Source organism: Pseudomonas kairouanensis (assembly GCF_004682055.1).
GTDB classification, from domain to species: Bacteria; Pseudomonadota; Gammaproteobacteria; order Pseudomonadales; family Pseudomonadaceae; genus Aquipseudomonas; species Aquipseudomonas kairouanensis.
In genome coordinates, this window is record NZ_QUZU01000009.1 from 1 (window position 1) to 57,036 (window position 57,036).

53 protein-coding genes (1 of these 53 only partly in view) are annotated in these 57,036 nt (G+C 61.3%); 22 read left to right on the forward strand and 31 right to left on the reverse strand.

The window, feature by feature from the left end; genetic code table 11:
* Positions 1–87: 87 nt before the first annotated feature.
* Positions 88–504 carry a DUF3010 family protein gene (locus DYL59_RS09590; RefSeq protein ID WP_135288973.1) on the reverse strand — a complete coding sequence of 139 codons (417 nt, stop codon included), beginning with the start codon at positions 502–504 and terminating at the stop codon, positions 88–90.
* 40 nt (positions 505–544) lie between these two features.
* Positions 545–946 (reverse strand): lysozyme inhibitor LprI family protein, encoded by a 402-nt coding sequence (locus DYL59_RS09595; RefSeq protein WP_135288974.1) that lies wholly within the window; start codon positions 944–946, stop codon positions 545–547.
* Positions 947–1,165: 219 nt separating this feature from the next.
* Here DYL59_RS09595 and DYL59_RS09600 point away from each other — a divergent pair, with 219 nt between their 5' ends.
* From DYL59_RS09600 to etfB, 6 genes are all read left to right on the forward strand, one after another.
* A complete protein-coding gene (locus DYL59_RS09600) occupies positions 1,166–2,143 on the forward strand; it encodes a dipeptidase (protein ID WP_015373138.1) in 978 nt (325 codons plus the stop codon).
* A gap of 55 nt (positions 2,144–2,198) precedes the next feature.
* Positions 2,199–2,729 (forward strand): DUF5943 domain-containing protein, encoded by a 531-nt coding sequence (locus DYL59_RS09605; protein WP_135288975.1) that lies wholly within the window; start codon positions 2,199–2,201, stop codon positions 2,727–2,729.
* Positions 2,730–2,744: 15 nt separating this feature from the next.
* The gene (gene dgcA, locus DYL59_RS09610; protein WP_135288976.1) at positions 2,745–4,805 is read left to right on the forward strand and encodes a dimethylglycine demethylation protein DgcA; all 2,061 of its coding nucleotides are present in this window, start codon (positions 2,745–2,747) and stop codon (positions 4,803–4,805) included.
* A 173-nt stretch (positions 4,806–4,978) separates the two neighbouring features.
* Complete coding sequence (gene dgcB / locus DYL59_RS09615; protein WP_135288977.1) at positions 4,979–6,922, forward strand: dimethylglycine demethylation protein DgcB; 1,944 nt, start codon at positions 4,979–4,981, stop codon at positions 6,920–6,922.
* Positions 6,922–8,142, forward strand: a complete 1,221-nt coding sequence (etfA, locus tag DYL59_RS09620; RefSeq protein WP_135288978.1) for an electron transfer flavoprotein subunit alpha — start codon at positions 6,922–6,924, stop codon at positions 8,140–8,142. The genes dgcB and etfA overlap by 1 nt, the downstream gene beginning before the upstream one ends.
* A gap of 10 nt (positions 8,143–8,152) precedes the next feature.
* Positions 8,153–8,923 (forward strand): electron transfer flavoprotein subunit beta, encoded by a 771-nt coding sequence (etfB, locus tag DYL59_RS09625; protein WP_135288979.1) that lies wholly within the window; start codon positions 8,153–8,155, stop codon positions 8,921–8,923.
* 120 nt (positions 8,924–9,043) lie between these two features.
* Here the strand turns inward: etfB and DYL59_RS09630 are convergent, their stop codons facing one another.
* The 14 genes from DYL59_RS09630 to gbcA all read right to left on the reverse strand — a co-directional run bounded on the left by DYL59_RS09630 (position 9,044) and on the right by gbcA (position 22,276).
* Positions 9,044–10,984: a secretin N-terminal domain-containing protein gene (locus DYL59_RS09630; protein WP_135288980.1), complete on the reverse strand. Its 1,941-nt coding sequence runs from the start codon at positions 10,982–10,984 to the stop codon at positions 9,044–9,046.
* 18 nt (positions 10,985–11,002) lie between these two features.
* Positions 11,003–11,488, reverse strand: a complete 486-nt coding sequence (locus DYL59_RS09635; protein ID WP_135288981.1) for a hypothetical protein — start codon at positions 11,486–11,488, stop codon at positions 11,003–11,005.
* Positions 11,485–12,021: a hypothetical protein gene (locus DYL59_RS09640; RefSeq protein ID WP_135288982.1), complete on the reverse strand. Its 537-nt coding sequence runs from the start codon at positions 12,019–12,021 to the stop codon at positions 11,485–11,487. Before DYL59_RS09640 ends, DYL59_RS09635 begins: the two co-directional genes overlap by 4 nt.
* Before the next feature lie 6 nt (positions 12,022–12,027).
* A complete protein-coding gene (locus DYL59_RS09645; protein ID WP_135288983.1) occupies positions 12,028–12,570 on the reverse strand; it encodes a hypothetical protein in 543 nt (180 codons plus the stop codon).
* On the reverse strand, positions 12,567–13,292 hold the full coding sequence (locus DYL59_RS09650; protein WP_238340653.1) for a hypothetical protein: 726 nt from the start codon (positions 13,290–13,292) through the stop codon (positions 12,567–12,569). The genes DYL59_RS09645 and DYL59_RS09650 overlap by 4 nt, the downstream gene beginning before the upstream one ends.
* Positions 13,273–14,910, reverse strand: a complete 1,638-nt coding sequence (locus tag DYL59_RS09655) for a GspE/PulE family protein (RefSeq protein ID WP_135288984.1) — start codon at positions 14,908–14,910, stop codon at positions 13,273–13,275. Before DYL59_RS09655 ends, DYL59_RS09650 begins: the two co-directional genes overlap by 20 nt.
* A 4-nt stretch (positions 14,911–14,914) precedes the next feature.
* A complete protein-coding gene (locus DYL59_RS09660) occupies positions 14,915–16,099 on the reverse strand; it encodes a type II secretion system F family protein (protein WP_135288985.1) in 1,185 nt (394 codons plus the stop codon).
* On the reverse strand, positions 16,096–16,560 hold the full coding sequence (locus DYL59_RS09665; RefSeq protein WP_135288986.1) for a transglycosylase SLT domain-containing protein: 465 nt from the start codon (positions 16,558–16,560) through the stop codon (positions 16,096–16,098). The genes DYL59_RS09660 and DYL59_RS09665 overlap by 4 nt, the downstream gene beginning before the upstream one ends.
* Before the next feature lies 1 nt (position 16,561).
* The gene (gene gspG, locus DYL59_RS09670; protein ID WP_135288987.1) at positions 16,562–16,993 is read right to left on the reverse strand and encodes a type II secretion system major pseudopilin GspG; all 432 of its coding nucleotides are present in this window, start codon (positions 16,991–16,993) and stop codon (positions 16,562–16,564) included.
* A gap of 208 nt (positions 16,994–17,201) precedes the next feature.
* Complete coding sequence (locus DYL59_RS09675; RefSeq protein ID WP_135288988.1) at positions 17,202–18,728, reverse strand: lytic polysaccharide monooxygenase; 1,527 nt, start codon at positions 18,726–18,728, stop codon at positions 17,202–17,204.
* Between the two features lie 64 nt (positions 18,729–18,792).
* Positions 18,793–19,308 carry a type II secretion system protein gene (locus DYL59_RS09680; protein ID WP_193557543.1) on the reverse strand — a complete coding sequence of 172 codons (516 nt, stop codon included), beginning with the start codon at positions 19,306–19,308 and terminating at the stop codon, positions 18,793–18,795.
* Positions 19,295–19,675, reverse strand: coding sequence for a type II secretion system protein (locus DYL59_RS09685; protein ID WP_135288989.1), 381 nt, complete (start codon positions 19,673–19,675; stop codon positions 19,295–19,297). The genes DYL59_RS09680 and DYL59_RS09685 overlap by 14 nt, the downstream gene beginning before the upstream one ends.
* Positions 19,650–20,144 (reverse strand): prepilin-type N-terminal cleavage/methylation domain-containing protein, encoded by a 495-nt coding sequence (locus DYL59_RS09690; RefSeq protein WP_135289105.1) that lies wholly within the window; start codon positions 20,142–20,144, stop codon positions 19,650–19,652. The genes DYL59_RS09685 and DYL59_RS09690 overlap by 26 nt, the downstream gene beginning before the upstream one ends.
* A gap of 836 nt (positions 20,145–20,980) precedes the next feature.
* Entirely contained in the window at positions 20,981–22,276 is a 1,296-nt protein-coding gene (gbcA, locus tag DYL59_RS09695; RefSeq protein ID WP_135288990.1) for a glycine-betaine demethylase subunit GbcA, read from the reverse strand.
* A gap of 436 nt (positions 22,277–22,712) precedes the next feature.
* Here gbcA and gbcB point away from each other — a divergent pair, with 436 nt between their 5' ends.
* The gene (gene gbcB / locus DYL59_RS09705) at positions 22,713–23,813 is read left to right on the forward strand and encodes a glycine-betaine demethylase subunit GbcB (protein ID WP_135288991.1); all 1,101 of its coding nucleotides are present in this window, start codon (positions 22,713–22,715) and stop codon (positions 23,811–23,813) included.
* A gap of 85 nt (positions 23,814–23,898) precedes the next feature.
* Here gbcB and DYL59_RS09710 read toward each other — a convergent pair whose 3' ends face one another.
* Positions 23,899–24,939 carry a threonine aldolase family protein gene (locus DYL59_RS09710; protein ID WP_017738442.1) on the reverse strand — a complete coding sequence of 347 codons (1,041 nt, stop codon included), beginning with the start codon at positions 24,937–24,939 and terminating at the stop codon, positions 23,899–23,901.
* Between the two features lie 90 nt (positions 24,940–25,029).
* Here DYL59_RS09710 and DYL59_RS09715 point away from each other — a divergent pair, with 90 nt between their 5' ends.
* From DYL59_RS09715 to fdhA, 8 genes are all read left to right on the forward strand, one after another.
* On the forward strand, positions 25,030–25,752 hold the full coding sequence (locus DYL59_RS09715) for a TraX family protein (RefSeq protein WP_135288992.1): 723 nt from the start codon (positions 25,030–25,032) through the stop codon (positions 25,750–25,752).
* A 237-nt stretch (positions 25,753–25,989) separates the two neighbouring features.
* Positions 25,990–27,243 (forward strand): serine hydroxymethyltransferase, encoded by a 1,254-nt coding sequence (gene glyA / locus DYL59_RS09720; RefSeq protein WP_135288993.1) that lies wholly within the window; start codon positions 25,990–25,992, stop codon positions 27,241–27,243.
* Positions 27,244–27,265: 22 nt separating this feature from the next.
* Positions 27,266–28,516: a sarcosine oxidase subunit beta gene (locus DYL59_RS09725; protein WP_010207084.1), complete on the forward strand. Its 1,251-nt coding sequence runs from the start codon at positions 27,266–27,268 to the stop codon at positions 28,514–28,516.
* Between the two features lie 15 nt (positions 28,517–28,531).
* Positions 28,532–28,834, forward strand: a complete 303-nt coding sequence (locus DYL59_RS09730; RefSeq protein ID WP_101273319.1) for a sarcosine oxidase subunit delta — start codon at positions 28,532–28,534, stop codon at positions 28,832–28,834.
* Positions 28,831–31,848, forward strand: coding sequence for a sarcosine oxidase subunit alpha (locus DYL59_RS09735; protein ID WP_135288994.1), 3,018 nt, complete (start codon positions 28,831–28,833; stop codon positions 31,846–31,848). Before DYL59_RS09730 ends, DYL59_RS09735 begins: the two co-directional genes overlap by 4 nt.
* Before the next feature lie 147 nt (positions 31,849–31,995).
* Positions 31,996–32,625: a sarcosine oxidase subunit gamma gene (locus DYL59_RS09740; protein WP_135288995.1), complete on the forward strand. Its 630-nt coding sequence runs from the start codon at positions 31,996–31,998 to the stop codon at positions 32,623–32,625.
* 35 nt (positions 32,626–32,660) lie between these two features.
* Positions 32,661–33,518: a formyltetrahydrofolate deformylase gene (purU, locus tag DYL59_RS09745; RefSeq protein WP_135288996.1), complete on the forward strand. Its 858-nt coding sequence runs from the start codon at positions 32,661–32,663 to the stop codon at positions 33,516–33,518.
* 185 nt (positions 33,519–33,703) lie between these two features.
* The gene (gene fdhA, locus DYL59_RS09750) at positions 33,704–34,903 is read left to right on the forward strand and encodes a formaldehyde dehydrogenase, glutathione-independent (protein WP_135288997.1); all 1,200 of its coding nucleotides are present in this window, start codon (positions 33,704–33,706) and stop codon (positions 34,901–34,903) included.
* Between the two features lie 126 nt (positions 34,904–35,029).
* Here the strand turns inward: fdhA and DYL59_RS09755 are convergent, their stop codons facing one another.
* Positions 35,030–35,488 carry an anti-sigma factor domain-containing protein gene (locus tag DYL59_RS09755; RefSeq protein WP_135288998.1) on the reverse strand — a complete coding sequence of 153 codons (459 nt, stop codon included), beginning with the start codon at positions 35,486–35,488 and terminating at the stop codon, positions 35,030–35,032.
* A 135-nt stretch (positions 35,489–35,623) separates the two neighbouring features.
* Here DYL59_RS09755 and DYL59_RS09760 point away from each other — a divergent pair, with 135 nt between their 5' ends.
* Entirely contained in the window at positions 35,624–36,193 is a 570-nt protein-coding gene (locus tag DYL59_RS09760; RefSeq protein WP_135288999.1) for a DUF2780 domain-containing protein, read from the forward strand.
* Here the strand turns inward: DYL59_RS09760 and DYL59_RS09765 are convergent.
* Positions 36,190–37,077 (reverse strand): acyltransferase, encoded by an 888-nt coding sequence (locus DYL59_RS09765; RefSeq protein ID WP_135289000.1) that lies wholly within the window; start codon positions 37,075–37,077, stop codon positions 36,190–36,192. The genes DYL59_RS09760 and DYL59_RS09765 overlap by 4 nt on opposite strands.
* A gap of 172 nt (positions 37,078–37,249) precedes the next feature.
* Between DYL59_RS09765 and rloA2 the strand changes: the two genes are divergently transcribed.
* From rloA2 to creD, 4 genes are read left to right on the forward strand one after another with little or no spacing between them, the layout of a single operon-like run.
* On the forward strand, positions 37,250–37,750 hold the full coding sequence (gene rloA2, locus DYL59_RS09770; RefSeq protein WP_135289001.1) for a retropepsin-like aspartic peptidase RloA2: 501 nt from the start codon (positions 37,250–37,252) through the stop codon (positions 37,748–37,750).
* 9 nt (positions 37,751–37,759) lie between these two features.
* Complete coding sequence (gene creB / locus DYL59_RS09775) at positions 37,760–38,428, forward strand: two-component system response regulator CreB (RefSeq protein WP_135289002.1); 669 nt, start codon at positions 37,760–37,762, stop codon at positions 38,426–38,428.
* The gene (gene creC, locus DYL59_RS09780) at positions 38,428–39,867 is read left to right on the forward strand and encodes a two-component system sensor histidine kinase CreC (protein ID WP_135289003.1); all 1,440 of its coding nucleotides are present in this window, start codon (positions 38,428–38,430) and stop codon (positions 39,865–39,867) included. Before creB ends, creC begins: the two co-directional genes overlap by 1 nt.
* Before the next feature lie 51 nt (positions 39,868–39,918).
* Positions 39,919–41,292 carry a cell envelope integrity protein CreD gene (gene creD / locus DYL59_RS09785; protein ID WP_135289004.1) on the forward strand — a complete coding sequence of 458 codons (1,374 nt, stop codon included), beginning with the start codon at positions 39,919–39,921 and terminating at the stop codon, positions 41,290–41,292.
* 174 nt (positions 41,293–41,466) lie between these two features.
* On the opposite strand, the gene DYL59_RS09790 is transcribed toward creD, so the two are convergent.
* The 8 genes from DYL59_RS09790 to DYL59_RS09825 all read right to left on the reverse strand — a co-directional run bounded on the left by DYL59_RS09790 (position 41,467) and on the right by DYL59_RS09825 (position 50,432).
* Positions 41,467–42,096 (reverse strand): glutathione S-transferase N-terminal domain-containing protein, encoded by a 630-nt coding sequence (locus DYL59_RS09790; RefSeq protein ID WP_135289005.1) that lies wholly within the window; start codon positions 42,094–42,096, stop codon positions 41,467–41,469.
* 152 nt (positions 42,097–42,248) lie between these two features.
* Complete coding sequence (locus DYL59_RS09795; RefSeq protein ID WP_135289006.1) at positions 42,249–42,431, reverse strand: hypothetical protein; 183 nt, start codon at positions 42,429–42,431, stop codon at positions 42,249–42,251.
* On the reverse strand, positions 42,428–43,522 hold the full coding sequence (locus DYL59_RS09800; RefSeq protein WP_135289007.1) for a PepSY-associated TM helix domain-containing protein: 1,095 nt from the start codon (positions 43,520–43,522) through the stop codon (positions 42,428–42,430). Before DYL59_RS09800 ends, DYL59_RS09795 begins: the two co-directional genes overlap by 4 nt.
* A gap of 63 nt (positions 43,523–43,585) precedes the next feature.
* Complete coding sequence (locus DYL59_RS09805) at positions 43,586–45,994, reverse strand: TonB-dependent siderophore receptor (RefSeq protein WP_135289008.1); 2,409 nt, start codon at positions 45,992–45,994, stop codon at positions 43,586–43,588.
* 230 nt (positions 45,995–46,224) lie between these two features.
* Positions 46,225–47,187 (reverse strand): FecR domain-containing protein, encoded by a 963-nt coding sequence (locus DYL59_RS09810; RefSeq protein ID WP_135289009.1) that lies wholly within the window; start codon positions 47,185–47,187, stop codon positions 46,225–46,227.
* Positions 47,184–47,705 carry an RNA polymerase sigma factor gene (locus DYL59_RS09815; protein WP_135289010.1) on the reverse strand — a complete coding sequence of 174 codons (522 nt, stop codon included), beginning with the start codon at positions 47,703–47,705 and terminating at the stop codon, positions 47,184–47,186. The genes DYL59_RS09810 and DYL59_RS09815 overlap by 4 nt, the downstream gene beginning before the upstream one ends.
* 100 nt (positions 47,706–47,805) lie before the next feature.
* Positions 47,806–48,513: a 3'-5' exonuclease gene (locus tag DYL59_RS09820; protein WP_135289011.1), complete on the reverse strand. Its 708-nt coding sequence runs from the start codon at positions 48,511–48,513 to the stop codon at positions 47,806–47,808.
* On the reverse strand, positions 48,510–50,432 hold the full coding sequence (locus DYL59_RS09825; protein ID WP_337678418.1) for a putative nucleotidyltransferase substrate binding domain-containing protein: 1,923 nt from the start codon (positions 50,430–50,432) through the stop codon (positions 48,510–48,512). The genes DYL59_RS09820 and DYL59_RS09825 overlap by 4 nt, the downstream gene beginning before the upstream one ends.
* 245 nt (positions 50,433–50,677) lie before the next feature.
* Here DYL59_RS09825 and DYL59_RS09830 point away from each other — a divergent pair, with 245 nt between their 5' ends.
* Positions 50,678–51,124 carry a response regulator gene (locus DYL59_RS09830; RefSeq protein ID WP_135289013.1) on the forward strand — a complete coding sequence of 149 codons (447 nt, stop codon included), beginning with the start codon at positions 50,678–50,680 and terminating at the stop codon, positions 51,122–51,124.
* Between the two features lie 179 nt (positions 51,125–51,303).
* Here the strand turns inward: DYL59_RS09830 and DYL59_RS09835 are convergent, their stop codons facing one another.
* The gene (locus tag DYL59_RS09835; RefSeq protein WP_135289014.1) at positions 51,304–53,481 is read right to left on the reverse strand and encodes a malate synthase G; all 2,178 of its coding nucleotides are present in this window, start codon (positions 53,479–53,481) and stop codon (positions 51,304–51,306) included.
* Between the two features lie 363 nt (positions 53,482–53,844).
* Here DYL59_RS09835 and DYL59_RS09840 point away from each other — a divergent pair, with 363 nt between their 5' ends.
* On the forward strand, positions 53,845–54,357 hold the full coding sequence (locus DYL59_RS09840) for a glycine cleavage system transcriptional repressor (protein ID WP_135289015.1): 513 nt from the start codon (positions 53,845–53,847) through the stop codon (positions 54,355–54,357).
* 223 nt (positions 54,358–54,580) lie between these two features.
* Here DYL59_RS09840 and rarD read toward each other — a convergent pair whose 3' ends face one another.
* The 3 genes from rarD to DYL59_RS09855 all read right to left on the reverse strand — a co-directional run.
* Positions 54,581–55,465 (reverse strand): EamA family transporter RarD, encoded by an 885-nt coding sequence (gene rarD, locus DYL59_RS09845; protein ID WP_135289016.1) that lies wholly within the window; start codon positions 55,463–55,465, stop codon positions 54,581–54,583.
* A 136-nt stretch (positions 55,466–55,601) separates the two neighbouring features.
* Entirely contained in the window at positions 55,602–56,576 is a 975-nt protein-coding gene (locus DYL59_RS09850) for a serine/threonine protein kinase (RefSeq protein ID WP_016977838.1), read from the reverse strand.
* A 171-nt stretch (positions 56,577–56,747) separates the two neighbouring features.
* Positions 56,748–57,036, reverse strand: the final stretch of a protein-coding gene (locus DYL59_RS09855; protein ID WP_135289017.1) for a PhoX family protein. 1,610 nt of this gene lie beyond the right edge of the window; only the last 289 of its 1,899 coding nucleotides appear in the window; its start codon lies off the right edge, out of view — the gene reads right to left on this strand; the stop codon is at positions 56,748–56,750.

Below are 57,036 nucleotides of genomic sequence, written 5' to 3' on the forward strand. Positions count from 1 at the left end.
CGAAAGCGGTGTGTCAGTTTTAGATGTACTGACTGACACACCGCATTCGCGAGCAAGCCCGCTCCCACACTGGATCTCTGGTGTGGCTTATTTCTTCAGCAGGGCCGAACACGCCGCTTTGTAGGCTTCATGCTGATACTTGTTCAACGTCGCCGGCAGTTCAAAGTTGTGCTTTTTGTTCTGCGCATTAATGGTCTGCGGTGACAGTAGCGTCACCTCCACACCCTCAAGCAGCTGAAACACCCCCTCAATCTTGAACGTGGTCGGCCCACCGGCGAACTCACCCTTCTTGCTGCGCTTCTTGATGGCGATACGCTCAATGCCATTGGCCTGTACAAACGCCTTCACCTGCGCGGCGAAGGCTTTGACGTTGGCCGCTTCATCGTCGTCTTCGAGGGCGATTTTCTTGGTGGCCAGGGCGACATGGGTCGGTGCCTGGTTGTCCAGGGAGGCGAGGGCGATGATGGCTTCGCTGCCTTTGATTTCGATGCCGCAGATAGTCATGAGTGGCCTTGATTCAGAGAGAAAGTGCCGGGATTGTCGCTTATTCCTGCCCAATCGACTCCAAAAACTCCGACCGCTCATCACTCATCCGTGCCAAACAATCATTCACCGCAATCGCATACGCCTTGGTGCCGTTCACCGCCGGGAAGGTGTCCACGGCGCAATCGGCGTCCCGCAATTTTTCCCACTTCTGCTGGGCATCCTTCAGACGAGCGGTAATGTCCGCCAGCTTGGTCTTGTCGCTGCCATAGGTGGAGGCCATGCGCTCCAGCAAGCCTTGGTAGTTGTCTTTGAGCAGTTGCTCAGCCGTGGTTTTGTTGTAAGAGGCGCATTCCAGGGTTTGCTTGTCGTTTTCGATGCCATCGCAAGGCGTGCTGTCGGTGTCTTCGGCCGCATGGGCGGTGGTTGCGATGAGTGCCAAAGCCAGGAAAATCGATTTCATTGCGCCGTCTCATATCAGGTGATGCGGGAATTCTGGCTCAAGAGTAGGACAAAGAACAGCCGCCCGTCAGAGCTGTCTTGAGCGCCTTTGTCGCGGATTGACGCTTTCGGCAATTCCCCTGTCGTTTTTGCACCCGGCTCGGGTTGTCCCTGGGCATATGCTGGCCCCAAAGCGCCGGCAGACGATTCGGCGCATGAATCGCCAATAAGGGGACGCCTGATGAGCCCAGCCGAATTGCACGCCGACAGCATCGTTATCGACGGGCTGATTATTGCCAAGTGGAACCGCGACCTGTTCGAGGACATGCGCAAAGGTGGCCTCACCGCCGCCAACTGCACCGTGTCGGTGTGGGAAGGGTTCCAGGCCACCATCAATAACATCGTGGCCAGCCAGACCCTGATCCGTGAAAACAGCGACCTGGTGATTCCGGTCAAAACCACCGCCGACATCCGCAAAGCCAAGGAACAAGGCAAGACCGGCATCATCTTCGGCTTCCAGAATGCCCATGCCTTCGAAGACCAACTGGGCTACGTCGAGATCTTCAAGCAGCTCGGCGTGGGCGTGGTGCAGATGTGCTACAACACCCAGAACCTGGTGGGCACCGGTTGCTACGAGCGCGACGGTGGCCTGTCGGGTTTCGGTCGCGAGATCGTCGGCGAGATGAACCGCGTGGGCATCATGTGCGACCTGTCCCACGTGGGCTCCAAAACCTCCGAAGAAGTCATCCTCGAATCGAAAAAGCCGGTGTGCTACTCCCACTGCCTGCCGTCCGGGCTTAAAGAGCACCCGCGCAACAAGTCTGACGAAGAACTCAAGTTCATTGCCGACCACGGCGGCTTTGTCGGCGTGACCATGTTCGCGCCGTTCCTGGCCAAGGGTATCGACTCGACCATCGACGACTACGCCGAAGCCATCGAATACACCATGAACATCGTTGGCGAAGACGCCATCGGCATCGGCACCGACTTTACCCAGGGCCATGGCCAGGATTTCTTCGAAATGCTGACCCATGACAAGGGCTACGCTCGCCGCCTGACCAGCTTCGGCAAGATCATCAACCCACTGGGCATCCGCACCGTGGGCGAGTTCCCCAACCTCACCGAAACCCTGCTCAAGCGCGGCCACAGCGAACGCGTGGTGCGCAAGATCATGGGCGAGAACTGGGTCAACGTCCTCAAGGACGTCTGGGGCGAATAAGCCAGCGCATCACTGCGCAACACACCTACAACAAATTTTCTGGAGTTAAGTTTCCATGGCCAAGGTCGCCCCGCAATTACCTATCGAAGTCGACAGCGAAACCGGCGTATGGACCTCCGACGCCCTGCCGATGCTGTACGTGCCGCGTCATTTCTTCGTCAACAACCACATCGGTATCGAAGAAGTGCTGGGCGCCGATGCCTACGCCGAAATCCTCTACAAAGCTGGCTACAAGTCCGCCTGGCACTGGTGTGAAAAAGAAGCCGAATGCCACGGCCTGGAAGGCGTCGCGGTGTTCGAACACTACATGAAGCGCCTGTCGCAACGCGGCTGGGGCCTGTTCAAGATCCAGGACATCGACCTCGACAAAGGCACCTGCAGTGTGAAGCTCGAACACTCGGCATTCGTGTACGTGTACGGCAAGGTCGGGCGCAAAGTGGACTACATGTTCACCGGCTGGTTTGCCGGCGCCATGGACCAGATTCTGCAAGCGCGTGGCAGCAAGATTCGCACCGTCGCCGAACAAGTCTACGGAGGCTCCGAAGAGGGCCACGACGACGGCTTGTTCACCGTCAAGCCGTTGTAAGCCGAGGACCGTGCCATGGCTTTCGAAGCAATGTTTGCGCCGATCCAAATCGGCAAACTGACCATCCGCAACCGCGTGCTCAGCACCGCCCACGCCGAGGTGTATGCCACCGACGGCGGCATGACCACCGAGCGCTACGTTCAGTATTACGAAGAGAAAGCCAAGGGCGGTATCGGCCTGGCAATCTGCGGTGGCTCCTCGGTGGTGGCCATCGACAGCCCGCAGGAGTGGTGGAGCTCGGTGAACCTGTCCACCGACCGCATCATCCCGCACTTCCAGAACCTGGCCGACGCCATGCACAAGCATGGCGCCAAGATCATGATCCAGATTACCCACATGGGCCGTCGCTCGCGTTGGGACGGCTTTAACTGGCCGACGCTGATGTCGCCGTCCGGCGTGCGCGAGCCGGTGCACCGTGCCACCTGCAAAACCATCGAGCCGGAAGAAATCTGGCGCGTGATCGGCAACTACGCCCAGGCTGCGCGCCGTGCCAAGGCCGGTGGCCTGGACGGTGTGGAATTGTCTGCCGTGCACCAGCACATGATCGACCAGTTCTGGAGCCCGAGGGTCAACAAGCGTACCGACGAATGGGGCGGCACCTTTGAAGGCCGCATGAAGTTCGGCCTGGAAGTATTGAAAGCCGTGCGCGCCGAGGTCGGTGACGACTTTTGCGTGGGCATGCGCCTGTGCGGTGACGAGTTCCACCCGGACGGCTTGTCCCACGAGGACATGAAGCAAATCGCCAAGTATTACGACGACACCGGCATGCTGGATTTCATCGGCGTGGTGGGTTCGGGTTGTGACACCCACAACACCCTGGCCAACGTGATCCCCAACATGAGCTACCCGCCGGAGCCGTTCCTGCACCTGGCGGCGGGTATCAAGGAAGTGGTCAAGGTTCCGGTGCTGCATGCGCAGAACATCAAGGACCCGAACCAGGCCACGCGCATTCTGGAAGGCGGCTATGTGGACATGGTCGGCATGACCCGTGCGCACATTGCCGACCCGCACCTGATCGCCAAGATCAAGATGGGCCAGATCGACCAGATCAAACAGTGCGTGGGCGCCAACTACTGCATCGACCGCCAGTACCAAGGGCTGGACGTGCTGTGCATCCAGAACGCCGCTACCTCCCGTGAATACATGGGCGTGCCGCACATCATCGAAAAATCCACCGGGCCAAAACGCAAAGTCGTGGTGGTGGGTGCCGGCCCTGCCGGGATGGAAGCGGCACGGGTGGCCGCCGAACGTGGCCATGACGTGACCCTGTTCGAGAAGAAAGAATTTATCGGCGGGCAGATCACCACGGCGTCGAAAGCCCCGCAGCGGGACCAGATCGCCGGTATCACCCGCTGGTTCCAGCTGGAGCTGGCGCGTTTGAAAGTCGACCTGCGCCTGGGCGTGGCGGCCGATGCCGACACCATCCTGGACCTGCGTCCGGACGTGGTGGTGCTGGCGGTGGGCGGGCATCCGTTCATCGAGCAGAACGAACATTGGGGCGCCGCTGAAGGCCTGGTGGTGAGCAGTTGGGACGTGCTCGACGGCAAAGTCGCGCCGGGCAAGAACGTGCTGGTCTACGACACCATCTGCGAATTCACCGGCATGTCGGTGGCGGACTTCCTGGCGGACAAGGGCAGCCAGGTGGAGATCGTCACCGACGACATCAAGCCCGGCGTGGCCATCGGCGGTACGTCGTTCCCGACCTACTACCGCAGCATGTACCCGAAAGAAGTGATCATGACCGGCGACATGATGCTGGAAAAGGTCTACCGCGAAGGCGACAAGCTGGTGGCGGTGCTGGAGAACGAATACACCGGCGCCAAAGAGGAGCGGGTGGTGGACCAGGTGGTGGTCGAGAACGGCGTGCGTCCTGACGAAGCCATCTACTACGGGCTCAAGGAAGGTTCGCGCAACAAGGGCCAGATCGACGTTGAAGCCCTGTTCGCGATCAAGCCGCAGCCGTGCCTGAGCGAGGCGGGGGATGGCTACTTGCTGTTCCGCATCGGCGACTGCGTGGCGCAGCGTAATACCCACGCTGCGATCTATGACGCCCTGCGCCTGTGCAAGGATTTCTGACCCTGCCTTGAACCAATGTGTACTCGGTCAAAAATGTGGGAGCGGGCTTGCTCGCGAATGCGGTGAATCAGCCACCGGATGCGTCAGCTGACACACCGCATTCGCGAGCAAGCCCGCTCCCACATTTAGGGCCAGTTTCACAGTAGACCTCTGTGGTCTTTGGGAGCTTCACCATGTTGAACACCCTGCTTCCCATTTTATTGTTTGCCGCCCTGGGCCTTGCCGTCCTCGGCGCCCTGCGCCGGGTAAACATGTGGCGCCGTGGCCGTGCGTCCAAAGTCGACCTGCTGGGTGGCCTGCTGGCCATGCCCAAGCGCTACATGGTCGACCTGCACCATGTGGTCGCTCGCGACAAATACATCGCCAATACCCACGTGGCCACGGCGCTGGGCTTTGTGCTGTCGGCATTGCTCGCCATCCTGGTCCACGGCTTCGGTCTGCAAAGCCGCATCCTCGGCTACGCCTTGCTGCTGGCCTCGGTGCTGATGTTTGTCGGTGCCACCTTCGTCTACCTGCGCCGTCGCAACCCGCCGTCACGCCTGTCGAAAGGCCCGTGGATGCGCCTGCCGAAAAGCCTGATGGCGTTCTCGGTGAGTTTCTTCCTGGTGACCTTGCCGGTGGCCGGGATTCTGCCGGCGGACTTTGGCGGCTGGCTGCTCGCTGCGCTACTGAGTGTGGGTGTGCTGTGGGGCGTGAGCGAGATGTTCTTCGGCATGACCTGGGGCGGCCCAATGAAGCACGCCTTCGCCGGTGCCCTGCACCTGGCCTGGCACCGCCGTGCCGAACGCTTTGGCGGTGGCCGTTCCACCGGTTTGAAACCCTTGGACCTTACCGATAAAAGTGCGCCACTGGGCGTCGAGAAACCCAAGGACTTCACCTGGAACCAACTGCTCGGCTTCGACGCCTGCGTGCAGTGCGGCAAGTGCGAAGCGGCGTGCCCGGCGTTCGCCGCCGGCCAACCGCTGAACCCGAAAAAGCTGATTCAGGACATGGTCGTCGGCCTGGCCGGTGGCACCGATGCCAAGTTCGCCGGCAGCCCGTATCCGGGCAAAGCCATCGGCGAACACAGCGGCAACCCGCATCAACCGATCGTCAATGGCCTGGTGGACGCCGAGACCCTGTGGTCGTGCACCACCTGCCGCGCCTGTGTGGAAGAGTGCCCGATGATGATCGAGCACGTAGACGCCATCGTCGACATGCGCCGCCACCTCACCCTGGAAAAAGGCGCCACCCCGAACAAGGGCGCCGAGGTCCTGGAAAACCTGATCGCCACCGACAACCCCGGCGGTTTTGCACCGGGCGGGCGCTTGAACTGGGCGGCGGATTTGAACCTGCCATTACTCAGCGAAAAGGGCAGCTGCGATGTGTTGTTCTGGGTCGGCGACGGTGCCTTCGACATGCGCAACCAACGCACCTTGCGGGCCTTCGTCAAAGTGCTCAAGGCCGCCAAGGTGGACTTCGCCGTGCTCGGCCTGGAAGAACGCGACAGCGGTGACGTGGCCCGTCGCCTGGGTGACGAAGCCACCTTCCAACTGTTGGCCACGCGCAATATCCAGACCTTGGCCAAGTACAGCTTCAAGCGCATCGTCACCTGCGACCCCCACAGCTTCCATGTGCTGAAAAACGAATACGGCGCCTTCAACGGCAACTACCTGGTGCAGCACCACAGCACCTTCATGGCCGAGTTGATCGGCGACGGCGCGCTGAACCTGGGGCAGCACAAGGGCAACAGCGTGACCTACCACGACCCTTGCTACCTGGGCCGCTACAACGGCGAATACGAGGCGCCGCGCCAGGTGCTGCGCGCGCTGGGCATCGAGGTCAAGGAGATGCAACGCTCGGGTTTCCGTTCTCGCTGCTGCGGCGGTGGCGGCGGGGCGCCGATCACCGACATTCCCGGCAAGCAACGCATCCCCGATATGCGCATGGACGACATCCGCGAAACCGGTGCCGAACTGGTGGCAGTGGGTTGCCCGCAGTGCACGGCGATGCTTGAAGGTGTGGTTGAGCCGCGCCCATTGATCAAGGACATCGCTGAGCTGGTGGCCGACGCGTTGCTCGAAGACGCTGCGCCCGCCAAGGCCCCTAACAAACGTGAACCTGCGGAGGTGCACTGATGAGCGACATTATCCGCCGCGACCCACGGGCCGAATGGATCGCACGTAACCGTCTGCACCCGCTGCATGCGGCGATGCAACCGGCGCAGCACAGCTGGATGGGCCCCAACGGCGTCATCCGCAAGAACCTGCATGGCGTGGGCTTTATCGGCCCCAACGGCATCAAGCGCATCGACCGCAGCGGCGCCCAGCAGGGCGGCGCGGCCAAGCGCACGGCGGCGGTGCAAGTGCAATTGCCGCTGCACCAGGTGCCAACACCTGCCTTCTACATCAACGTGGTGCCGGACATGGTCGGCGGCCGCCTGAGCAGCCACGACCGCGATTTGCTCGGCCTGGCGCGCCAGTTGGCCGGCAGCGACGGCGCGGTGCTGGCGGTGGTGTTTGGTGAACACAAGGAGAGCGCGTTTGCCACGGCGGGCGTAGACCGTTTGCTGGTGCTGGACGGCCACGAGTTCGACGGTTATTCACCGGAGCAACGCGTGCAGGGCCTGCGGGCTGTGGATAACCAGTTCAACCCGCGTCACTGGTTGCTGCCGGACAGCCGCAGCGGTGGTGGCGAGTTGGGTCGGCGTTTCGCCGCTGCCCTTAAAGAGCGGCCGGCCACGCGGGTGTGGCAGATCAAGGGTGGCGAGTGTATCGGCCGTGCCGGTGCGGGCCAGGAAGACTTGGCTCGCCCGTTGCCACGCCTGATTCTGGCCGCCGTCGAATGTGCCGAGCCAGTCAGCGAAACCCGTCACGAAGTGCTGCCCATGGAGTTATCCACAACCCTGGCGCGCAGCCTGCCGCGTATCGAAGACCTCGGTGCGGTGGCGGTGGATCCGGGTGCCATTCCCATGGCCGAGGCGGAGTTTATTTTCTCCGGCGGCAACGGCGTGAAGGACTGGGCCTTGTTCCACCAGACCGCCGCTGCGTTGGGCGCCACCGAAGGCGCCTCACGGGTGGCGGTGGACGATGGCTTTATGGGGCGTGATCGCCAAGTCGGCGCCAGCGGCACTTGGGTGACAGCGCGTGTGTACGTGGCGGTGGGGATTTCCGGGGCAATCCAGCACCTGCAAGGCATTGGTGCCTGCGACAAGGTGGTGGCGATCAACCTCGACCCGACTTGCGACATGATCAAGCGTGCCGACCTGTCGGTGATCGGCGAAAGCGCTGCGATTCTGCAGGCCTTGATCGCTGCCGTTGACACTTACCGCAACGGCGCCAAGCGCGATGCGGCCTGAGGATATGACCATGACCACGAATGTCATCAGCCTGGTGTCCATCGGCGCCCATCCCACCTCCGGGCGCCCGCGCCGCGCCGAGCAGGATGCGCGAGCGGTAGAGTTGGGTTTGCAGCTGGCTGGGGATAAGTTGCAGGTGCTGCACGCAGGGAATATCGGCGAGCCGACCCTGCGTAGCTATTTGGGCATGGGGTTGCCCCAACTGCATGTGCTGGAACAACCGGCGGGCAGTGATGCCTTGCCAGTGCTCAGTGACTATCTGCGCGATGCAGGTGCCCAGGTGGTGCTCACCGGCAGCCAGGCGGAGACCGGCGAAGGCTCGGGCATGCTGCCGTATTTGCTCGCCGAGCAATTGGGCTGGCCGCTGATTGTGGGGCTGGCGCAGGTAGAGTCCCTCGACGGCGGCGTGGCCCATGTGCTGCAAGCCTTGCCCCGTGGCCAGCGGCGGCGGTTGAAGGTGCGCTTGCCGTTTTTGGCCACGGTGGACAACGCCGCGCCCAAGCCACGCCAGAGCGCTTACGGCCCGGCCCAGCGCGGCGAGTTGGCGGCCCATGAGGTTGAGGTTGAAGACGATGAGTTGTTCACCGGCGCCGTACTGCAACCGGCCAAGCCCCGGCCCAAGCGGCTCAAGGTGATCAAGGCCAAGAGCGGTGCGGATCGGATGAAGGCTGCCACGGCCAAGGCCAGCGGTGGCGGTGGGCAGGTGCTCAAGGGCGTGAGCCCGGAGGAGGGCGCCCAGGCGATTCTCAAGTTGTTGGTAGAAGAGGGTGTGGTTCGCTAACTCTCAAATACCGCAGGGCCAAATGTGGGAGGGGGCTTGTTCCCGATGGCGGTGTCTCAGTACCAGATGGGCTGGCTGACACACTGCAATCGGGAGCAAGCCCCCTCCCACATTGGATCTTCATTGCGTCTGGGGTGCCTGAGGTGTCGGTACTGGCGCAGGTTTGGGCACCAAGTCCGGTATCGGTGGTGGCAGGGGAGCCCAGTTGCTATCTGGCTGTTGCATCGGCGGCGGTATCTGTTGCGTTGCGCCACCGCCGGTGGGCTTGAGGATCATTTTTTCGGTGGTGTCGCGCAAAATCATGCCTTCTGTTGAACTGCGCGCCTCGGTGCCGCTGTGGAAGGTGCTGATCTGGGAGATCGGCAAGTCCAGGTTGCGTTCGATCCTGGGCGTGAGCAGCAGGATAATTTCGGTTTTCTGCTGGGTGTTCTGGTTGGTGCCGAACAGCTTTTTGCCGATCCACGGGATCTGGCTCAGCCACGGCAGGCCCGAGCCTTCGTCGATGTCGGCGGTACGGATCAGCCCTGAGACCACCTGGGTTTCGTTGTTGCGTGCGGTCAACAGGGTTTTGGTCGAGCGTGAACCCAGTTCAAAGGTGGCCGGTACATTTTCCGAGCCGGGAATGCGCTTGGTGATATGGCTCATTTCCACTTTCACATTCAGGTTCACTTCATCGGTCACGCTGATAATCGGATTGACGGTAATTTGCAGCCCCACGTCCTGGTAAGACACCGACGACGTGGTGATCTGGTTGGCCGTGGTGGTGGTGACCACCGGGATTTTGTCGCCGATATTGACCGACGCTTCCTCACGGTTGCGCACCCGTACCCGTGGGTTGGCCAGGGTTACGGTATTGCCGCTGCGTTGCAGCATGTTGATGCGCGCCGAGGTGCTGCCCGAGTCCAGCAGGATGTTGTCGCCGTTGATGCCGCGCAATGCACTCAGTGGGGTGCCTGCCAGCCCGGCGGGTACGTTGGCCAGGTTGCCTACCGAGAGGCCGATGCTCTCCGGATACTTGATGCCCAGGTTCAACTCGTCCGCCAGGCTGACTTCCAGCACCTCGATATCAATGGTCACTTCCGACTGCGCGATATCAATGGCCTCGACCATTTTTTCCACGGCGCTCAGGGTGTCGAGCCCGTCCCGCACGATCACCGCATTAAGGCGTTCGTCCACCAGCACTTCCTTGGGCTTGAGTACTTGCTTGATCTCGGCGGCGACGATCTTGGCATCGCCATGGCTGAGGTAGAAGGTGCGCACCGCCAGCTCGCGGTATTCGCGTTCTTTGTCGGGGCGGCGGGGGTAGATCAGGAGGGTGTTGCGGTTGAGGATCTTCTTGTCCAGGCCCTGGGTAGTCAGCAGCAAGTTCAGCGCGTCTTCGGCGGTGGTGCGGCTGGCGGTCATGCTGGCGGCGGCAGTGGGGTTGACGTCTTTGTCGATGACAAAGTTGACCCCCGACAGGCGTGCGATGGTTTCGAAGATAGTGCTCAAGCTCTGTGAGCTGAATTCCAGGCTCAGGGGTTTGCGCATGGCGTCGGACAAGTCGGCACTCAGGTAATCGGCGCTCACCAGCTCGCGGGTCAGGGCGTTGCGAAAATCCAGGGCCTCTCGGTAGTTGGGTTTTTGCGCGATGATCTGGCGCACCAGATTAAGGGCCTCCACCGGGTTGTCGCGCTTCATCTCGTAAGCCCGCGCCAGTTGCGGGCGCAGCTGTTTCATGGCCTGGATGCTCTGGATTTGCTGGCGTGCACCGAGGTTGCTGGGGTCGTATTTGAGGATGGTTTCCAGGGCGCGGATGGCCGCCGCGTCGTCGCCACGCATGAGTGCGGCGCTGGCCTCGCGACTGTATTGGGCCACCAGCAACTCCAGTTGGCTGAAATTGGCGGTGCGTAGCTGGGCATCGTCGGGGTCTTTCTTGGCTTCGGCCTGTAGCACTTCGACTGAGCGCACAATGTCGCCTTTCTGGCGCAGCTCATCACTTTGCTTGATCGCGTCCTGGGTCTGGCAGGCGCTGAGCAGCGCCAGCGTGAGGTTCAAGGACATTCGCGTGCGTAGGGTCATGATCTTGTCCTTCCCCGGTCAGTGAGTGTCCAGGCGCAAGGTGCTGACATGCTTGAGGGGCATGTAGGTCAGCACCACGGCGGTATCGGTGAGTTTGTCCAGCCGGTAGTGGGCGTCGAGCATCTTGCCCGGCACGATGCGCCCCGGCACCGAGCAGCGGTTGCACAGGGTGTATTGGGTGTTGTTGCCGCGCAGCACGACGATTTTCGATTGGTTCTCGTAGCGCCATTGCGCGCTGACGGTGAAGGGTAGCGGTGGCGGCTTGGGCGGCGAGTTATCCACCGGGGTTGGCGGCGGCGGTGGGGTCCAGGTTTGGGCGGGGAACAGGTCGATCACGGCGACGGGTGCAGGCTCGGGCGCTGGTACCGGCGCGGGCTCGACGGGTTTGACGGCCACCGCCGTGGGCTCGTTCGCGGGGCTGTCCGGCGTGTCGTGCCAGAACAACCAACCGCAGCCGAGCAGGGTCAGCAGCAACAGCACGCGTAGGTACAGGGGCAGTTTCATTCCATCACCCCCAATACGCTGACTTTGATGCTGATATTCAACAGGCCGCTGATGATTTCTTTGCGCTCCAGGGTCACGCTTTCAATGCGCACCGCCGGTTCCTGTGCCATTTCGGCCAAGGCTTGGCGCAGCAGAATGTAAGGGCCCATGAGGGGTATCTCCACGTCCAGGCGCTGTAGGCCGGTGTCGGCCGGTGTGGAGTAAGCCAGTGTGGTCTGCTCGATGATAAAACCGTGCCGTGTGATAGTGGCCAACAGCCGCTCCAGGCGAGGGGTGAAGTCGTCGGCGCTGGGCATCTTTTCCACCACGGCGGGCTCTGTGACCTGCACCTGCTGGGGTTGTTCGGCGATACCGGCCTGCAATTCGTGGCGCCGCTGGTGATCAGCGACACCTGCTGGGTGAATCACCGTGAATTCAATCACCAACGCCGCCGCCATCACTGCCAGCGCCAGCAGCCCCCAGAACCCCAGGCTTTGCTGCACTTGCATCAGGTGCCAACGCAGTCGCGGCAAGTAGTGATCAAGGGCGTCCACGGGTGGTTACCCCGCACCTACGGCAAGTTTGACCTGCACGGGGTGCTGCGGGTCATTGGCCTTGCGGGTGCTTTGTTGCAGGGTCACCTGCACCCCAGGTTGGGCCTTGAGCCGTTCGATAAAACGAAATGCCTCGCCCAGCGCCTTGGCCTCCAGATCCAGGTGCAACAGTTGGGCCTGGGTGTTGACCTCCACCCGGGTCAATGCGATGTCTTTGGACCATGCCTGGGCCACGGCGTCCATCAGCGCAAAGGGCGTGGTCGATTGTTGCGCGAATACTGCCAGCTGCTGTTTTTGCCGGGGGGACAGGCGAATGGCCGCTTGAATCAACTGCTCCTGCCGGCGCGTGAGCTGAATGAAGTGCTGCTCCAGGGCATCGGTTTGCTGCTGCTGTTCTTCCATGCGTTGCCAGTGCTGCCAAGTGATAAACAGCAGCACCAGAGCGGCTGCCCACAACACCGTGATCAGTGGCCGGTGGGTAGCGCTGGGGTGTTGCAAATCCACACCAGGGGCACGCGGCGCGCGCGGGTGCGGCCAGGTGAGCGTCATGCGGGCTTCTCCTCCAGCCAAGGGTGCAATGGCCCCAGCCAGTGTTCGGTGGGGCGGTTGGCAACGATCAGCGTGGTGGGGGCGTGCTGTTGCGCCAGCAGGTCGGCGGTGAACAGGTTGTCACTCAAGTCGCTGCCGGGTTGGGTGGGCAGCACGCACACTTGATGGGGCGCGCCGTGTTGCCGGTAGAGGCAACTGAGGCCTTCGGCTTCGGGCACGGCCAGCACGCAGTCGTCGGGTAATTTGCGCCAGTACTGCTGGGCCACGGCTGTCAGCAACGGCGTGCAGGTGACCAGAGGCAGCCGGTGCAGTTTGAACAGCTCGCGCAGGTCTTGCAGCAACGCCTGTGATACGGCCACCGCCAGGCGTTCGTGGCCGAAGGTGCTGTTGGCGATCTGCACTTGCCACTGCTCCACATCCAGGCCCGCCTGCTGGTGGAAGGATGCCTGGGCAAAACCTTGCCACTCGGCTGCGCTGTTCAGGCCGGCTTGCCACGGCAACATCAGGTAGTGCACATGGGGAAAACCCAGCAGCACGGTGGCCCGGTCAAGAAACCCCACACGGCCGCGCGGCACCTGTTCGAGCAGTTCGGCGCAGGCGCCCAAGGGCTCGCCGGCCTGCTGCGCGTGCCGCACCGCCGCACCTCGCCAACGCTGGCGCGCAGCCCAGGTGGCGCCGGCGCTGTGCAGCCACACCACATGCTCAATATAGGGAAATGACACGGTGGATCTCCTTGAGTGTGGTGTCGCCTTGGGCCGCATGGGCCAAGGCGATATCGCGGATAAACACGTGCCCGGCCTTGCGTGCCAGTTCCCGCAGGGTGGCCGCTGAGCTACGGTTGAGCAGGCCTTCTTTGATGCTGTCGGTGACCGTAAGCACTTCCGCCAAGGCCAATCGGCCGCGATACCCTGTGTGACGGCAGGCCTCGCAGCCTTTGCCGACGCGGTAGTGGCCGTTCTTGATCTGGGCGGCGGGCAGTTGGGCGAGCCGGACGATTTGCGGGTCGGGCTTGGCGTCCATGCCGCAGTCCGGGCAGATACGCCGTACCAGGCGCTGTGCGACCACGCCGTTAAGGGCTTCGACAAAACTGGCCGGGTCCACGCCCATGTAGGTAAACCGCTCCAGCACGCTGAACGCGCTGTTGGCGTGCACCGACGACAACACCATATGCCCGGTCAGTGCCGCCTGTACCGCAATGGCTGCGGTTTCATTGTCGCGGATTTCCCCCACCAGGATCTTGTCTGGGTCATGGCGCAGGATCGAGCGCAGGCCACGGGCGAAGGTCAGGCCCTTCTTGTCGTTGACCGGAATTTGCAGCACACCGGGCAGTTCGTATTCCACCGGGTCTTCGATGGTGATGATTTTTTCTTGACCGGTGTTGGTCTCTGACAAGGCCGCATACAGGGTGGTGGACTTGCCGCTGCCGGTGGGCCCGGTGACCAGCAGCATGCCGTAGGGTTCGCTGGCCAGTACGCGGATGCGGGCGATGGTGTCGGCGGCCAGCCCGAGGGTTTCCAGGCTCAGGGAGTCGCCCCGCTGTGACTTGTCGAGGATGCGCAGCACTGCGTCTTCACCGTGAATGCTGGGCATGATCGACACACGAAAATCCACCTCTCGACCCTGGATCTTCATCTTGAAACGCCCGTCCTGGGGTACGCGGCGCTCGCCGATGTCCAGCTCCGACAGTACCTTGATCCGCGACAGCGTCTGCTCGGCCTGATCCAGCCCGCTGGCCTGGCCCATCTGCTGCAACACGCCGTCGATGCGGTATTTGATCACCAGGCCCACGGGCGTGGTTTCTACATGGATATCACTGGCGCGGCTTTGCAGAGCGTCGAACAGCATGGAATTGACCAGCCGCACCACCGGGTTGTCGTCACGGGCGATGCTGCTCAGGGAAATTTCCTGGGCGGTGAGGCCCGCGCGGGCGTTTTCGTCGTCTTCGCCGAAGGGCTGCATCACCCGCTGGCTGGCTTCGGCCAGTTTCAACTGGGCCATGACCGCGCCCGGCAGGCTCATGGCCAACGGCAGAGTGCGCAGGCCGGGGGTGGACTGAATCCAGTAGCGGTTGGTGAGGGTAAACGGCTCCCCCAGCACCAGGCAGGGATTGCCCTGGTAGTTCAGCGGCAGCACGTTGTGCACCAGCGCCTGGGGTAGTGACAGCAAGTCAAAACGCCAATGCTCGGCCAGGTGACCGGGCTCAATGGCGAGCAAACCCAGGGGGGCGGCGATGGTGGTCAGCTGGTCCGGCGCCTTGTTCAGCACTTCCAGCAGGTAGTTGGCCAAGGGCAGTCCACGTTGCTGCGCCAGTGCCTGCCATTGCCGTGTCAGTTCGCTCATGGCGCTACCCCTGTATGGAACCGGCCAGTTCAAAAATCGGCATGTACAGCATGAACACAATCAGGCCGATCAAGCCGCCCACCACCAGCATCAACAGCGGTTCGAAGACTTTGCTGAACAACTCGATGGCACGCTCCAGCGCTTCATCGTGAAACTGCGCAATGCGCTCGCACATCGACGCCAGTTCGCCGCTTTGCTCGCCCACCCGCAACAGGCGTTCGGCGACGGCAGTGGTCAGTTGGTGGCGGGCCAGGGAGGTGGACAGCGGCTGGCCGGCCTGGATATCGGTCATGGCGTGGCGCAGGTCGCCTTGGCGCTCTGGCGGCAGCAACGCGCCGGACAACTCCACGGCGCTGACCACCGGCATGCCGCCCATCAACAACATGCCGGCGGTACGATAAAACCGCGCCAGGATAAACAGCGTGCGTTGGGCGCCCAGGCTGGGGATCTTCCAGAAAAGGTTGGCGGCGCGGCGTTTGAACGCTGCGCTGCGAAACAGCAACACCAGGGCGACAATCGCCAACACCAGGCCGACCAGCAACTCGGTGCCACGGGTGTCTACCAGCGCCCCCCACCACACCATGAAGCGGGCGGTAGCGGGCAGGTCGGCCACGGCATCGAACACCGAGGCAAAGCGCGGGATCACGAAGAACAGCAGGAACAGCAGAATCAACGCCCCCACGCTGAGCACCACCAGCGGGTACATCAACGCGCCGCTGACGCGTTTTTTTACCGTTTCCAGATGCGCTTCGAAGTGGTGATAACGTCGCAAGGCCACTGCCAGCTGGCCGCTGTGCTCAGAAGACGCCACCGTGGCGATCAGCAGCGAAGGAAAGGTCTGGGGTTTGAGCAGCATCGCCCTGGACAGTGAATTGCCCTCAAACATTGAGGCCAGCAAATCGCTCATGACTTGTCGGTTGATCCCCGGCGGCGCCTTGTCTCGCAGGGTTTCCACCGCCTCCACCAACACCAGGCCAGCATCGAGCAACACCACCAGTTCCTGGATAAACAGGCCGAGGGCGAATTTGGCGCGGCGACTGGGTAAGGTGAATTGGCGGCGGGCCTTGAGCGAGATGACCTGGGCGCCGTCAGCTTGCAGCCGCTGGCGTGCCTGGGCTACGTCGACGGCCTGCAGGCGCAGGGTCTGCAAATGGCCATCGCGGATGATGCGCGCGTCGATGTCGATCATGGCGTTTGCCTCGCCAGTTGCTGTCGCTGTTGCACCAGTTCGCCGTAGTAGCGCCATACCGCCAGTGCATAGCGGGCACGGCGCGCTTCACGTTCTGGTTTGGCGCCTGCGTTATAGGCGCCGACAGCCTGCCAGCCGTAGCCCTTTTCTTGAATGAATCCTGCCAGTATCCACGCGCCGACCATCACGCTGGTGCAGGGCTGGGTGATCAGGTGCTGTTCGGTGATGCCGAACTTTGCGAGTGCGGGCAAGTGGCGGCTGTTGATCTGCATCAGGCCGATGTCCTGGCTGCCGTCGCCGTTGATATTGCGCGCACGCGGGTTAAGGCCGGACTCGACCTTGGCGATGGCGTACAGCAACAGCGGATCGACGTGGTAGCGGCTGGCTGCCAGTTGCCAGCAATTGGCCTGGGCGGTGCCTGTGAGGCACAGCAGGGTTAGGGCAATCCGCAGGGTGCGCATGTCATAGGCCGTACACGATGTCGGCGTAGGTGTTAACACCTCCGGCCTTGCCGTCGCGGCCCAACGAGATGATTTCTGCATCGTTGGGCGGGGAACCGGGGTTCTTGAACAGATAGGGATTGCCCCATGGGTCGGGTGGCAACGTTTTCAAATAGGGGCCTTGCCAGTTATTGGCGTTGGCGGGGCGGGTGGTCAGCGCGTTCAGGCCGAGGGCTTCGTCGGGGTAATTGCCAGTGTCCAGGCGGTACTGGTTCAAGGCGTCTGCCAGGGATTTCATCTGGCCTTGGGCGGTTTGGACTTTGGCCAGTTCCAGGCGATCGAACATCTTCGGGCCGACGTAGCCGGCGAGGAGGGCGATGATCAGCAGGACGACCAGCAACTCCAGCAATGTGAAGCCGCCTGGACTGCTGTGGATAAGTGTACGTGCGCGCATGGAGATACCCTGTTGGGAGTGCCAAGGTAAGGCGGTTGTGTATAACTCTCCCGGCCCGCTGGTTAGACGGGCACCGCCGGTAGAACTGCGTTAGAACCTGTACATGTTCAACTGTAGCGTTGCTCGATATAAGGCGCCGCGAGGCGCCCTATAACGTTTAGCGTTAACGCTTATCCATTAACCGAATATGCGTCTGTACTTTGTTGCCTCAGGGCACCAAGTCCCAGGCCTGTTGCCATGCAGTGCCTGTACCGGGGGCATACGCCCACGCTGCCCCGCCGCACCACGCGGTGAAAGGATGGGGCTTGCACTTATAGTTTTTGCCGTTGTTGGTCACGATATCGCCGTCTTTATAAGCGGTGCCTTCTTTATAGTCAGGGTGGGTTCCGCCGCCGCCGGGCGTCACGGTGAAACCGAACTCTGCCTGGTCGGTTTTGCCGTTCTTCGGATCACGCACATTGAGACGGGCCTTGAATTGGCTCGGCGTGGTGACCGGGAGAGCAGTACCGCTCGCAGTGGTTCCGCTTTGTGAACCTTCAAGTCCTGGGATCGACCATTGAAACAACGGCGTTCCATTTTTCGCGGTTGATCCAGCACCGCTGAAGGTAAAGGCCTCTCCTGATTTCAGAGATGTTGGCCCCGTGATATGAGCTGTGGGGGGCGTCTGGTCAATTGGATTCTGGCCTCCTGCAATAATCGACATAGCATCGGTGTAACTCGGGTTTTTGGCATAAACAATATTCAGCAACGCATCTACTGAATTGAACGTTACTGTTCCATCTGGGTTCTGCTCGCCTATTTGCGCGAATGAAGGATCCACCTTCGCGGCAAGTTCTTTGCCCCACTGACCTGGGCCCAAGTTGCTCGGGGTGATTAATTGAGTGACATCGACAACCTCGTCTCTGGCACCGCCGGCGTCGAAGATTCTGTAGTGCACCGTGTCGCCCGGTTTAAGTGCCTGCATCTCTGTGCCGATGAATTGACCGATGGGCGTGAGCGGATCGGGCGTCCCCGCGCCTTGAAACGTCACATCAGAGCAACCGATAAAGAACTCTCCATCGGGGTCGCTCCTGATCCAGATGGTGACGATCAGACCATTGCCCGAAAGGCCATTCGGCAAGGGGCGTGTGATTTCAAAGTAGCCCCAGGCTCCCCGGATTTTAGGAGGGTTATTGGGGGGGTAGACTGTATTGGCGACGGTCAGTGCTTCCGGTCCCCCCAGGGGCACCAGATCGCTCCATTTCAACGTATCCGTGGCGGAGTTGAAACCCGGTCTGGTTGTGAATGCGTAGAACGTACTGGGCACGTGGGGGGCTGTACCGATGAGGCGCATAGTCAGAGGTTGACCAGCGGTAACAGGCGTTTTTGTCCAGTCCGGTATTGCGAGGTCCAAGCTGGCCTTTTGGGGATCGTTGGCGGAGCAGATCTGGCCATCATTTATGATTGCTTGAATCTGTGCCAGCGTTGGATTGTTAATCAAGGGAATTTTGGCGACCTCATTCCATTGTTGTGCGGCATATACTTTTTCCGCGTTGGTGTTAAATATCTTGGCTGACTCTCGGCAACCTTTATCAACGATCGGAGGGTTCCAATAGCCACCTGTCACTTGGCAATTCACAGCTCGGGTTTGCGGGAAGTCCAATGCCCCATGCGTCCATCCCAAAACAGGTGTTAGGAGCAACGCTGCTAACACCCACGTGATTACGTTTTTCACATACAGCTGTAAGTTATTCATGCTCTAGTCCACCTTCAATTCAGATAAACAAGTTCCGAACTGCTGGAACGATCAGTGTGATTATTTAATTGCCATTATTGGTCGCCTGATCTCCCACGGGAGCGGTGCGGGTTAGAGGATTACTCTGCACAGAGCCATACAGAAACACCCACCCTTGATAACTACTTTGCCCTGTAAAACTTTGATTGGCGGCTATGAAGTTTCCCTGTTTGAACGGCGTGCCCTTGGCAGTACTGAATACGCCCATGATGGTTTCGCCCGGCCCTGCAACTACGCCCCATTCGGCGGTGCCGGTCAGCGGGTCGTCATAGGCGCGGCGCAGGTAGCGCTTGATGGTCGGTTTGCGGCGGTCGAGCACCAGGTCTTCGAGTGTCTTGGGGAAGGTATTACCCTCCCGGTAATACAGCCCAATCGCCCGGCGAATCTCATTGCCCCGCGCCAGCAACTCCAGCTCACGCTCGCGCTGCAACACGCTGGACCACAGCGTGCCCACCTCCATCAACATCACGGCCACCACGGCCACCGTGACCAACATGCCCATGAACACCGAGCCCTGCTGGCGTTGTTTACCAGTCGGCATAGGCACTCCCGTCATTCGCGTTGCCGGGGGCGCCGCTGCGTACGTCGCCCAGGCCTTGCTCGTCCGAGGGTTGCAGTTGCCAGGTGTCGCGTTTGCCGGTTACCGGGTCGAGGGGGATTTCCCGCAGGTAGCGCCGGTCTACCAGCGCTTGCAGGGACTCGGGGTTGCCGCCGTGGTCTTCGCGGTATTGGTCCAGCGCCTGACGGATGGAGGACAGGTTATGGCGCAGCACGGTTTCCTGGGCCTTGGCGTGCTGGCGGAAATACTGGGGCGTAACCAGGGTCATGAGCGTCGCGATAATGGCCATGACCACCAGCAGTTCGATCAGGGTAAATGCCCGATCACCACTGGCTGTATAACGTTCCATTCAAACTCTCCCCGGTGCTGCGGGATGAAACGTCAAATACATCTTCTCCCTCTTGTGGGTTGTCGGCGGTGCTTTTGTAACTGCGCAGTTGCCAGGTCTGTTCAGGTGCAAGTTCGGGGCACTCGCACAGGGGGTCGCGGGGAATGCGGCGCAGGAAATAGAGTTTGTTGCCTTGCAGATTGGTTTTATCGGTGACCCCTGCCACCAATACGTGCAAGGAGGGCGGATAACCGGAGTCGGTCACGCTCTTTTCAATACGGCCGTCGTCGCTGGCTTCTTTATACAAATCGATGGCACGCCGGATCTCACGCAACGAACGTTGCAAGTCCAGTTCCCGGTCGCGTTTACCCATCAATGCCGTCAGCGGATAAGCCACTGTCGCGAGTGTGGCCAGCAGGGCCAGCGTCAGTAGCAACTCAATCAGCGTAAAACCTGTGGCGCAGTGATGGCTGGTTTTATCCTGCCAAATCACCGTGGTGTCTCCTGTTGTCCCGCCAAGGACTTCCGCATTAACCAAGGCTTGTGAAATGAACTGCAAGGGAGAGTGTAGATGCTGGATGTTTTTTGTACAGTCGGTGCTTTTACCCACAATGGCTGTGAGCGTAGCTGTGGATAAGGTGTTTGTGGCTGCCTGAGGGCCCCGTGAATAAAGGGTTACAGGCTGGTGTACGAAAAATGACCAGGCTAAGTTGCGGTTTTTACGAAGGTTTTCGTGTGGATAAGCACATTGCGCGAACGGAAGTTGCCCCCAAAGTCTGTTGGCGCTTCTGTGGATAAGATGTTCGCTATCGTCTGTAGGCCGTATGGGGAGAGGTTTTCAGGCTTTTGATCAAAAATCGACCAAATGCGCTCCCGATGAGAATGAAAACCTGCAAAGCCCCGGTGTATGACGTTCTGGTGGGGTTTTCCACAGCGCTGCGCAAGTTACACCCAATCTCTGTTGGCGATTCTGTGGATAAGGTGTTTGCGTACCGCTACAGGCCACGGATTAAATGGCTTGTAGAGTTATGGTTAAAAATTGATCAGTAGTGGATGAAAACCGTTAAGTTGAATAAGTCACGGATTTTCTTGAGTTATTTTGGCCGAAACAACGCAGTTGCCCACAATTGCTGTGGGTGAGTTTGTGGATAAGTTGTTGGGTAAAGGCTGGAGGGTAGGTGGTTAGGGGGTTGTAGGCGGTCTGGTTAAATTTTGAACATTGTGCAGATCCAAATGTGGGAGCGGGCTTGCTCGCGAATTCAGTGTGTCAGTCAATACATCTTTAACTGTTCCACCGCATTCGCGAGCAAGCCTGCTCCCACATTTTTATTCGTGTACGGCCACGCCCTTGAGGTACGGCGCCGGCGCTGCCCCCAGGTTGCTCAGCATGCGCTCGCTGTACCAGTCCACGAAGTTCACTACGCCGAACTCATAGGTCTTGGAGTACGGGCCAGGCTGGTAGGCGCTGGAGTTGATGCCGCGCTGATTCTCTTCAGCGAGGCGACGGTCCTGGTCGTTGGTGGCGTCCCACACTTGGCGCATGCGCTCAACGTCGTAGTCCACGCCTTCTACGGCGTCCTTGTGCACGATCCACTTGGTGGTGACGACGGTTTCCTGGGCACTGATCGGCCACACGGTGAACACGATGATGTGGTCGCCCATGCAGTGGTTCCACGAGTGGGGCAGGTGCAGGATGCGCATCGAGCCCAGGTCTGGGTTTTTGATGCGGCCCATCAATTTTTGGCAACCCTGCTTGCCGTCCAGGGTCATCGACACAGTGCCCTTGAGCAGCGGCATGCGCACGATACGGTTACGCAGGCCGAAGCTGGCGTGGGCGTAGGGGATCTTCTCCGCGTCCCAGGCCGCAGCCGAGGCCGCGACGTGGTCCTTGAACGCCTGGTCGGCGCGCGGGTCGGTGACGTCGTCCCATTCCAGCAGGGTTTTCAACAGCTCCGGGTGCGACGCGTTGCAGTGATAGCACTCGCGGTTGTTTTCCAGCACCAGTTTCCAGTTGGCTTTCTCGACCAAGGTGGTGGTAATCGCCACCTTGGTGTTCTCCATGTCGTAGGGTTCCATGTAGTGGTTCAGCGTCGACAGGAAGTCATCGATGGCCGGCGGGTTCTCGGCCAGGCTGATGAAGATGTAGCCACCGGCGGTCTTCACGTTCACGGGTTTGAGGCCGTACTGCTTCATGTCGAAGTCAGCGCCCATCTCGGTGCCGGCGAACAGCAGGCGGCCGTCGAGTTCGTAGGTCCACTGGTGGTAATGGCAGACCAGTTTGGCGACCTTGCCCTTGTCGCTGGTGCACAGGCGCGAGCCACGGTGGCGGCACACGTTGTGGAACGCATGTACCACGCCTTCGGCGCCACGGATCACGATGATCGGGTTCTTGCCCACTTGCAGGGTCAGGTAGTTGCCCTTGGTGGGGATCTCGCAGGTCATGCCGGCGATCAACCACTCTTTCTGGAAGATCTCCTGCATGTCGATATCAAACAGGCGCTCATCAGAGTAGAACGGCTGTGGCAGCGAGAACGTGCGTTCACGCTCTTGCAGCATGTGCGCGGTGGCCTTGCGTGCGGGTTCCAGCGGATCGCCCAAGCTTAAGGTTGCGGTGACGTCCATCGTGTGTGTCCTCATGGCCATTCTGTGTGGCCGAGATAAGTGGCTAAGGTGGCTGGAGTGGCGGGTTTGGGCGGGCAGGTGCGGCGCACGAAGGTCTGATCCTGCGTTGCCGCTCCTCCCCATAGCAAGCTATGACTCGTCGCGGCGCCTTGGCTCAGTCCTCCGTGCATCCGCTCCTGCTCCGACCAAACCCGCCACTCCAGCCACAGGTGCAGCAAGGCGTAAAGAAAGCGTCGTTGTTGGGAGCGAGTGTGGGGCCGGCGATTGGCCGAACCTTATCCATGGGCGACATGGCCCAATCTGTTCCCGACGCGCAACCCTAGGTCGTTGGGGGCTGGTCGCGATAAGTATGTGAATGTCGCAGATAGGTAAATGGGCGAATCCGGCGTTACGCAGAATCGCCACCATAAGGCCGACGTCGGCGGTGGAGAACAACATGTCTAACAATTTCCTGAATCCGGTAACCACCCAGACCTGGGCCAATGGTCGACACATTGTCCGTTGCGTCAAAGTCATCCAGGAAACCTGGGACGTGCGCACCTTTTGCTTCATGGCCGACCAGCCGATTCTGTTCTTTTTCAAGCCGGGGCAATTCGTCACCCTGGAGCTGGAAATCGACGGGCAGCCGATCATGCGCTCCTACACGATTTCCAGCTCGCCGTCGGTGCCGTATAGCTTCTCGGTGACCATCAAGCGCGTGCCGGGTGGCAAGGTATCCAACTGGCTGCACGACACGCTGCATGAAGGCCAGGAGCTGGCGGTGCACGGGCCAGTGGGGTTGTTCAACGCCATCGACTTCCCCAGCCCCAAGGTGCTCTACCTCAGTGGCGGCGTAGGGATAACGCCGGTGATGTCCATGGCGCGCTGGTTCTACGACACCAACGCCAACGTCGATATGACGTTTATCCACAGCGCCCGCTCGCCCAAAGACATCATTTACCACCGCGAACTGGAACACATGGCGTCGCGGATCGATAACTTCAGCCTGCACTTGATCTGCGAGAAGCACGGCCTGGGCGAGCCGTGGGCGGGGTATCGCGGCTACCTGAACCACAAGATGCTGGAACTGATGGTGCCCGACTTCCTGGAGCGCGAAGTGTTCTGCTGCGGCCCTACGCCCTACATGAACGCCGTTAAGCGCCTGCTGGAAGTGGCCGGGTTCGACATGACGCGTTACCACGAGGAGTCCTTCGGCGCCACGCCACCGGAAGCCCGCGCCGACGCGGTGGAGCAAGCCGAACAGGCGGCGGATGCGCCGGAAGTGGATTTGGCGGACCTGCATCAGGTGGAGTTCATTGCGTCCGGCAAGAGCATCCGCGTGGCCCCCGGCGAAACCGTGCACGCAGCAGCGGCCAAGCTGGGCTTGCTGATCCCCAAGGCCTGCGGCATGGGGATCTGCGGTACATGCAAGGTGATGAAGCTGGGCGGGGAGGTGGAGATGGAGCACAACGGCGGGATCACCGAGGAAGACGAGGCCGAGGGGTACATCCTGTCGTGCTGCAGTGTGCCTAAGGGCGATGTGCGCATCGAGTTCTAATTAAACACCCCCCCCTCAAGGTGGGCACGGTCCAATGTGGGAGCAAGCCTGCTCCCACATTTTGATTTGTGTACGTCAGTGAGGTTTAGGCGCCCATCACTTCGCGGATGTCTGCTGCCAGTTCCCGCACTCGCTCTTCCTCGGTATCCCACGCACACATGAACCGCGCGCCGCCTTTACCGATGAAGGTGTAGAACCGCCAACCCTTGGCCGTCAGTGCCGCAATCGCCGGTTCCGACAGTTGCAGGAACACGCCGTTGGCCTGCACCGGGAACATCAACTCAACCCCCGGAATATCCGCCACCAGGCTGCTCAGCAGTTGTGCGCAGTGGTTGGCGTGGCGTGCGTGCTTAAGCCAGGCGTCGTTTTCCAGCAGGCCCACCCAGGGGGCCGACAAAAAGCGCATTTTCGACGCCAGCTGGCCCGCCTGTTTGCAACGGTAGTCGAAGTCTTCGGCCAGCTTGTGGTTGAAGAACAGGATCGCTTCACCCACGGCCATGCCGTTTTTGGTGCCGCCAAAGCACAGCACATCCACCCCGGCTTTCCAGGTCAGGTCGGCGGGCGAGCAGCCCAGGAACGCGCAGGCGTTGGAGAAGCGCGCGCCGTCCATGTGCAGGTTCAGGCCCAGCTCTTTGCAGGTGGCGCTGATGGCGCGGATTTCTTCCGGGGTGTACACGCTGCCCACTTCGGTGGCCTGGGTAAGGGTGACCACGCGCGGCTTGGGGTAGTGGATGTCCTGGCGCTTGAGGGCGATCTCGCGGATCGACTCTGGGGTGAGCTTGCCGTTTTCGGTGCGGGCGGTGAGCAGCTTGGAGCCGTTGGAGAAAAACTCCGGCGCGCCGCATTCGTCGGTCTCGACGTGGGCAGTCTCCGAGCAAATCACGCTATGGTAGCTCTGGCACAAGGATGACAGCGCCAGGGAGTTGGCGGCGGTGCCGTTGAAGGCAAAGAACACTTCGCAGTCGGTTTCGAACAGGTTGCGGAAACCGTCGGCGGCGCGGTGGGTCCATTCATCATCGCCGTAGGCACGTTGATGGCCTTGGTTGGCTTGTTCCATGGCGGCCCAGGCTTCCGGGCAGATGCCCGAATAGTTGTCACTGGCAAATTGTTGGCTCTTGTCGGTCATGGCCCTGTCCTGTGGTCGATGTTGGTGCGCACTGTAACCAAGATTGTTGGCGCTGCGCACGTACTGTAAATGCAAAGTCGTTGGGGAATTATGCACGGTACTCACACCTTGCCTGTCGGCGCTGTCCGAGATGGCGCGCTGGACTTGCTCAAGTGGCTGGCATTGCTGTGCATGGTGCTCGATCACCTGCGCTATGTCGGGTTGAGCCTGGACGGTTTGTATGTGCCGGGGCGCCTGGCGTTTCCTTGGTTTTGCCTGGCGATTGCGGCGAATTTGAATCGGGTGAAAAACGCCCAGGTCAGTTGGCGTTACCTGGGCTGGCTGCTGCTGTTCAGTGTGATCAGCGAAGTGCCGTATCGCCTGTTTATCGAGGATGCCGATACGTTGAACGTGTTGCCCACCTTGGCGCTGGGCTTGCTGGTTGCGCGAGGATGGCAGCAGAAGGCGCTTTTTGATCGCGGATTGGCGCTGGTTGCTGTCACTGTCGCCGCTGTTTTTTCCTCGCACTTGATGTTCGGGTTTTTTGGTGTGTTGTTGCCGTTGGCGATGCTGCTGGTGTTCACAAGGCCCTGGTATTTCGCCGTGGTGCCGGGCGTGGTCTGTGTGGCGGCCAACCAATGGCAGGTGCTGCTCAATAGCGGGTCGCTGGTGGCGCTGTCGGGGTTGATTGCATGCCTGATCGCGCCATTGGCCGGTCTTGTCTTGTTGCGACATGCCAAAAATGCCTCGCCACCGGCCATGCGGCGCTGGGCGTATTCCCTTTATCCCTTGCATTTCCTGCTGCTGCTACTCGTTCGCCAGACCATCGCCTAAACCCTTGTGGGAGGGGGCTTGCCCCCGATGGCGGTGTACCAGCCACTGCATGTGCAAGCTGACCCACTGCTATCGGGGGCAAGCCCCCTCCCACATTTATCCAGTGTTGTTCCTGCTATGTCGTAAACGCACCTTTGCGTGGCGCCCGTAGGCATTTGATCTATAGGCGCCAGCCCTACCATCGCATCAAAGGGCCCCACACGGGCCTCAACAATACGAAAGGCTGGGAGAGACGCGATGTTCAGCAAACAAGACCAGATTCAGGGATATGACGACGCACTGCTGGCGGCCATGAATGCCGAGGAGCAGCGCCAGGAAGATCATATCGAGCTGATCGCGTCAGAGAACTACACCAGCAAGCGTGTGATGGAAGCCCAAGGCAGCGGCCTCACCAACAAGTACGCCGAAGGCTACCCAGGCAAGCGCTACTACGGTGGCTGCGAGCATGTGGATAAAGTCGAGGCCCTGGCCATCGAGCGCGCCAAGCAACTGTTCGGCGCCGACTACGCCAACGTGCAGCCGCACTCCGGTTCGTCCGCCAACAGCGCCGTGTACCTGGCCCTGCTGCAAGCCGGCGACACCATCCTGGGCATGAGCCTGGCCCACGGCGGTCACCTGACCCACGGCGCCAAAGTGTCGTCTTCGGGCAAGCTGTACAACGCGGTGCAATACGGCATCAACACCGACACCGGCCTGATCGACTACGACGAAGTCGAGCGCCTGGCGGTGGAGCACAAGCCGAAGATGGTGGTGGCCGGTTTCTCGGCCTACTCCAAGACCCTGGATTTCCCACGCTTCCGTGCCATCGCCGACAAAGTGGGCGCGCTGCTGTTCGTCGACATGGCCCACGTGGCTGGCCTGGTTGCCGCTGGCCTGTACCCGAACCCGCTGCCGTACGCCGACGTGGTCACCACCACCACCCACAAGACCCTGCGCGGTCCGCGTGGTGGCTTGATCCTGGCCAAGTCCAACGAAGAAATCGAAAAGAAACTCAACGCTGCGGTATTCCCCGGTGCCCAGGGCGGCCCACTGATGCACGTCATCGCCGGCAAGGCCGTGTGCTTCAAGGAAGCGCTGGAGCCGGGCTTCAAGACGTATCAGCAGCAGGTGATCGACAACGCCCAGGCCATGGCCGAGGTGTTTATCAAGCGCGGCTACGATGTGGTGTCCGGCGGCACCGATAACCACTTGTTCCTGGTCAGCCTGATCCGCCAGGGCCTCACCGGCAAAGAGGCGGACGCCGCCCTGGGTCGCGCCCACATCACCGTCAACAAAAACGCCGTACCGAATGACCCACAGTCGCCGTTCGTGACCTCGGGCCTGCGCATCGGCACCCCGGCGGTGACCACCCGTGGTTTCAAGGTGCCGCAATGCATCGAGTTGGCTGGCTGGATCTGCGACATCCTCGACAACCTCGGCGACGCCGATGTCGAGGCCAACGTGGCCAAGCACGTGTCTGCCCTGTGCGCTGATTTCCCGGTTTATCGCTGAGCGCGGTTTTGGAGTAATGACTATGCAACGCTACTCGGGCTTCGGCCTCTTCAAGCACTCCCTCAGCCACCACGAAAACTGGCAGAAGATGTGGCGCACGCCCACCCCTAAAAAGGTGTACGACGTGGTCATCGTCGGCGGTGGCGGGCATGGTCTGGCGACCGCCTACTACCTGGCCAAAGAGCACGGCATCACCAACGTGGCCGTGGTCGAGAAAGGCTGGCTGGGCGGCGGTAACACCGCGCGCAACACCACCATCGTGCGCTCCAACTACCTGTGGGACGAGTCGGCCCACCTGTATGAACACGCGATGAAACTGTGGGAAGGCCTGTCTCAAGACCTGAACTACAACGTGATGTTCTCCCAGCGTGGCGTGTACAACCTGTGCCACACCCTGCAAGACATCCGTGATTCCGAGCGCCGCGTGAGTGCCAACCGCCTCAATGGCGTGGACGGCGAACTGCTCAACGCCAAGCAAGTGGCCGACGAGATCCCGTACCTTGATTGCTCCAAGAACACCCGCTACCCGGTCCTGGGCGCCACCGTGCAACGTCGCGGCGGCGTGGCCCGTCACGATGCCGTGGCCTGGGGCTTTGCCCGTGCCGCTGACGCACTGGGCGTGGATTTGATCCAGCAGACCGAAGTGATCGGCTTCCGCAAGGAAAACGGCGTGTGCATCGGTGTGGAAACCAACAAGGGCTTTATCGGCGCTAAGCGCGTCGGTGTGGTGACGGCCGGTAACTCGGGCCATATGGCATCGCTGGCGGGCTTTCGCCTGCCTATCGAATCCCACCCGCTGCAAGCGCTGGTGTCGGAGCCGATCAAGCCGATTATCGACAGCGTGATCATGTCCAACGCCGTACATGGTTACATCAGCCAGTCCGACAAGGGCGACCTGGTGATCGGTGCCGGTATCGACGGCTACAACGGCTACGGCCAGCGCGGTTCGTACCCGGTGATCGAGCACACCATCCAGGCCATCGTCGAGATGTTCCCGGTGCTGTCGCGCGTGCGCATGAACCGTCAGTGGGGCGGCATCGTCGACACCACGCCGGATGCGTGCCCGATCATCTCCAAGACCCCAGTGCCGAACATGTTCTTCAACTGCGGTTGGGGCACCGGTGGCTTCAAGGCCACGCCGGGCTCAGGCAACGTGTTTGCGGCAAGCCTGGCCAAGGGTGAAATGCACCCATTGGCGGCACCTTTTTCCATCGACCGTTTCCACAACGGTGCGCTCATCGACGAACACGGCGCTGCGGCCGTCGCCCACTAACAGGAGAAATTTCCTATGTTGCATATCTTCTGTCCTCACTGTGGCGAACTGCGCTCCGAAGAGGAATTCCACGCGTCCGGCCAAGCGCACATCCCGCGCCCGCTGGACCCGAACACCTGCACCGACGAGCAGTGGGGCGACTACATGTTCTTCCGCGACAACCCCCGTGGCCTGCACCACGAACTGTGGATTCATGCCGCCGGTTGCCGCCAGTACTTCAACGCCACCCGCGACACCCTGACCTACGAAATTCTTGAAACCTACAAGATCGGCACCAAGCCGCAATTCACCGCCAAGGCTGCTGGAGAGAAGGTATGAGCCAGACCAATCGCCTGTCCAACGGTGGCCGGATCGACCGTAATAAAGTCCTGACGTTTACCTTCAACGGCCAGACCTACAAGGGCTTTGAAGGCGACACCCTGGCCGCCGCCCTGCTGGCCAACGGCGTGGACATCATCGGCCGCAGCTTCAAGTATTCGCGCCCTCGCGGCATCTTCGCCGCCGGTGCCGAAGAGCCGAACGCTGTGTTGCAGATCGGTGCCACCGAAGCCACCCAGATCCCCAACGTGCGCGCCACCCAACAGGCGCTGTACCAAGGCCTGGTCGCCACCAGCACCAACGGCTGGCCGAACGTCAACACCGACGTGATGGGCATCCTGGGCAAGGTCGGCGGCAAGCTGATGCCGCCGGGTTTCTACTACAAAACCTTCATGTACCCGCAATCGTTCTGGATGACGTACGAGAAGTACATCCGTAAGGCTGCCGGCCTTGGCCGCTCGCCGACCGAGAACGACCCGGACACCTACGACAACTTCAACCGTCACTGCGACGTGTTGGTGGTGGGCGCAGGCCCTGCTGGCCTGGCCGCTGCCCTGGCCGCCGCACGCAGCGGTGCCCGCGTGATCATCGCCGACGAGCAGGAAGAGTTCGGCGGTTCGCTGCTGGATTCGCGTGAAAGCCTCGACGGCAAGCCCGCCGCTGAATGGGTTGCCAGCGTCATCGCTGAACTCAAGGCCCTGCCAGACGTGGTGCTGCTGCCCCGCGCCACCGTCAACGGCTACCACGACCATAACTTCCTGACCATTCACGAACGCCTCACCGATCACCTGGGTGACCGTGCGCCGATTGGTGTGGTGCGCCAGCGCATCCACCGTGTGCGTGCCAAGCGTGTGGTGTTGGCCACCGGCGCCTGCGAGCGTCCGCTGGTGTATGGCAACAACGATGTGCCGGGCAACATGCTGGCCGGTGCGGTCTCTACCTACGTGCGCCGCTACGGCGTGGCACCGGGCAAGAAGCTGGTGCTGTCCACCAACAACGACCACGCCTACCGCGTTGCGCTGGACTGGCTGGATGCAGGCCTGCAAGTGGTGGCCGTGGCCGATGTGCGCCACAACCCACGCGGCGCGCTGGTGGAAGAAGCCCGCGCCAAAGGCATTCGTATCCTCACCGGCAGCGCCGTGGTCGAAGCCCGTGGCACCAAGCGCGTGACCGCTGCGCGGATCGCCGCGATTGATGTCAAAGCACATAAAGTCACCAGCCCCGGCGAATGGCTGGACTGCGACCTGGTGGCCAGCTCCGGCGGTTACAGCCCGGTGGTTCACTTGGCCTCGCACCTGGGTGGCAAGCCAACCTGGCGTGAAGACATCCTCGGTTTCGTACCGGGTGAAGCCCCGCAAAAACGCGTGTGCGTGGGTGGCATCAACGGCGTCTACGGCCTCGGCGATTCCCTGGCAGACGGTTTTGAAGGCGGCGTACGCGCGGCCAGCGAAGCCGGGTTTGCGCCAGTGGAAGGCACCTTGCCTAAAGCCTTGAGCCGCCTGGAAGAGCCGACCCTGGCGATCTACCAAGTGCCCCACGACAAACCCACCGCACGGGCGCCGAAGCAATTTGTCGACCTGCAAAACGACGTGACCGCCGCCGCCATCGAACTGGCGACCCGCGAAGGTTTCGAGTCGGTCGAGCACGTCAAACGCTACACCGCGCTGGGTTTTGGCACCGACCAGGGCAAGCTGGGTAACGTCAACGGCCTGGCCATTGCTGCCCGCTCCCTGAACGTGACCATCCCGCAGATGGGCACCACCATGTTCCGCCCCAACTACACGCCGGTAACCTTCGGCGCGGTGGCGGGCCGTCACTGTGGGCACATCTTCGAGCCGGTGCGCTACACCGCCTTGCAAGCCTGGCACGTCAAGAACGGCGCCGAGTTTGAAGACGTCGGCCAGTGGAAACGCCCATGGTATTTCCCACGCAACGGTGAAGACCTGCACGCTGCGGTCAAACGCGAATGCCTGGCCGTGCGCGACAGCGTTGGCCTGCTGGACGCCTCCACCCTGGGCAAAATCGACATCCAGGGCCCGGATGCCCGCGAGTTCCTCAACCGCATCTACACCAACGCCTGGACCAAGCTCGACGTGGGCAAGGCGCGCTACGGCCTGATGTGCAAGGAAGACGGCATGGTCTTCGACGACGGCGTCACTGCCTGCCTCGCCGACAACCACTTCCTGATGACCACCACCACCGGCGGCGCGGCACGCGTGCTGCAGTGGCTGGAAATCTACCAGCAGACCGAGTGGCCAGACCTCAAGGTGTACTTCACCTCGGTCACCGACCACTGGGCCACCATGACCCTGTCTGGCCCCAACAGCCGCAAGCTGCTGGCGGAAGTCACCGACATCGACCTGGACAAGGACGGCTTCCCGTTCATGACCTGGAAAGAAGGCTTGGTGGGCGGCGTACCGGCGCGGGTGTTCCGGATCTCGTTTACCGGTGAGCTGTCGTTTGAGGTCAACGTGCAAGCCGACTACGCCATGGGCGTGCTGGAAAAAATCGTCGAGGCCGGCAAAAAGTACAACCTGACCCCATACGGCACCGAAACCATGCACGTACTGCGGGCCGAGAAGGGCTTCATCATCGTCGGCCAAGACACCGACGGCTCGATGACCCCGGACGACCTGAACATGGGCTGGTGCGTTGGCCGCACCAAACCGTTCTCGTGGATCGGCTGGCGCGGCATGAACCGTGAAGACTGCGTGCGTGAAGAGCGCAAGCAACTGGTGGGCTTGAAGCCGGTGGACCCAAAAGTGTGGCTGCCGGAAGGCGCGCAACTGGTGTTCGATCCGAAGCAGTCGATCCCGATGAAGATGGTCGGTCACGTGACCTCCAGCTATGCGCATAACTCCCTGGGTTATTCGTTTGCCATGGGCGTGGTGAAGGGCGGCTTGAAGCGCATTGGCGAGCGGGTGTTCTCACCGCAAGCCGATGGCAGCGTGATCGAGGCGGAGATTGTGTCTTCGGTGTTCTTTGACCCTAAGGGCGATCGTCAGAACATCTGATAGACCGCGGCGCGGCCATCGGGAGCAAGCCCCCTCCCACACTTGAATGTATTCACAAATCAATATGTGTAAATGCAGTCAATGTGGGAGGGGGCTTGCCCCCGATGAGGCCAGAACAGACACCACCGAATTCAGAACAGGTGCTTTATGACAGCAGCCAATGTGTACCAACAACGCCCAACCACCGGCGCCAAGGCCGAGTCGTCGCTGCACCATGCCGACCTCGCCAGCCTGGTCGGCAAGGGCCGCAAGAACGCCGGCGTGACCGTGCGTGAAAAGAAACTCCTGGGCCACCTGACCCTTCGTGGCGATGGCCATGACGCGGCCTTCGCCGCCGGTGTGCACAAGGCGTTGGGCATCGAACTGCCAGGCGCCCTGCAAGTGATCATCAAGGGCGAAACCAGCCTGCAATGGCTCGGCCCGGATGAGTGGTTGCTCATCGTGCCAAGCGGTGAAGAATTCGCCGCCGAGCAAAACCTGCGTGCCGCCCTGGGTGAGTTGCATATCCAGGTGGTCAACGTCAGCGGCGGCCAGCAGATTCTTGAACTGAGCGGCCCGAACGTGCGCGACGTGCTGATGAAGTCCACCAGCTACGACGTACACCCCGACAACTTCCCGGTGGGCAAGGCGGTGGGCACGGTGTTCGCCAAGTCGCAACTGGTGATCCGCCACACGGCCGAAGACACCTGGGAACTGCTGATCCGTCGTAGCTTCTCGGACTACTGGTGGTTGTGGTTGCAGGATGCCTCTGCCGAATTCGGCCTGAGCGTCCAATGACCCTTGTAGGAGCGTTGTTTGAGGAGTTTTTCGCAATGAGCCGCGCACCCGATACATGGATTTTGACCGCCGACTGCCCCAGCGTGCTCGGCACGGTGGACGCGGTCACCCGCTACCTGTTCGAGCAGGGTTGCTACGTTACCGAGCACCATTCGTTCGATGACCGGCTGTCCGGGCGGTTTTTCATTCGCGTGGAATTCCGACAGCCCGAAGGCTTTGACGAGCAAGGTTTCCGCGATGGCCTGGCCACTCGCGGCCAAGCCTTTGGCATGATCTTCGAACTGACGGCACCGAACTACCGGCCAAAAGTGGTGATCATGGTCTCCAAGGCCGATCACTGCCTCAACGACCTGCTGTACCGCCAGCGCATCGGCCAACTGTCGATGGACGTGGTCGCGGTGGTGTCCAACCACCCGGACTTGAAGCCGTTGGCCGACTGGCACCAGATTCCCTACTACCATTTCCCCCTCGACCCCAACGACAAACCGGCGCAGGAGCGCCAGGTGTGGCAGGTGGTGGAAGACACCGGCGCCGAGCTGGTGATCCTTGCGCGCTACATGCAAGTGTTGTCACCGGAGCTGTGTCGCAAACTTGATGGAAAGGCCATCAACATTCACCACTCGTTGTTGCCGGGGTTCAAGGGCGCCAAGCCGTATCATCAGGCGTACAACAAGGGCGTGAAATTGGTGGGCGCTACGGCGCATTACATCAACAACGACCTGGACGAAGGCCCGATCATCGCCCAGGGCGTGGAGGTGGTGGACCACAGCCACTATCCCGAGGACTTGATTGCCAAGGGGCGGGATATTGAAGGACTGACGTTGGCCCGAGCGGTGGGATATCACATTGAGCGGCGGGTGTTTCTCAACGCCAATAGGACCGTGGTGCTTTGACTGACGCCTTCGCGAGCAAGCCCGCTCCCACATTTTTAACGTGTGAACCCGATCAAATGTGGGAGGGGGCTTGCTCCCGATGAGGCCATAACTAACAACGCAAAAACAGCATCTGTAACCCGAGCACTTTACGCGCTGCCTGCCTGGGCAACGCGGTTCCATAAAAACAACAGCGAGGTGAAAGCATGTCTGGTAATCGTGGTGTCGTGTATCTCGGCAACGGCCAGGTCGAAGTACAGAAAATCGACTATCCCAAAATGCAGGACCCCCGTGGCAGGAAGATCGAGCACGGCGTCATCCTGCGCGTGGTCTCCACCAATATTTGCGGCTCCGACCAACACATGGTGCGCGGCCGTACCACTGCCCAGACCGGCCTGGTGCTCGGTCATGAGATCACCGGTGAAGTGATCGAGAAGGGCAGCGACGTCGAAAACCTGAAGATCGGCGACCTGGTTTCCGTACCGTTCAACGTTGCCTGCGGGCGTTGCCGCTCGTGCAAAGAACAACACACCGGCGTCTGTCTGACCGTCAACCCGGCCCGTGCCGGTGGCGCCTACGGTTACGTGGACATGGGCGACTGGACCGGCGGCCAAGCCGAATACGTGCTGGTGCCGTACGCCGACTTCAACCTGCTCAAACTGCCAGACCGCGACAAGGCCATGGAGAAAATCCGCGACCTGACTTGCCTCTCCGACATTCTGCCCACCGGCTACCACGGCGCCGTGACGGCAGGCGTGGGCCCAGGCAGTACCGTGTACATCGCCGGTGCCGGTCCGGTGGGCCTGGCCGCTGCGGCTTCCGCACGCCTGCTGGGTGCTGCGGTGGTGATCATCGGTGACGTCAACCCGATCCGCCTGGCCCATGCCAAGGCCCAGGGTTTTGAAGTGGCCGACCTGTCCACCGACACCCCGCTGCACGAACAGATCGCCGCGCTGCTGGGCGAGCCGGAAGTGGACTGTGCCGTCGACGCGGTCGGCTTCGAAGCCCGTGGCCACGGCCATGAAGGCGTCAAGGCCGAAGCCCCGGCCACGGTACTCAACTCGCTGATGGGCGTGGTGCGTGTGGCGGGCAAGATCGGCATTCCGGGCCTCTACGTCACCGAAGATCCAGGTGCCGTGGACGCTGCCGCGAAAATGGGCAGCCTGAGCATTCGCTTTGGTCTGGGCTGGGCTAAATCCCACAGCTTCCACACCGGGCAAACGCCGGTGATGAAGTACAACCGCGCGCTGATGCAGGCGATCATGTGGGACCGTATCAACATTGCTGAAATCGTCGGCGTACAGGTGATCAGCCTGGATGACGCGCCGCGTGGGTATGGCGAGTTCGATGCGGGCGTGCCGAAGAAGTTTGTGATCGACCCGCACAAACTCTTCAGCGCTGCGTAATTTTAAGGCCACATAGATCCAAATGTGGGAGCGGACTTGCTCGCGAATGCTGAGTGTCAGTCGACCGATACAGTGTTGACCCACCGCTTTCGCGAGCAAGCCCGCTCCCACATTGATGTTGTGTTGTCAGCGATAGACAAGTGCGCCTTGATACACCGTCGGCCCTGTAGGCTGCTTGCTCAACGACCCGCCTTTGACCTCCGAACTCACCATCACCTCCACCGGCTTGCGGATGCTGGCCTGTTGGCGTGAATTCAAATCGATGATGCCTTTGCCATCCTCCGGCAGCAGCCCCAGTGAAACCGGCGCTTTACCTTCGGGCATGGCCCACAGTTCCAGGCTGCGTTCAGGCTCTGGCGCGGCGGTCGCAATAGGCTCGACTTCCAGATAATCCTTGTGCGCCATCAACTGCGCGGCGGGCTGTTGCTCGGTGGTGACCAGGGTCGCGGCGGATTTGACGTTGTCCTGGGTGTAGAGCGCGCCACCCAGACCCGCGACAATTGCGAGGCAGACGCCGATAAACACGCGTGGGCGGCTCCAGAACGGGGGCCTTGGCTTGGGCGCGGTGTGGCGGGTGGCACTCATGGGCAGTTCCTGGCAGAAGTTGAAAGCCTTTCATGGACTATGTCCCTGCCACTGGGTTCCTTGAAGGGGCAGGAACAATGCGCCGGATACCCAGTCCAACGCCTGCTTTCGCACCTATATCCAGAGGTTGTTCCAATGAAGATTTCTCGCGGTTTCGCCCTTTCCTGCCTGATGACCCTGGCGGCCGGCCCGGTGTTCGCCGCAGGCTTCAGCCTTGGCGATGCGGCCAATGCCATTTCCGGCATGCAGGGTGGCAACAAAGCCGCCGCCGCTGCACCTTCGTCCGAGACGGCGGGTTTGCTCAGTGCCTTGACTTCGCAATTGAACATCACCCCGGAACAAGCCGTGGGCGGCACCGGTGCCATGCTGGGCCTGGCCAAAAACAAACTGAGCGGCAATGACTATTCCCAACTGGGCAACAGCGTGCCGGGCCTGGACCAACTGTCGGGCAACAATGCCCTGGGCAGCCTCGGGGCCTTGAGCGGGATGCTCGGCCAGACCGGTGGTAGCAAAACCAGCGGCCTGGATGGCCTGCTGGGTAACGTGAAGAACACCAGCGACCTGAACACCGCCTTCAGTGCCCTGGGCATGGACAGCGGCATGATCGGCCAGTTTGCACCGGTGATCCTGCAATACCTGGGCGGCCAGGGCGCCAGTGACTCGGTGCTGGGCAAACTGGCCCAGGCCTGGGGCACCGGCAGCTAGGTGCGCTCTGCGCGCAGTTGTTCGATGCGCGCATCCTTCTCCCGCCAGAGCTGGTTCACCCAGTTCTGGAGGTTCTTGCGAAACGCCGGATCATTCTCGTAGTCGCCCTGCCACAACGCCGGGTCCAACTCGCGGGTGCGGATATCAATGATCACCTTTGGCACCGCGCCGCTGACCAAGTCCCAGAACCCCGGAATCGTTTGCTGTGGATAAACCACGGTGACATCCAGGATGGCATCCAGTTGTTCCCCCATGGCCGCCAACACAAATGCCACGCCGCCTGCCTTGGGCTTGAGCAGATGGGCAAAAGGTGAAGCCTGCTGCGCCCGTTTGGCCGCGCTAAAGCGCGTGCCTTCCAGGTAGTTGACCACCGTCACCGGCTGGCGCTTGAACAGCTCGCAGGCCTGCTGGGTGATCTTCAAGTCCTGTCCCGCCAGCTCCGGGTGTTTGGCCAGGAACGCCTTGCTGTAGCGCTTCATGAACGGGTAGTCCAGCGCCCACCAGGCCAGGCCCAGGAAGGGCACCCAGATCAGTTCTTTTTTCAGGAAGAATTTGAAGAACGGCGTACGCCGGTTCAGGGCCTGGATCAGCGCCGGGATATCCACCCAGGATTGGTGGTTGCTGATGACGAGGTAAGAGGTATCACCCCGCAGGTCATTGCCACCGCGAATGTCCCACTGGGTCGGGATGCACAGCGCAAAGATGAGCTTGTCGATCTCGGCCCAAGTCTCGGCGATCCACATCACCGCCCAGGACATGTAATCGCGCGAGCGGCCGGGGGCCACCAGCTTGAGCAGGGCAAATACCATCAACGGTCCGATCAGGACCAGGGTGTTGAGCAGTAGCAGCAGTGAGACAAAACAGCCGGTGAGCAGGCGGCGCATAAGCAACTCTTGGATTCTTGTGGGCAGGCCATGATAGGCAAGCTGAGTCTAGAGGCCAAATCGCAATGTGTCGGACGAATGTTTCACAATGTGGCCGGTATGCTCGGGCGGCTAACTAAGTGCTGCCGTTGCGGTCTAGAATCCGCCTACTTCTTTCCGAGGAACTCACTTCGTGAAACTGCTATTTGCCTCGCTCGCTCTGGTCGCCTTGCCTGTCATGGCCGCCGAACCGACCCTCTACGGTCGCTATGAATACATCCAGTTGCCGGAGATCGGCGAAACCTTCAAGGCCAAGATGGACACCGGTGCGCTGACCGCCTCCCTGTCGGCCCGTGACATCGAGACCTTCACCCGTGACGGTGATGACTGGGTGCGCTTCCGTCCTGGCGGCAAGGATGCGTCCAACAAGGTCTACGAGCACAAGGTGGCGCGTATCAGCAAGATCAAGAGTCGCGCCGACGAAGACGAAGACAAGGACGAAGCCAGCGTGGCCAAGCGCCCGGTGATCGACCTGGAGATGTGCCTGGGTAACGTCAAGCGCACCGTCGAGGTCAACCTTACCGACCGCAGCAGTTTCAACTACCCGCTGCTGATCGGCGCCAAGGCCCTGCGTGAATTTGGCGCTGCGGTGAACCCGGCCCGTCGTTACACTGCCGACAAACCGGACTGCTGACAGAACCCCATGCCCCACATCCTGATTGTCGAAGACGAAGCGGCCATCGCCGACACACTGATATTCGCCCTGCAAGGCGAGGGCTTCACCACCACCTGGCTGAGCCTTGGCCAGGAGGCGCTGGCCTATCAACGCCAGAGCCCGGCGGACCTGATCATCCTCGACATCGGCCTGCCGGACATCACCGGTTTTGAAACCTGCAAGCAACTGCGCCGGTTCAGCGAAGTGCCGGTGATGTTCCTCAGTGCGCGCGATGGCGAGATCGACCGGGTGGTGGGGCTGGAGATTGGTGCCGACGACTATGTGGTCAAGCCGTTCAGCCCGCGTGAAGTGGCAGCGCGGGTGCGGGCGATCCTCAAGCGCGTTGGCCCTGGCGTGGCGCCGCCGGTGTTCCAGGTGGACCTGGAGCGCATGCAGATCAACTATCGTGGCCAGCCCCTGAGCCTCACGCGCCACGAATTTCGCCTGCTGCAAAGCCTGCTGGAGCAACCCGAGCGGGTGTTCAGCCGCGAGCAATTGCTGGACGCGGTAGGTGTGGCGGCCGATGCCGGCTACGAGCGCAACATCGACAGCCATATCAAAAGCCTGCGCAGCAAACTACGCAGCGTGGCGGCGGATGCCGAGCCGATCCAGACCCATCGCGGCCTGGGCTACAGCTACAGCCCGAGCCACAGCTGATGCGCCTGGGGCTGCGGATCTTCCTGGTGTATGCGCTGTTTATCGGCCTCACCGGCTACTTTGTGCTCAGCACCGTGATGAAGGAAATCCGCCCCGGGGTGCGTCAGTCCACCGAAGAAACCCTGGTGGACACCGCCAACCTGCTGGCCGAAATCCTGCGCGAGGACGTGAAGCACGGCACCCTCGGCCAAAGTCACTGGCCCGAACTGCTCAAGGCCTACGGCAATCGCCAGCCGGGGGCGACCATCTGGGGCTTGCCCAAGAACCAGGTCAACCACCGCATCTATGTCACCGATGCCAAGGGCACCGTGCTGCTGGACTCCACGGGCGAAGCGGTGGGCCAGGACTATTCCAAGTGGAACGACGTGTACCTGACCCTGCGCGGCGAATACGGTGCCCGTTCCACCCGCAGCGATACGCAGGACGCTACCTCCTCGGTGATGCACGTTGGCGCGCCGATCCGCGACAACGGCCAGATCATCGGCGTGGTCACCGTGGCCAAACCCAACAGCTCGTTGCAGCCCTATGTGGACCGCACCGAGCGGCGCCTGCTGTGGTACGGCGCCGGGCTGGTGATCCTGGGCTTGCTGCTGGGCGCGTTGTTGTCGTGGTGGTTGAGCATGGCCTTGCGTCGCCTCACGGCCTATGCGCAAGCCGTCAGCGAAGGCCGGCGTGCCGAGTTGCCGCATTACCGGGGCGGCGAACTCAAGCAACTGTCCAGCGCCGTGGAACACATGCGTACGCAGTTGGAGGGCAAGGCCTACGTCGAGCATTACGTGCACACCCTGACCCACGAATTGAAAAGCCCACTGGCGGCCATTCGCGGCGCGGCCGAACTGCTGCAGGGCGATATGAGCCGCGAGCAGCAGCAGCGTTTCGTCGGCAACATCGACAGCGAAAGCGCGCGCTTGCAGCAACTGATCGAACGCTTGCTGAACCTGGCACAAGTGGAGCAGCGCCAAGGCCTGGACGAACAGGCGAGCATCCCGCTGGCGGCCATGGTGGAGGCAGTGCTCAACGCCCAATGTGCGCGGATCGAAGGGGCAGGCTTGCAGGTCGAACAGACGATTGCGGCGAGTGTGAAGGTGTATGGCGAACCCTTTCTGCTGCGCCAGGCCCTGGGCAACCTGTTGGAGAACGCGCTGGATTTCACTCCCCAAGGCGGCACGTTGCGATTCAGTGCGCAAACCCGCAACAACGAGGTGCACATCAGCCTGTTCAACCAGGCCGCGCCGATTCCCGACTACGCCCTGCCACGCCTGAGCGAGCGCTTCTACTCGCTGCCACGCCCGGCCAGCGGGCGCAAAAGCACGGGCCTGGGCCTCAACTTTGTCGAGGAAGTGATGAAGCTGCACGGCGGCGCATTGCAGATCGGCAATGTGCAAGGCGGAGTGCAAGTGGTGCTGCATCTGCACACAATCTCCACATTGCCCACATAAAACCCCCACACAGGCTGCCCAGACTCTCTGCATCAAAACAGGGAGAGTCCCATGAACCGCAGTCTGTTTTTAAAACTGGGCGCGATTGCGCTGCTGATGCTGGTATTGCTGATTCCATTGCTGATGATCAACGGCATCATTGGCGACCGCCAGCATACGCGCGACACCGTGCTGGAAGACATTGCCCGCAGTTCCAGTTTCAGCCAGCGCCTTACCGGCCCGGTGATGGTGGTGCCGTACCGCAAGACCGTGCGCGAGTGGAAACTCAATGAAAAGCTCAACAAACGCTATGAAGAAACCCGCGAGGAGCGTGGTCGCTTGTACTTCCTGCCGGACCGTTTTGAACTGGACGGCAAGGTGCAGACCGAGCTGCGTGCGCGAGGTATCTACCAGGCGCGGCTGTACCATGCCGACAACCGCATCAGTGGGCGTTTTGAGCTGCCTGCGCAATTGGGCATCAGTGAAGACTTCACCGATTACCGCTTTGAACCGGCGTTCCTGGCGGTGGGCATCAGCGATATCCGTGGCATCGAAAACGCACTGAAACTGGAGTTGGGCGGCCAGCAGCTGGATTTCGAGCCGGGCTCCCAGGTGGACTGGCTGGGTGAGGGCGTGCATGTGCCGCTGCCGCAACAGGACAGTAAAAAACCCTACGTGCTGGACTTCGCCTTCGACCTGCGCCTGCAAGGCACTGAGCAGTTGCAAGTGGTACCTGTGGGCAAGATCAGCCAGGTGTCCCTGGTGTCCAACTGGCCACACCCGAGTTTTATCGGCAATTTCCTGCCGGCCCAACGTGAAGTCACCGACAGCGGCTTTACCGCCAATTGGCAGACCACGTTCTTTTCCACCAACCTCGAACAAGCCCTGCAAGATTGCCTGGACGGGCAAGGCTGCAAGGGTTTCAACAACCGCAGCTTCGGCGTGAACTTCATCGACCCGGTGGACCAGTACCTCAAGAGCGACCGGGCGATCAAATACGCGCTGCTGTTCATCGCGTTGACCTTTGCCGGCTTCTTTCTGTTCGAAGTGCTCAAGAACCTGGCGGTGCACCCCATGCAGTACGCCCTGGTGGGGTTTGCCCTGGCGTTTTTCTACCTGCTGCTGTTGTCGTTGTCCGAGCACATAGGTTTCGCCCTGGCCTACCTCGTCTCTGCCAGTGCCTGTGTGTTGTTGATCGGTTTTTACGTGTGCCATGTGCTGCGTAGCGTCAGCCACGGTTTGGGCTTTTCGGCGGGGCTGGCGGCGTTGTATGGCCTGTTGTACGGGCTGTTGAGTGCTGAGGATTACGCACTGCTGATGGGCTCGCTGCTGCTGTTCGGCCTGCTGGGTACGGTGATGGTGCTGACGCGCAAACTGGACTGGTATGGCGTGGGCAAGCGCAAAGCGGTGGAACCGCTGCAGTTTGACCTGGAGGCGGTGCAATGATTGGGTTGCGTGAGGATCAGCGGGTGAAGGAGAGGCTGGTCAGCTTTCTCAACAACGCCGCCGCACAATGTGGGAACGGGCTTGCTCGCGAAAGCGGTGGGTCAGTCAATGAATTTCTTACTGATAGACCGCATTCGCGAGCAAGCCCGCTCCCACATTGGACAGCGGTGGGTTCTAGACTGGTGGCTGGGTCTGCTGCATTGAAGGACGCTGGCTGACCTCGGCGTACCAAGCGGCAAGCTTGGGGTTATCCAACCGCCACTGCATATCCGGATGACGGAAGTCCAGATAACCCAAGGCACACGCCGCGCTGATCGCGGCGATATCGAAGTGGCTGGTCAGCTCTGCAATTGCGTCCGCTTCCAGCTCGGCGAGGCCGCGACGAATCTTGTTGCGCTGTTCGTCCAGCCACAGGTCCCAGTGTTTCTCTACCGGGCGCAGGGCGGTCTCATAGCGCACCAGCAACGCAGCCTCCATGATCCCATCGGCGAGGGAGGCCAGGGTCAGGCGGCGCCAGCGGGCCGAGCCGTCACGGGGGATAAGCGGGTTGCCGACGTGCTGGTGGTCGAAGTAGTCGAGGATCACCCGGCTGTCGTGCAGCATTGAACCGTCGGCCAGGCGCAGGGCGGGGATCTTGCCCACGGGGTTGCCTTGCACCACATCGGCGTCCGGGTTGACCGGTGTCGGCATGCAGGCTTGCAGGCTCACGCGGCCTTGCTGGCCGGTTTCCAGCAGCAGTACGCGGACTTTGCGTACAAAGGGCGAAGCGGGGTTGTGGAACAAGGTCATGCTGGGGGCGGACATGGGCATTCCTCAGTTTGGGCAGTGGCTAGCCTAGAGGTATCGAAGGTGTTTTTGAAGGCCTCTTCGCGAGCAAGCCCGCTCCCACATTTGACCCCATTGTGTCAGGCGGATCGCGGTCGAATGTGGGAGCGGGCTTGCTCGCGAAAGCGCCATCAGCTACGCCGCTTAAACAACCCCCAAGTCGCAATGGCAGCCGGAACCCCCAACCCCACCCAACTGAGCGAATCCCACCCCCCATCCCCCAGCAACGCCGCAAACAACCCGGCAGCACTGAGCAGGCCAATCCCCAGTGGAATACCGAACACTTTCCAGAAGCTCGACTGACGTGGCTTCATGTTTTGCGCCTGGCGATCCACAAATACACACCGCTGCCCAGCACGATGATGGTCAGCACATCCAACACGGCCCACAAGATCTTCATCGGCATGCCGCCATAGTCGCCAAAGTGCAGCGGCTGGGACATGCCCATGGCGTCCATGTACCACGGGCGTTCGGCGATGGCGGTGACGGCCAGGGTGCTGGCGTCGATCAGCACCGGGGTGAGCAGGTGCGAGGTGAGGTGAGTGCTGCCCTTCATGAACACCGCGTAGTGGTGCTCGCTGGAAAAGCGTGTGCCGGGGAAGGCGATAAAGTCCGGCTCCATGCCGGGTGCGGCCTGGGCGGCGATGCTCAGCAATTCGGTGGCCGGCGCCCGTTGGGTCAGCGGCGGTGCGTTTTTGTACGGTTCGATCATGGCGCTGAGGCTGTCCTGGCGCCAGGCGGCAATGATCAGGTCGGCGCAGGCGCTGATTACGCCTGTGACACCCACCACCAGCGCCCAGGTCAGGGTCACCACGCCGATCAGGTTGTGCAGGTCGAGCCAGCGCAGGCGCGTGGATTTGTCCTGGCGCACGGTGGCGAACTTCAAGCGGCGCATAAAGGGCAGGTACAACACCGTGCCCGAGACAATCGCCACCACAAACAGAACGCCCATGAATGCCAGCAGCAACTTGCCCGGCAGGCCGGCGAACATATCCACATGCAGGCGCAGCAGGAACAGGGTAAACCCGCCATTGGCCGATGGCATCTCCACCGCGTCGCCGGTGCGGGCATCGAGCATGAAGGTGTGGGATGAGTTGGGCTCGGTCCCGGCGGTGGCGGCCATGATCGCGATCACGCCGTTCTTGTCGTCCTCGTCCCAGGCCAGGTACTGCATGGCTTCGCCGGGGCGATGGGCCTGGGCCTTGGCGACCAGTTGCTCCAGGTTGAGCTGTGGGGTGCCTGCGGGCATCTGCGCCAGTTGCGGTTCGTTGCCCAGCAGGTGGTCGATCTCATGGTGGAACACCAACGGCAGGCCGGTAAGGGCGAGCAGTAGCAGGAACACCGTGCAGACCAGGCTGGTCCAGGTGTGGATAAAGGACCAGCGGCGGATGGTTTTGCTTTTCATGGTGCATCCAAATGCAAAAGGGCCACGGCGCTGCCGTGACCCTTGGGTGACCGTTTCAGCGGTTTACCACTTGTAGTTCACTGCGGCTACGACATTGCGCTCATCGCCGTAGTAGCACCAGGCACCGTCGCAGGTCGACAGGTAGTCCTTGTTGAAGATGTTCTTGGCGGTGACGTCTACCGAAACACCGGCGAGCACAGGGTTCAGGCGGCTCAGGTCGTAGTGCACGGCGGCGTCATACACGGTGTACGAACCCACGTGACCGTTGGCCGTATTGGCCGTGTTGCCGTAGGTGTCGCCCACATATCGCACGCCGGCACCCACGCCGAAGCCGTCCAGCACACCCGAATGCCAGGTGTAGTCAGACCACAGCGACGCCTGGTTGCGTGGCACCAACTTCATGCGGTTGCCCTTGTCGTCACCCTTGAGGATTTCGGTGTCGGTGTAGGTGTAGGAACCCACCAGTTTCAGGTTATCGGTGACTTCCGACGTGGCCTCCAGCTCCAGGCCGCGTACGCTGATTTCGCCAATTTGGCTGGGGATGTTGTTTGTGGTGATCGAAACATTCTGTTGGCGCAAATCAAACACCGCTGCCGTCAGCAGGGTTTTGCTGCCAACAGGTTGGTATTTCACACCGACTTCGGTCTGCTTGCCTTCGGTGGGTTTGAACGACTTGGTCGCACTGACGCTGGCGCCGGCGGTGGGCTGGAACGACTCGGTGTAGGAAATGTACGGGGTGATCCCCGAGTCGAATACATAACTCAGGCCGGCGTTGCCGCTGAACGCCTTGTCGCGCTCGGTGTTGGTGGCGTCATTCTTGTCGAAGAACGTGGTGCCGGTGTGAATCCAGTCCTCACGCCCGCCCAGGGTCAGGCGCCATTTATCCAGGGCGATCTGGTCTTGGATATACAGGCCGGTCTGCACGGTTTTCTGGTTGTAATCGTAGAACGTCATCGGCGTGCCAGCCGGGCGCGGCTGGTTGTAGACCGGGCTGTTGGGGTTGATGCTCGCCGCGTTGCCTTCGATCCAGTGGTAGTCGGTGGTGGTGCGCTGGTGGTCCAGGCCCAGCAGCAGGGTGTGGCTCAGGGCGCCGGTCTGGAAGTCGGCCTGGAAGTTGTTGTCCACCGCCAGTTGCGCGATGTCTTCGTCGACTTTGTCGTAGATGCGCGCCAGCATGCCGTCCGCGCCCACGGCTGTGTCGCCGTAGCTGGAATAGGTGGTGTTGAAGGCCAGTTCGCTCTTGGTGTAGCGCAGGTTTTGCTTGAACTGCCAGACATCGTTGATGCGATGGTCAAAGGCATAACCCAGGGCGTAGTAGGTGCGGTCGTAGTAGTCCTGGTCCGGCTCGCCGAGGTTCTTGTGATGGGAAATCTTGCCGGCTGGCGAGCCAAGCTTAGTGCCTTGCAACGGCAGGAACTGGCCGCTGATGCCTGTGTCGTCGCGGGTGAATTGCGAGAGCAGGGTCAGGTGGGTGTCGTCGTTGATGTTCCAGGTCAGGCTTGGCGCGATGTTGTAGCGCTTGTCTTCGATGTGATCGATAGGGGTGCCGCTGTCGCGGAGCACGCCATCGACACGGTAGAGAAACTGGCCCTCGTCATCGATCTTGCCGGTGCTGTCGAAGCTGATCTGCTTACGGTTGTTGCTGCCGACTTCGGCACGCACGGCGTTGCTGCTTTCGGCTTGCGGGCGACGGCTGACCATATCGAGCATGCCGCCCGGCGGGGTCTGGCCGTAGACCGAGGACGCAGGGCCACGCAGCAGTGTCACGCGGTCCAGGTTCCAGGTTTCCTGTTTGGGGTTGGCGTAGGAGCCTTTAGGCAGCGGCAGGCCGTCGAGGAACTGGGTCGGTTCGAAGCCGCGCACCCGCAACCAGTCAGCGCGGGCGTCGCTGCCGTAGCTGCTGGCGATGACGCCGGGCATGTAGCGCACGGCGTCGTCGAGGTTCTGCACGCCGCGGTCTTCCATTTGCGCACGGGTGACCACCGACATTGAGCGAGGCGCTTCGATGATGGGCGTATCGGTCTTGGTGCCAGCGGCGGTGCGCGTGGCTACATAACCGTCAACCGGGCCCCATGCGCTTTCGTAGCTGCCCTGGCCGGTGATGTTGGTTTCTGGCAGCGCCACTACGCCCTCTGGAATCGCCACCAGCGTGTAGGTGCCGGCGCTGCTCTGTTCCAATTGCAGCCCTGTGCCACGCAGCGCCTCACGCAGCGCACCTTGCGGGTCGAACTGGCCTTTGACCGGCGCCGAGGTCTTGCCCGCTGCCAGTGCAGGGTTGAGGGTCAACGCAAGGCCGGCCTGGCTGGCGATCTGGTTCAAGGTGCTGGCCAGTGGCGCGGCCGGCAGGTTGTAGGCACGCACGCTGGACGCCTGCTCGGCGGCGATCAGCGCGGTGCTGGCCAGCGGGGCACTGAGGGCAATGGCCATGGCTAACAGGCTGGGGCGCAACAGGGTGTCTAGCGTGCGGGACATAGGGATGCTCCTGAATGGAAATATTTCGCAATTGCCTATGAGCCGAACGAGAATGGAAAAGTGATAGGGCTGGGGGGAAATATTTGTTTGCCTGGGGCTTTTGGGGTGTTCTTTAGGGCCTCTTCGCGAGCAAGCCCGCTCCCACATTCGACCGCGTTCTGTCTGGAAAAACGCGGTCAAATGTGGGAGCGGGCTTGCTCGCGAAAGCGATATTCCAGACACCACACAACCTAAGGCTTGGCACTCACCGTCACCCACCACGGCGTGTGCTGCTCAATGCGCACCGGCAAGGTCGGCAGCAGCGCATTCAACGCCAGGGTAGTGTCATGCAGCGGGAAGCTGCCGGTAATGCGCAAATCGGCCACGTTCTTGTCTACACCCAGGTGCCCGGTGCGGTAGCGCGCCAGTTCCTCGACCACATCCCCCAGGCGGGCGTTGTCGACCACCAGCATGCCGCGGGTCCAGGCGTCGGTGGCCGGGGTGACGGCCAGCGCAGGGCCGAGGCCATCGCTGCGCATCAGCACTTGTTGCCCCTCCTTGAAGATCTGCTCCTGCTGCAGCGCCTCAGGTTGAGCGCCCACCGCCGATTGCAGCACGCTCAAGCGCGTGGCGTTGTCTTCGCGCTTGACGATAAACCGTGTGCCCAGCGCCCGCAGGCTGCCGTCGCGGGTTTGCACGTAGAACGGCCGCGCATCGTTGTGGCCGGTCTCGACCAGAATCTCGCCTTCCTGCAACACGATCAGCCGGCGTTTCTCATCAAACCGCACGTCGATGGCGCTGTGGGTGTTGAGGTTGACCAGTGTGCCATCGGCCAGCTTGAGCGTGCGCTGCTCGCCGGTGGCGGTGCGCTGGTCGGCCAGCCAATAGTGGATCGGTACATAGCGCTCGCCGGCGAACAACGCCAGGCCCACCACCAGCGCAATACTCGCCAGGCCGCTGCCCAGCTTGCGCACACGTTGGCGAATGCCTTCGCGCGATTGCAACAGCGCCACCCGCGCCGGGCCGGAGGCCACGCTGAAACGCCGGTCGAGCATGCCCAGTTGGCGCCAGGCCCGGGCGTGTTCCTCATCGCTGGCCAGCCATTTGTCGAACTCCTCCTGTTCCACCGCGCTGCCGTCGCCTGAGTCCAGGGACAGTTGCCAGGCAATGGCGGCGTCCAGCACGCGGGACGAAACGGGGCGGGAACTGATCACGGTTGCGGCTCGCCATACAGCGCGATGTAGCACTGGCGAATGCCCTGGGCCAGGTACTGGCGCACGCGGGGCACCGACACGCCGAGGCGCTGGGCGATTTCGGCATGGCCCAGGCCGTCGAGGCGGTTATACAGAAAGGCGGCGCGGGCCTTGCTCGACAGTTTGCCGAGCAGGCGGTCGATGGCCTTGAGGTCTTCGAGGATCAGTTGCTGCTCTTCGGGTGAGGGGTGTTCGCTTTCCGGGATCAGCATCAACTCGGTGAGGTAGGCCTGCTCCAGGGCTGCGCGCCGGAAATAGTCGAACAACAGGCCCTTGGCGATGGCCACCAGGAACGCCCGAGGCTCACGGGGTTCGCGCAACTCGTCACGGCCCAGCAGGCGCATGAAGGTGTCCTGGCTCAGGTCTTCGGCGCGGCTCGGGCAGGCCACATTGCGTCGCAGCCAACCCAGCAGCCAGCCACGATGGTCGCGGTACAACGCGCCAACAAGCTCACTGTGTGGGTTCTGGACCGACGACAAGGCATCACCGAATAAACAAGGGGTTTAAACTAACGAGAATTATTCGCGATTGTGTCAGAGCCGTTGGGTGCGCGCAATTGGCGTCTGTCGGGAGATGAGATTAAAACGATGGCGCTTGTTTACGCCGTTTCCATTGGCTCAAGCGCTCCTGCAATGCCTGAGGTGTGTCGATGTGCTGTTGGCGTGCCCGGCTGAACAGGATCAGCATCAGCTCGGCCGTGGCCAGGGCATCGGCGCTGGCGTGGTGGCGTTCGCCTACGTGCAGGTTGAAGTGGTTGATCCAGTCGTCCAGCCCGGCTTCGCGCATGGACGCCTCGGGGCACAGCAGCGGGGCGATGTCTGCCACATCCAGGAACGGATGGGCCAGGCGGTAACCCAGGCTGTCCTTGAGCGCCCGGCACAGCATGTGTTGGTCGAACGGCGCATGGAACGCCAGCAGCGGGCTCTCGCCGACAAACGCCATAAAGTCCAGCAAGGCCTGCGCGGGGTCGCTGCCAGCGGCAATGGCGCTCGGTCCCAGGCCGTGGATCAGCACGCTGGGGCTCAGCTTGGTGTCGGCCCGTTGCAGGGTGCGTTCGAACATCTGCGAAAAATCCACTGCGCCGTCTTCAATCACCACCGCACCGATGGACAACACCTGGTCGCGGTTGAGGTTCAGGCCGCTGGTTTCCAGGTCCACCACCACCCAGCGTTGATTGCGCAGTGAGCCGTTCCCCAACGGGGCGGGCGGGGCCAACTGCGCCAGGCGTTGCTGTTGATGGGGGTCGAGACTAGGCTTTTTCCCACGCAGCCAACCGAACAAGCTCACAGCTGATACCGCAACGTCAGGCTGCTTTGCAGGCGTTGGGCCTGGCGCAGGGATTCACGCAGGATGCGCCGGTCCAGGTGGTTGAGGCTGTCGGGGTCGACGCGGTTGGAATACGGCTGGTTCTCGCGGGTTTGCAGTTGGTGCTGTTGCATGCGGGTTTGCTGGATAAAGTGATACGCCTCTTCATAGGCGGCGCCATCCAGGGGCTCGATGACTTCCTTGACCACCAGTTGGCGCAGGCGCTCCAGGGTGTTGTTGGCGTGGATGCCATTGGCCAGGGCCAGCAGGCGTGCGCCATCGACAAAGGGGGTGAGGCCCTGCACCTTGAGGTCGAGGGTGGCCTTTTCGCTGCCTTTGCGCGTGAGGACAAACTCGCGGAAACGTCCTACAGGTGGACGCTGACGCAACGCGTTCTCAGCCAGCATGCGCTGGAACAATCGGTTATCCCCCACCTGGTCGAGAATGCCCTGGCGCAGTTGTTCACAGCCTCGTTCGTCGCCCCACACCACCCGCAGATCGAAATAGATGCTCGACCCCAGAAGGTTCTCCGGCGTGGCCTCACGGATAAACGCTGCGAAACGCCGCGCCCACTCGGCCCGCGACAGGCACAAGTCGGGGTTGCCGGCCATGATGTTGCCTTTGCACAGGCTGAACCCACACAGCGCCAGGCTCTGGTTGATCTGCTGGGCCAGCGGCAACAGCCGGGCACGGATCGCGGCGGCTTCGGCGGCGTCCTTGGCGTCGAACAGGATGCCGTTGTCCTGGTCGGTGTAGAGCGTCTGCTCGCGGCGGCCTTCGCTGCCAAAACACAACCAACTGAACGGCACGCCGGGGTCGCCTTTGTCGGCCAGGGTCAGCTCGATCACCCGGCACACGGTGTGGTCGTTGAGCAAGGTAATGATGTGGGTAATCTGCGTGGACGAAGCGCCATGGGCCAACATCCGTTCCACCAGTTGGCCGATCTCCCCGCGCAGCGCCACCAGGTTTTCCACCCTGGGCGCATTGCGGATAGTGCGGGCCAGGTGCACCAGGTCCACACGCTGCAACGAGAACAAATCGCGCTCGGACACCACGCCACACAGGCGCTGCTCCTTGACCAGGCACACATGGGCAATATGGCGCTCGGTCATGGCAATCGCCGCGTCGAAGGCGCTGTGGTCCGGGGTCAGGAAGAACGGTGCTTGGGTCATATGGCCGTCGATGGCCTGATTGAAATCACTGGTGCCGTCGGCCACCACTTGGCGCAGGTCGCGCAGGGTGAAAATCCCGAGCGGCGCCTTGTGGGCGTCCACGATCACGATGCTGCCGACCTGCTGTTCATGCATCAGCGTGACCGCCTCGCGCAGCGGCGTTTGCGGGCTGCAGGTGACCGGGTGGCGCATGGCCAATTCGCCCAGGCGGGTGTTCAGGGAATACTGGGTGCCGAGGGTTTCCACGGCTTTTTGCTGCACCTGCTGGTTGACCTGGTCCAGCAGGCTGCTGACCCCGCGCAGGGCAAAGTCGCGAAACGGGCTGGACAGGGCAAACAGCTTGATAAACGCCGGCTTGTTCAGTTGCAGGCAGAACGTATCTTCGGCGGCCTTGTGCTCGGTGCGGGTGGCGCGCTCACCTAGCAATGCAGCGAGGGGGAAGCATTCGCCGGTGGTGATTTCGAAGGTGGTTTCGGTCGACTCGGGGCGCTCGCCTACAACGCGGCCCTGCTTGACGATATAAAAGTGCTCCACCGGCCCGCCGGATGGCTTGAGGATGCTCTCGCCAGGGCCAAAGAAGCGCAGCTGGCATTGCTCCACCAGAAACGCCAGGTGGGCGTTTTCCATCTGGTTGAACGGAGGGAAACGTTGCAGGAACTGCAGGGTGCCGTGGATATTCTGCAACACAGCAGTTTTTCCCGCCTGGGCGAAGGCATCAGCTTTACTCATAACCATGACCGCATTTTTTTGTCGTTATCAGCCCTCATGGTCGACCCCTGCGCGGCAGGTGCCCATTGGACGTAAGTCTAGGTCGATACAAAGGGCCTAAACTTAGGGAAAAACCTTACATCACTATCGGCTAAACCCCGTAGAAAGCCCACTAGGCAAACTTTCCGACGAAGTGCACATTGATCGCCCTTCCGCAGATGTCTGACGAGTGTGCTGGGAGATTGATGAGAACTGCTGAGAACCGTATGTCCGACCACGATATTTTGAGTGATGCCGAGCGCGAGGCGCTGAGCGCCGTGATGCTGGAGCCTGATTTACCGCCGCAAAGGGTGTTGATCGTCGATGACGACAAGGACGCCCGTGAACTGCTGGCGGAAATCCTGGGGCTGGACGGTATTCGCTGCATGACCGCCGACAGTGGTGAGGCGGCGTGGGAGTTGTTGAAGTCCACCAGCTCTATCGGTTTGCTGATCACCGACCTGCGCATGGCGCCAAGCAATGGCCTTCAGTTGATCCGCCAGGTGCGTGAATCCACGCGGGCGGCGTTGCCGATCATCATCATGTCTGGGGACGCCGAGGCGCCGGATGTGATCGATGCGATGCATTTGAGCGTGGTGGACTTTTTGCTCAAGCCTATCGATAGCGTGAAGCTGGCGAAGATGGTGAAACGGGAGCTGGGGATGGCTTCCTGATTCTGTGGCAGCTTTTAGGGCCTCATCGGGGGCAAGCCCCCTCCCACCTTTGACTGTGTTCACAAATTAAAATGTGTAAATACAGTAAATGTGGGAGGGGGGTTGCCCCCGATGAGGCCCTAAAAGTCACTAAAGAACCCAAAGAAAAGCCCCGGTCTCTCGACCAGGGCTTTTTTCATTTACAGGCCATTTTTAGCCTTGAACTCCCGACGCCTGCGGTGCAACACCGGCTCGGTATAACCATTAGGCTGCTTGGTGCCCTCAATCACCAACTCCACCGCTGCCTGGAAGGCGATGTTGCTGTCGAAATCCGGTGCCAGCGGGTTGTACAGCTTATCCCCGGCATTCTGACGGTCCACCACCGGCGCCATGCGCTTGAGGCTTTCCAGCACCTGGGCTTCGTTGACGATGCCATGGCGCAGCCAGTTGGCGATGTGCTGGCTGGAAATACGCAGGGTGGCGCGGTCTTCCATCAGGCCCACGTCGTTGATGTCCGGCACTTTCGAGCAACCCACGCCCTGGTCGATCCAGCGCACAACGTAGCCGAGGATGCCCTGGGCGTTGTTGTCCAGTTCGTTGCGGATCTCTTCGTCGGACCAATCGGTGTTGGTGGCCAGAGGAATGGTCAGGATGTCGTCCACCGACGCACGTTCGCGCTTGGCCAACTCGGCCTGGCGGGCGAATACATCGACCTTGTGGTAATGCAGCGCGTGCAGCGCAGCCGCTGTCGGCGAGGGTACCCATGCGGTGTTGGCGCCGGCCAGTGGGTGGGCGATTTTCTGTTCGAGCATCGCCGCCATCAGGTCGGGCATGGCCCACATGCCTTTACCGATCTGCGCACGGCCTTGCAGGCCGGTGCTCAGGCCGATGTCGACGTTCCAGTTTTCGTAGGCGCCGATCCATTTTTCCGCCTTCATGGCGGCCTTGCGCACCATTGCGCCGGCTTCCATGGAAGTGTGGATTTCGTCACCGGTGCGATCGAGGAAGCCGGTGTTGATAAACACCACGCGCTCGCTGGCCGCCTTGATGCAGGCCTTGAGGTTGACCGTGGTACGGCGCTCCTCGTCCATGATCCCGACTTTCAGGGTGTTGCGTGGCAGGCTCAGCACGTCTTCGATGCGACCGAACAGTTCGTTGGTGAACGCCGCTTCTTCCGGGCCGTGCATCTTCGGTTTCACGATGTACACAGAGCCGGTACGGCTGTTCTTGCGGCTGTTGTTGCCATTGAGGCTGTGGGTGGCGGCGAGGCTGGTGACCAGGCCATCGAGGATGCCTTCGGGTACTTCGTTGCCGTCTTTGTCCAGGATCGCATCAATGGTCATCAGGTGACCCACGTTGCGCACGAACAACAGCGAACGGCCGTGCAGGGTCACGTCCTGGCCATTCACGCCGGTGTAGACGCGGTCGGCGTTCATGGTGCGGGTGAAGGTCTTGCCGCCCTTGGCCACTTCTTCGGCCAGGTCGCCCTTCATCAGGCCGAGCCAGTTGCGGTAGATCACCACTTTGTCATCGGCATCGACGGCGGCGACGGAGTCTTCGCAGTCCATGATGGTGGTGAGCGCGGCTTCCATCAGCACGTCTTTGACGCCGGCGGCGTCGGTCTGGCCGACCGGAGTGCTGGCGTCGATCTGGATTTCGAAGTGCAGGCCGTTGTGCTTGAGCAGGATCGCAATCGGTTGGGCGGTGTCGCCCTGGAAACCGATCAGCTGCGAATCGTCACGCAGGCCGCTGTTGCTGCCGCCCTTGAGGCTGACGATCAGCTTGCCATCGACGATCTTGTAGCCGGTGGAATCCACATGGCTGCCGGCGCTGAGCGGTGCGGCTTCGTCGAGGAAGGCGCGGGCGAAGGCAATCACCTTGTCGCCACGCACCTTGTTGTAGCCCTGGCCCTTCTCGGCGCCGTCGGCTTCGCTGATGGCGTCGGTGCCATACAACGCGTCGTACAGCGAGCCCCAACGCGCATTGGAGGCGTTGAGGGCGAAGCGGGCGTTCATCACCGGCACCACCAGCTGAGGGCCGGCCATGCGGGCGATTTCGTCGTCGACGTTTTGGGTCGTGGCCTGGAAGTCTGCGGCTTCTGGCAGCAGGTATCCGATGTCTTGCAGGAAGGCCTTGTAGGCCACCGGGTCGTGGGCCTGGCCCGAGTGGGTCTGGTGCCAGGTATCGATCCGCGCTTGGAATTCGTCGCGTTTGGCGAGTAGGGCTTTGTTCTTCGGCGCCAGGTCGTGGATGACCTTGTCGGCACCGGCCCAGAACTGGTCGGCAGTAATGCCGGTGCCGGGAATGGCTTCGTTGTTCACGAAGTCGAACAGGACTTTGGCGACCTGCAGGCCACCGACTTGAACGTGTTCAGTCATTGCTTGCCTCACTCTGCACAGCTTAAGCGCTTTTTAGATTTTCATTATGTAGTGCCAGGTTGCGCATACTACATGATGACTTGCGGTTGTGAAAATTAGACTAAATACGTCGTTTAGCGACCCACTTTGGTCGTACGGTCACAGCGGAGAACAGGATGTTCTCAAAAAACTATTGGATTGTTCCAGATAAATATAAAAATGGTACACGATTTGTTTTCGAGTAATCCTGCGTCCACCTTGTAGGAGCGAGCTTGCTCGCGAAAATCGTCAACGATGACGCGGCATTCTGGATTTGCGCGGTGTCTTGAAGTTTTTCGCGAGCAAGCTCGCTCCTACAGGAATAACCACCAGCGGAGTTTCGCCATGGACCATCTTGTACTCACAATTATCGCCGCCGACAAACCCGGCCTGGTTGAACGCATTGCGCAGAACATCGCTGCCCACGGTGGCAACTGGCTGGAAAGCCGCATGGCCCACATGGCCGGGCAGTTTGCCGGGATCCTGCGGGTCAGCGTTCCTGCAGAAAGCCGTCAGGCGTTGGTGGGCGCGTTGGAGGATTTATCCACACACGGCATTCGTGTGCTGGTGGGAGAGGGCAGCAGCGGGCAGGCCTCGGCGTCCAAGTCGATCATGATGACGCTGGTGGGCAACGACCGTTCAGGCATTGTGCGTGAGATCACCGCATTGTTGAGCCAGCAGGGCGTGAACCTGGAGAGCCTGAGCACCGATGTGCGCCCCGCGCCCATGAGCGGTGACCCGCTGTTTACCGCCGAGGCGCTGTTGCAGGTGCCGACGTCGTTGTCCCTGGACACCTTGCAGTTATCCCTGGAAACCCTGGCCGATGACTTGATGGTGGAACTGCACCACGAGGAATAATCTGCCCACAAGGTTATGCATCTAAATCTTGCATGGGCCTGTGGATAACCTGTAGAGACCCGGCGCCAGGCCACGCCGGCCGGGCTTTGCGTTGATTTGAGCAAAAAACGAGCAATTTCAAAAGCTTGTGCACAAATGGCGGGGACCAGGCTGTGGATAACCTTGGGGTGGATGGCTGCAAGCCACGCCCGCTGTGGCTTGCAGAGGTTTGTATGTTATTTGATCAGCTTTTGCGGGCGCTCAGCCATATATCCACGCTGTACACCACCAGGCCAGCCCAGATAAAGGCGAAGGCCGTCAGTGTGCTCGGTGCCAGGTGTTCACCGAACAACAGCACGGCTTCCAGCAGCACCAGGGTTGGCGCGACGTACTGCAAAAAGCCCAGGGCGGTGTAGGGCAAATGCCGTGCGGCGGCGTTGAAACACACCAGCGGAACCAGCGTAACCGGGCCGGCAGCCACCAGCCACCAGGCTTCGGACGTGCTCCAGAACTCAAGTTGCGCACTGTGGGCCATCGGGTTGAACAGCAACCAGGCGATGGCAATCGGCACCAGCATCCAGGTTTCCACCACCAGCCCCGGCAGTGCCTTGACCGGTGCCTGTTTGCGGATAAGCCCGTAGAAACCAAAGGTGAGCGCCAACACCAGCGACACCCACGGCAGGCTGCCTACCTGCCACACCTGCTGTGCCACGCCGACCGCCGCCAGCCCGACCGCGACCCATTGCAGGCGCCGCAAGCGCTCGCCGAGGATCAACATGCCCAGCACCACATTCACCAGCGGGTTGATGTAGTAACCCAGGCTGGCTTCCAGCATGCGCCCGCTGTTGACCGACCACACATAGGTCAGCCAGTTGGCCGCAATCAACGAACCGCTCAGCGCCAGAATCGCCAGGCGCTTGGGGTTGTCGCGCAGCTCGCGCCACCAGCCGGGGTGCTTCCACACCATCAGCAGCAAACCGCCGAACAGCGCCGACCACAACACGCGATGTACGATGATTTCGGCGGCGGGCACACTGGCGATGGCTTTGAAGTAGAGCGGGAACAGGCCCCAGGTGATATAGGCACTCAGGCCCAGGATGTACCCCTTGCGGGGGTTGGCGGCTTGCATTGCAGAGTCCTTGCTAGGTGTGTATGTGGCCTGCTCTCTGTGGCAGGGGGCTTGCTCCCGATAGCGGTGTATCAGTGATGAATGTGCTGACTGACACTCTGCAATCGGGAGCACGCCCCCTCCCAAATAAAAGCAGTTAAAACAGCTTCAGTGGTTCTTCATTCAGTGCCGCCAATTGCTCACGCAACGCCAACACCTGGTCCCCCCAATACCGCTCACTGCCAAACCACGGGAAGCTGTGGGGAAACGCCGGGTCATCCCAGCGGCGCGCCAGCCAGGCGCTGTAGTGCATCAGGCGCAAGGCGCGCAGGGGTTCGATCAGCGCCAATTCACGCGGGTCGAAGTCGTGGAATTCCTGGTAGCCGTCCATCAATTCCGACAGCTGCCCCAGGCATTCCTGGCGATCACCGGCGAGCATCATCCACAGGTCCTGGACCGCCGGGCCCATGCGGCAGTCATCCAGGTCAACGATGTGGAACATCTCGTCGCGGCACATCATGTTGCCGGGGTGGCAGTCGCCGTGCATGCGGATGTTCTTGTGGGGGGTGGCCTTGTACACCTCTTCCACGCGTTTGAGCAGGTCGCGGGCCACCGACTCATAGGCCGGTAGCAGGCTCTTGGGGATGAAGTTGCCTTCGAGCAAGGTGGTGAGGGAGTCGTGGCCGAAGTTCTTCACGCCCAGCGCTTCGCGGTGTTCGAACGGGCGGGTAGAACCCACCGCATGCAAACGGCCCAGCAGTTGCCCCAGGCGGTAGAGCTGATCGAGATTGCCCGGCTCCGGCGCACGGCCGCCACGGCGGGGGAACAGAGTGAAACGAAAGCCTGCGTGTTCGAACAGGCTTTCGCCGTTGTGGATAAGGGGTGCAACCACGGGCACTTCGCACTCGGCCAGTTCGAAGGTGAAGCGGTGTTCTTCCAGGATCGCCTCGTTGGTCCAGCGCTGGGGGCGGTAGAACTTGGCGATCAGTGGTTCAGAGTCTTCGATACCCACCTGGTACACGCGGTTTTCGTAGCTGTTGAGCGCCAATACGCGCGCATCGCTGAGAAAACCGATGCTTTCGACGGCGTCGAGAACGAGGTCGGGGGTGAGTGTTTCAAACGGGTGGGCCATGCGAACTCCTGCGCGCAGCAGGGCGCCGCGTCCGGCCGGGTATGGTAACAGCATAGATAGGCGGTGGCTGTGCGGACGCCTTCGCGAGCAAGCCCGCTCCCACATTCGACCGCATTCTCATGCTGGAACTCGGTCAAGTGTGGGAGCGGGCTTGCTCGCGAAGAGGGTTTATCAGGCGCCGACTATGCCGCCATCATCTCGCCGAATCGCCATCACCGACGAGCGCGGCTTACCGTTTGGCAGATGCTCCGGCCATGTGGACCCCCCGGTTTCCCCTGGATGCTGAATCCCCACAAACAAGGTCTTCTGATCCGGTGAGAAGCTGATACCCGTCACCTCACACGCCACCGGCCCCACCATGAAGCGGCGGATTTCCCCGGTGCTCGGGTCGGCGCACAGCATCTGGTTGTTACCCATGCCCGCAAAATCGCCGGCGTTGCTGTAATCCCCATCCGTCAGA

Excerpts from the sequence above, each read along its gene's own strand:
- DYL59_RS09590 (WP_135288973.1), bottom strand. The coding sequence starts at position 504 with ATGACTATCTGCGGCATCGAAATCAAAGGCAGCGAAGCCATCATCGCC.
- DYL59_RS09635 (WP_135288981.1), bottom strand. The coding sequence starts at position 11,488 with ATGAAACTGCCCCTGTACCTACGCGTGCTGTTGCTGCTGACCCTGCTC.
- DYL59_RS09835 (WP_135289014.1), bottom strand. The coding sequence starts at position 53,481 with ATGACTGAACACGTTCAAGTCGGTGGCCTGCAGGTCGCCAAAGTCCTG.
- DYL59_RS09730 (WP_101273319.1), top strand. The coding sequence starts at position 28,532 with ATGTTGCATATCTTCTGTCCTCACTGTGGCGAACTGCGCTCCGAAGAG.
- DYL59_RS09660 (WP_135288985.1), bottom strand. The coding sequence starts at position 16,099 with ATGATCGACATCGACGCGCGCATCATCCGCGATGGCCATTTGCAGACC.
- DYL59_RS09675 (WP_135288988.1), bottom strand. The coding sequence starts at position 18,728 with ATGAATAACTTACAGCTGTATGTGAAAAACGTAATCACGTGGGTGTTA.
- DYL59_RS09740 (WP_135288995.1), top strand. The coding sequence starts at position 31,996 with ATGACAGCAGCCAATGTGTACCAACAACGCCCAACCACCGGCGCCAAG.
- glyA (WP_135288993.1), top strand. The coding sequence starts at position 25,990 with ATGTTCAGCAAACAAGACCAGATTCAGGGATATGACGACGCACTGCTG.
- gspG (WP_135288987.1), bottom strand. The coding sequence starts at position 16,993 with ATGCGCGCACGTACACTTATCCACAGCAGTCCAGGCGGCTTCACATTG.
- DYL59_RS09665 (WP_135288986.1), bottom strand. The coding sequence starts at position 16,560 with ATGCGCACCCTGCGGATTGCCCTAACCCTGCTGTGCCTCACAGGCACC.
- DYL59_RS09655 (WP_135288984.1), bottom strand. The coding sequence starts at position 14,910 with ATGAGCGAACTGACACGGCAATGGCAGGCACTGGCGCAGCAACGTGGA.
- DYL59_RS09645 (WP_135288983.1), bottom strand. The coding sequence starts at position 12,570 with ATGACGCTCACCTGGCCGCACCCGCGCGCGCCGCGTGCCCCTGGTGTG.
- DYL59_RS09735 (WP_135288994.1), top strand. The coding sequence starts at position 28,831 with ATGAGCCAGACCAATCGCCTGTCCAACGGTGGCCGGATCGACCGTAAT.
- DYL59_RS09760 (WP_135288999.1), top strand. The coding sequence starts at position 35,624 with ATGAAGATTTCTCGCGGTTTCGCCCTTTCCTGCCTGATGACCCTGGCG.
- etfA (WP_135288978.1), top strand. The coding sequence starts at position 6,922 with ATGAGCGACATTATCCGCCGCGACCCACGGGCCGAATGGATCGCACGT.
- gbcB (WP_135288991.1), top strand. The coding sequence starts at position 22,713 with ATGTCTAACAATTTCCTGAATCCGGTAACCACCCAGACCTGGGCCAAT.
- DYL59_RS09765 (WP_135289000.1), bottom strand. The coding sequence starts at position 37,077 with ATGCGCCGCCTGCTCACCGGCTGTTTTGTCTCACTGCTGCTACTGCTC.
- dgcB (WP_135288977.1), top strand. The coding sequence starts at position 4,979 with ATGTTGAACACCCTGCTTCCCATTTTATTGTTTGCCGCCCTGGGCCTT.
- DYL59_RS09685 (WP_135288989.1), bottom strand. The coding sequence starts at position 19,675 with ATGGAACGTTATACAGCCAGTGGTGATCGGGCATTTACCCTGATCGAA.
- DYL59_RS09755 (WP_135288998.1), bottom strand. The coding sequence starts at position 35,488 with ATGAGTGCCACCCGCCACACCGCGCCCAAGCCAAGGCCCCCGTTCTGG.
- DYL59_RS09595 (WP_135288974.1), bottom strand. The coding sequence starts at position 946 with ATGAAATCGATTTTCCTGGCTTTGGCACTCATCGCAACCACCGCCCAT.
- fdhA (WP_135288997.1), top strand. The coding sequence starts at position 33,704 with ATGTCTGGTAATCGTGGTGTCGTGTATCTCGGCAACGGCCAGGTCGAA.
- DYL59_RS09790 (WP_135289005.1), bottom strand. The coding sequence starts at position 42,096 with ATGTCCGCCCCCAGCATGACCTTGTTCCACAACCCCGCTTCGCCCTTT.
- creC (WP_135289003.1), top strand. The coding sequence starts at position 38,428 with ATGCGCCTGGGGCTGCGGATCTTCCTGGTGTATGCGCTGTTTATCGGC.
- gbcA (WP_135288990.1), bottom strand. The coding sequence starts at position 22,276 with ATGGACGTCACCGCAACCTTAAGCTTGGGCGATCCGCTGGAACCCGCA.
- DYL59_RS09680 (WP_193557543.1), bottom strand. The coding sequence starts at position 19,308 with ATGCCGACTGGTAAACAACGCCAGCAGGGCTCGGTGTTCATGGGCATG.
- DYL59_RS09725 (WP_010207084.1), top strand. The coding sequence starts at position 27,266 with ATGCAACGCTACTCGGGCTTCGGCCTCTTCAAGCACTCCCTCAGCCAC.
- DYL59_RS09710 (WP_017738442.1), bottom strand. The coding sequence starts at position 24,939 with ATGACCGACAAGAGCCAACAATTTGCCAGTGACAACTATTCGGGCATC.
- DYL59_RS09830 (WP_135289013.1), top strand. The coding sequence starts at position 50,678 with ATGTCCGACCACGATATTTTGAGTGATGCCGAGCGCGAGGCGCTGAGC.
- DYL59_RS09825 (WP_337678418.1), bottom strand. The coding sequence starts at position 50,432 with ATGAGTAAAGCTGATGCCTTCGCCCAGGCGGGAAAAACTGCTGTGTTG.
- DYL59_RS09600 (WP_015373138.1), top strand. The coding sequence starts at position 1,166 with ATGAGCCCAGCCGAATTGCACGCCGACAGCATCGTTATCGACGGGCTG.
- DYL59_RS09850 (WP_016977838.1), bottom strand. The coding sequence starts at position 56,576 with ATGGCCCACCCGTTTGAAACACTCACCCCCGACCTCGTTCTCGACGCC.
- DYL59_RS09805 (WP_135289008.1), bottom strand. The coding sequence starts at position 45,994 with ATGTCCCGCACGCTAGACACCCTGTTGCGCCCCAGCCTGTTAGCCATG.
- purU (WP_135288996.1), top strand. The coding sequence starts at position 32,661 with ATGAGCCGCGCACCCGATACATGGATTTTGACCGCCGACTGCCCCAGC.
- DYL59_RS09605 (WP_135288975.1), top strand. The coding sequence starts at position 2,199 with ATGGCCAAGGTCGCCCCGCAATTACCTATCGAAGTCGACAGCGAAACC.
- DYL59_RS09840 (WP_135289015.1), top strand. The coding sequence starts at position 53,845 with ATGGACCATCTTGTACTCACAATTATCGCCGCCGACAAACCCGGCCTG.
- DYL59_RS09630 (WP_135288980.1), bottom strand. The coding sequence starts at position 10,984 with ATGACCCTACGCACGCGAATGTCCTTGAACCTCACGCTGGCGCTGCTC.
- DYL59_RS09800 (WP_135289007.1), bottom strand. The coding sequence starts at position 43,522 with ATGAAAAGCAAAACCATCCGCCGCTGGTCCTTTATCCACACCTGGACC.
- dgcA (WP_135288976.1), top strand. The coding sequence starts at position 2,745 with ATGGCTTTCGAAGCAATGTTTGCGCCGATCCAAATCGGCAAACTGACC.
- DYL59_RS09715 (WP_135288992.1), top strand. The coding sequence starts at position 25,030 with ATGCACGGTACTCACACCTTGCCTGTCGGCGCTGTCCGAGATGGCGCG.
- creB (WP_135289002.1), top strand. The coding sequence starts at position 37,760 with ATGCCCCACATCCTGATTGTCGAAGACGAAGCGGCCATCGCCGACACA.
- DYL59_RS09795 (WP_135289006.1), bottom strand. The coding sequence starts at position 42,431 with ATGAAGCCACGTCAGTCGAGCTTCTGGAAAGTGTTCGGTATTCCACTG.
- rarD (WP_135289016.1), bottom strand. The coding sequence starts at position 55,465 with ATGCAAGCCGCCAACCCCCGCAAGGGGTACATCCTGGGCCTGAGTGCC.
- creD (WP_135289004.1), top strand. The coding sequence starts at position 39,919 with ATGAACCGCAGTCTGTTTTTAAAACTGGGCGCGATTGCGCTGCTGATG.
- etfB (WP_135288979.1), top strand. The coding sequence starts at position 8,153 with ATGACCACGAATGTCATCAGCCTGGTGTCCATCGGCGCCCATCCCACC.